The 57,671-nt window shown below is 60.6% G+C and carries 41 protein-coding genes, 1 tRNA gene and 11 pseudogenes (2 of these 53 only partly in view); 27 read left to right on the plus strand and 26 right to left on the minus strand.

Annotation, left to right across the window (positions count from 1 at the left end; genetic code table 11):
* Positions 1 to 22 carry the 5' portion of a heat shock protein HspQ gene (gene hspQ, locus LUA85_RS04985; RefSeq protein ID WP_231471773.1) on the minus strand. Its footprint begins 359 nt before the window's first position, so 22 of the gene's 381 nt are visible here — the first part of the coding sequence; its start codon is at positions 20 to 22; its stop codon lies beyond the left edge, outside the window.
* Positions 23 to 189: 167 nt separating this feature from the next.
* Here hspQ and LUA85_RS04990 point away from each other — a divergent pair.
* The 8 genes and pseudogenes from LUA85_RS04990 (at position 190) to LUA85_RS05025 (ending at position 7,964) form a co-directional block, all read left to right on the plus strand.
* Positions 190 to 279 (plus strand) — tRNA-Ser (locus LUA85_RS04990).
* A 156-nt stretch (positions 280 to 435) separates the two neighbouring features.
* Entirely contained in the window at positions 436 to 1,269 is an 834-nt protein-coding gene (locus LUA85_RS04995; RefSeq protein ID WP_231467482.1) for an integrase arm-type DNA-binding domain-containing protein, read from the plus strand.
* A gap of 44 nt (positions 1,270 to 1,313) precedes the next feature.
* Positions 1,314 to 2,134 (plus strand): annotated as a pseudogene (locus LUA85_RS05000) (helix-turn-helix domain-containing protein); the annotation flags it as partial.
* 637 nt (positions 2,135 to 2,771) lie between these two features.
* On the plus strand, positions 2,772 to 4,301 hold the full coding sequence (gene ltrA / locus LUA85_RS05005; RefSeq protein WP_008828485.1) for a group II intron reverse transcriptase/maturase: 1,530 nt from the start codon (positions 2,772 to 2,774) through the stop codon (positions 4,299 to 4,301).
* Positions 4,302 to 4,368: 67 nt separating this feature from the next.
* Positions 4,369 to 4,917, plus strand: a pseudogene (locus LUA85_RS05010) (transposase); the annotation flags it as partial.
* A 157-nt stretch (positions 4,918 to 5,074) separates the two neighbouring features.
* Positions 5,075 to 6,766, plus strand: a complete 1,692-nt coding sequence (locus LUA85_RS05015; protein ID WP_231471774.1) for a strawberry notch C-terminal domain-containing protein — start codon at positions 5,075 to 5,077, stop codon at positions 6,764 to 6,766.
* 53 nt (positions 6,767 to 6,819) lie between these two features.
* Positions 6,820 to 7,233, plus strand: coding sequence for an MbcA/ParS/Xre antitoxin family protein (locus tag LUA85_RS05020; RefSeq protein WP_231467484.1), 414 nt, complete (start codon positions 6,820 to 6,822; stop codon positions 7,231 to 7,233).
* Positions 7,230 to 7,964 (plus strand): RES family NAD+ phosphorylase, encoded by a 735-nt coding sequence (locus LUA85_RS05025; protein WP_231467486.1) that lies wholly within the window; start codon positions 7,230 to 7,232, stop codon positions 7,962 to 7,964. The genes LUA85_RS05020 and LUA85_RS05025 overlap by 4 nt, the downstream gene beginning before the upstream one ends.
* 65 nt (positions 7,965 to 8,029) lie before the next feature.
* On the opposite strand, the gene LUA85_RS05030 is transcribed toward LUA85_RS05025, so the two are convergent.
* From LUA85_RS05030 to LUA85_RS05055, 6 genes are all read right to left on the minus strand, one after another.
* Positions 8,030 to 8,677 (minus strand): hypothetical protein, encoded by a 648-nt coding sequence (locus LUA85_RS05030; protein WP_231467488.1) that lies wholly within the window; start codon positions 8,675 to 8,677, stop codon positions 8,030 to 8,032.
* A gap of 93 nt (positions 8,678 to 8,770) precedes the next feature.
* Complete coding sequence (locus tag LUA85_RS05035; RefSeq protein ID WP_231467490.1) at positions 8,771 to 9,712, minus strand: hypothetical protein; 942 nt, start codon at positions 9,710 to 9,712, stop codon at positions 8,771 to 8,773.
* A gap of 12 nt (positions 9,713 to 9,724) precedes the next feature.
* The gene (locus LUA85_RS05040) at positions 9,725 to 11,008 is read right to left on the minus strand and encodes a three-Cys-motif partner protein TcmP (protein WP_231467492.1); all 1,284 of its coding nucleotides are present in this window, start codon (positions 11,006 to 11,008) and stop codon (positions 9,725 to 9,727) included.
* Between the two features lie 134 nt (positions 11,009 to 11,142).
* The gene (locus LUA85_RS05045) at positions 11,143 to 11,925 is read right to left on the minus strand and encodes a DUF5131 family protein (protein ID WP_231467495.1); all 783 of its coding nucleotides are present in this window, start codon (positions 11,923 to 11,925) and stop codon (positions 11,143 to 11,145) included.
* 8 nt (positions 11,926 to 11,933) lie between these two features.
* Positions 11,934 to 13,022: a macro domain-containing protein gene (locus tag LUA85_RS05050; RefSeq protein ID WP_231467497.1), complete on the minus strand. Its 1,089-nt coding sequence runs from the start codon at positions 13,020 to 13,022 to the stop codon at positions 11,934 to 11,936.
* The gene (locus LUA85_RS05055) at positions 13,022 to 13,657 is read right to left on the minus strand and encodes a DUF4433 domain-containing protein (RefSeq protein ID WP_231467499.1); all 636 of its coding nucleotides are present in this window, start codon (positions 13,655 to 13,657) and stop codon (positions 13,022 to 13,024) included. Before LUA85_RS05055 ends, LUA85_RS05050 begins: the two co-directional genes overlap by 1 nt.
* Positions 13,658 to 14,270: 613 nt before the next feature.
* Here LUA85_RS05055 and LUA85_RS05060 point away from each other — a divergent pair.
* The 7 genes and pseudogenes from LUA85_RS05060 to LUA85_RS05090 all read left to right on the plus strand — a co-directional run bounded on the left by LUA85_RS05060 (position 14,271) and on the right by LUA85_RS05090 (position 20,773).
* Entirely contained in the window at positions 14,271 to 16,259 is a 1,989-nt protein-coding gene (locus LUA85_RS05060) for a ParB/RepB/Spo0J family partition protein (RefSeq protein ID WP_231467501.1), read from the plus strand.
* Between the two features lie 167 nt (positions 16,260 to 16,426).
* Positions 16,427 to 17,369 (plus strand): annotated as a pseudogene (locus LUA85_RS05065) (ArdC family protein).
* A gap of 11 nt (positions 17,370 to 17,380) precedes the next feature.
* The gene (locus tag LUA85_RS05070; RefSeq protein WP_231467503.1) at positions 17,381 to 17,803 is read left to right on the plus strand and encodes a hypothetical protein; all 423 of its coding nucleotides are present in this window, start codon (positions 17,381 to 17,383) and stop codon (positions 17,801 to 17,803) included.
* A 301-nt stretch (positions 17,804 to 18,104) separates the two neighbouring features.
* The gene (locus LUA85_RS05075; protein WP_046766054.1) at positions 18,105 to 19,058 is read left to right on the plus strand and encodes a DUF2493 domain-containing protein; all 954 of its coding nucleotides are present in this window, start codon (positions 18,105 to 18,107) and stop codon (positions 19,056 to 19,058) included.
* 122 nt (positions 19,059 to 19,180) lie between these two features.
* Positions 19,181 to 19,642, plus strand: coding sequence for a DUF6878 family protein (locus LUA85_RS05080; RefSeq protein ID WP_046766053.1), 462 nt, complete (start codon positions 19,181 to 19,183; stop codon positions 19,640 to 19,642).
* A 10-nt stretch (positions 19,643 to 19,652) separates the two neighbouring features.
* Positions 19,653 to 20,081: pseudogene (locus tag LUA85_RS05085) on the plus strand (hypothetical protein).
* A 302-nt stretch (positions 20,082 to 20,383) separates the two neighbouring features.
* Complete coding sequence (locus LUA85_RS05090) at positions 20,384 to 20,773, plus strand: single-stranded DNA-binding protein (protein WP_007688363.1); 390 nt, start codon at positions 20,384 to 20,386, stop codon at positions 20,771 to 20,773.
* A gap of 115 nt (positions 20,774 to 20,888) precedes the next feature.
* Here LUA85_RS05090 and LUA85_RS05095 read toward each other — a convergent pair whose 3' ends face one another.
* Positions 20,889 to 21,119, minus strand: a complete 231-nt coding sequence (locus tag LUA85_RS05095) for a DUF6437 family protein (RefSeq protein WP_231467505.1) — start codon at positions 21,117 to 21,119, stop codon at positions 20,889 to 20,891.
* 323 nt (positions 21,120 to 21,442) lie between these two features.
* Here LUA85_RS05095 and LUA85_RS05100 point away from each other — a divergent pair, with 323 nt between their 5' ends.
* Positions 21,443 to 21,679 carry a hypothetical protein gene (locus tag LUA85_RS05100; RefSeq protein ID WP_007688359.1) on the plus strand — a complete coding sequence of 79 codons (237 nt, stop codon included), beginning with the start codon at positions 21,443 to 21,445 and terminating at the stop codon, positions 21,677 to 21,679.
* A 102-nt stretch (positions 21,680 to 21,781) separates the two neighbouring features.
* Here LUA85_RS05100 and LUA85_RS05105 read toward each other — a convergent pair whose 3' ends face one another.
* Positions 21,782 to 21,976 carry a hypothetical protein gene (locus LUA85_RS05105; protein ID WP_064566923.1) on the minus strand — a complete coding sequence of 65 codons (195 nt, stop codon included), beginning with the start codon at positions 21,974 to 21,976 and terminating at the stop codon, positions 21,782 to 21,784.
* 426 nt (positions 21,977 to 22,402) lie between these two features.
* On the opposite strand from LUA85_RS05105, the gene LUA85_RS05110 reads away from it, so the two are divergent.
* The 3 genes from LUA85_RS05110 to mobF are packed head-to-tail and all read left to right on the plus strand — an operon-like array spanning position 22,403 to position 28,029.
* Positions 22,403 to 22,735 (plus strand): hypothetical protein, encoded by a 333-nt coding sequence (locus LUA85_RS05110; protein WP_231467507.1) that lies wholly within the window; start codon positions 22,403 to 22,405, stop codon positions 22,733 to 22,735.
* On the plus strand, positions 22,725 to 25,070 hold the full coding sequence (locus tag LUA85_RS05115) for a type IV secretion system DNA-binding domain-containing protein (RefSeq protein WP_231467509.1): 2,346 nt from the start codon (positions 22,725 to 22,727) through the stop codon (positions 25,068 to 25,070). Before LUA85_RS05110 ends, LUA85_RS05115 begins: the two co-directional genes overlap by 11 nt.
* A 34-nt stretch (positions 25,071 to 25,104) precedes the next feature.
* Positions 25,105 to 28,029 carry a MobF family relaxase gene (gene mobF, locus LUA85_RS05120; RefSeq protein WP_231467511.1) on the plus strand — a complete coding sequence of 975 codons (2,925 nt, stop codon included), beginning with the start codon at positions 25,105 to 25,107 and terminating at the stop codon, positions 28,027 to 28,029.
* Here mobF and LUA85_RS05125 read toward each other — a convergent pair whose 3' ends face one another.
* From LUA85_RS05125 to LUA85_RS05135, 3 genes are all read right to left on the minus strand, one after another.
* Complete coding sequence (locus tag LUA85_RS05125) at positions 28,030 to 28,671, minus strand: S24 family peptidase (RefSeq protein WP_231467514.1); 642 nt, start codon at positions 28,669 to 28,671, stop codon at positions 28,030 to 28,032.
* A gap of 335 nt (positions 28,672 to 29,006) precedes the next feature.
* Complete coding sequence (locus LUA85_RS05130) at positions 29,007 to 33,005, minus strand: NACHT domain-containing NTPase (RefSeq protein WP_231467516.1); 3,999 nt, start codon at positions 33,003 to 33,005, stop codon at positions 29,007 to 29,009.
* Between the two features lie 66 nt (positions 33,006 to 33,071).
* Entirely contained in the window at positions 33,072 to 33,572 is a 501-nt protein-coding gene (locus LUA85_RS05135; RefSeq protein WP_231467518.1) for a hypothetical protein, read from the minus strand.
* A gap of 527 nt (positions 33,573 to 34,099) precedes the next feature.
* On the opposite strand from LUA85_RS05135, the pseudogene LUA85_RS05140 reads away from it, so the two are divergent.
* The 3 genes and pseudogenes from LUA85_RS05140 to LUA85_RS05150 all read left to right on the plus strand — a co-directional run.
* A pseudogene (locus LUA85_RS05140) lies at positions 34,100 to 34,920 on the plus strand (helix-turn-helix domain-containing protein); the annotation flags it as partial.
* 637 nt (positions 34,921 to 35,557) lie between these two features.
* Entirely contained in the window at positions 35,558 to 37,087 is a 1,530-nt protein-coding gene (gene ltrA / locus LUA85_RS05145) for a group II intron reverse transcriptase/maturase (RefSeq protein ID WP_008828485.1), read from the plus strand.
* A 67-nt stretch (positions 37,088 to 37,154) separates the two neighbouring features.
* Positions 37,155 to 37,703: pseudogene (locus LUA85_RS05150) on the plus strand (transposase); the annotation flags it as partial.
* A 35-nt stretch (positions 37,704 to 37,738) separates the two neighbouring features.
* On the opposite strand, the gene LUA85_RS05155 reads toward LUA85_RS05150, so the two are convergent.
* Genes LUA85_RS05155 through LUA85_RS05180 form a run of 6 tightly spaced genes read right to left on the minus strand, consistent with a single transcriptional unit; the run spans position 37,739 to position 41,942 of the window.
* The gene (locus LUA85_RS05155; RefSeq protein WP_231467521.1) at positions 37,739 to 38,584 is read right to left on the minus strand and encodes a DUF2235 domain-containing protein; all 846 of its coding nucleotides are present in this window, start codon (positions 38,582 to 38,584) and stop codon (positions 37,739 to 37,741) included.
* A gap of 8 nt (positions 38,585 to 38,592) precedes the next feature.
* Positions 38,593 to 39,312: a DUF6602 domain-containing protein gene (locus LUA85_RS05160; protein WP_231467523.1), complete on the minus strand. Its 720-nt coding sequence runs from the start codon at positions 39,310 to 39,312 to the stop codon at positions 38,593 to 38,595.
* On the minus strand, positions 39,309 to 40,211 hold the full coding sequence (locus tag LUA85_RS05165) for a CBASS oligonucleotide cyclase (RefSeq protein ID WP_231467524.1): 903 nt from the start codon (positions 40,209 to 40,211) through the stop codon (positions 39,309 to 39,311). The genes LUA85_RS05160 and LUA85_RS05165 overlap by 4 nt, the downstream gene beginning before the upstream one ends.
* Positions 40,208 to 40,708: an HORMA domain containing protein gene (locus tag LUA85_RS05170; protein WP_231467526.1), complete on the minus strand. Its 501-nt coding sequence runs from the start codon at positions 40,706 to 40,708 to the stop codon at positions 40,208 to 40,210. Before LUA85_RS05170 ends, LUA85_RS05165 begins: the two co-directional genes overlap by 4 nt.
* Complete coding sequence (locus tag LUA85_RS05175) at positions 40,705 to 41,118, minus strand: hypothetical protein (protein ID WP_231467528.1); 414 nt, start codon at positions 41,116 to 41,118, stop codon at positions 40,705 to 40,707. The genes LUA85_RS05170 and LUA85_RS05175 overlap by 4 nt, the downstream gene beginning before the upstream one ends.
* A 59-nt stretch (positions 41,119 to 41,177) precedes the next feature.
* A complete protein-coding gene (locus tag LUA85_RS05180) occupies positions 41,178 to 41,942 on the minus strand; it encodes an AAA family ATPase (protein WP_231467530.1) in 765 nt (254 codons plus the stop codon).
* 159 nt (positions 41,943 to 42,101) lie between these two features.
* On the opposite strand from LUA85_RS05180, the gene LUA85_RS05185 reads away from it, so the two are divergent.
* A complete protein-coding gene (locus LUA85_RS05185) occupies positions 42,102 to 42,347 on the plus strand; it encodes a hypothetical protein (RefSeq protein WP_231467532.1) in 246 nt (81 codons plus the stop codon).
* A 9-nt stretch (positions 42,348 to 42,356) separates the two neighbouring features.
* The gene (locus tag LUA85_RS05190) at positions 42,357 to 45,491 is read left to right on the plus strand and encodes a tetratricopeptide repeat protein (RefSeq protein WP_231467534.1); all 3,135 of its coding nucleotides are present in this window, start codon (positions 42,357 to 42,359) and stop codon (positions 45,489 to 45,491) included.
* A 122-nt stretch (positions 45,492 to 45,613) separates the two neighbouring features.
* On the opposite strand, the gene LUA85_RS05195 is transcribed toward LUA85_RS05190, so the two are convergent.
* Both LUA85_RS05195 and LUA85_RS05200 read right to left on the minus strand, forming a co-directional pair.
* Complete coding sequence (locus tag LUA85_RS05195) at positions 45,614 to 46,984, minus strand: hypothetical protein (RefSeq protein ID WP_231467537.1); 1,371 nt, start codon at positions 46,982 to 46,984, stop codon at positions 45,614 to 45,616.
* A complete protein-coding gene (locus LUA85_RS05200) occupies positions 46,977 to 48,512 on the minus strand; it encodes a hypothetical protein (protein ID WP_231467539.1) in 1,536 nt (511 codons plus the stop codon). The genes LUA85_RS05195 and LUA85_RS05200 overlap by 8 nt, the downstream gene beginning before the upstream one ends.
* Positions 48,513 to 49,047: 535 nt before the next feature.
* Here LUA85_RS05200 and LUA85_RS05205 point away from each other — a divergent pair.
* Positions 49,048 to 49,326 carry a UvrB/UvrC motif-containing protein gene (locus LUA85_RS05205; RefSeq protein WP_231467541.1) on the plus strand — a complete coding sequence of 93 codons (279 nt, stop codon included), beginning with the start codon at positions 49,048 to 49,050 and terminating at the stop codon, positions 49,324 to 49,326.
* A 312-nt stretch (positions 49,327 to 49,638) separates the two neighbouring features.
* Here the strand turns inward: LUA85_RS05205 and LUA85_RS05210 are convergent.
* From LUA85_RS05210 to LUA85_RS05220, 3 genes and pseudogenes are all read right to left on the minus strand, one after another.
* Positions 49,639 to 50,187: pseudogene (locus tag LUA85_RS05210) on the minus strand (transposase); the annotation flags it as partial.
* Positions 50,188 to 50,254: 67 nt separating this feature from the next.
* Positions 50,255 to 51,784, minus strand: coding sequence for a group II intron reverse transcriptase/maturase (gene ltrA, locus LUA85_RS05215; protein ID WP_008828485.1), 1,530 nt, complete (start codon positions 51,782 to 51,784; stop codon positions 50,255 to 50,257).
* A 637-nt stretch (positions 51,785 to 52,421) separates the two neighbouring features.
* Positions 52,422 to 53,242: pseudogene (locus LUA85_RS05220) on the minus strand (helix-turn-helix domain-containing protein); the annotation flags it as partial.
* Between the two features lie 100 nt (positions 53,243 to 53,342).
* On the opposite strand from LUA85_RS05220, the pseudogene LUA85_RS05225 reads away from it, so the two are divergent.
* Positions 53,343 to 54,077: pseudogene (locus tag LUA85_RS05225) on the plus strand (TauD/TfdA dioxygenase family protein); the annotation flags it as partial.
* 2 nt (positions 54,078 to 54,079) lie between these two features.
* A complete protein-coding gene (locus LUA85_RS05230) occupies positions 54,080 to 54,850 on the plus strand; it encodes an ABC transporter substrate-binding protein (protein WP_231467545.1) in 771 nt (256 codons plus the stop codon).
* On the opposite strand, the pseudogene LUA85_RS05235 reads toward LUA85_RS05230, so the two are convergent.
* The 3 genes and pseudogenes from LUA85_RS05235 to LUA85_RS05245 form a co-directional block, all read right to left on the minus strand.
* Positions 54,795 to 55,343: pseudogene (locus LUA85_RS05235) on the minus strand (transposase); the annotation flags it as partial. The gene LUA85_RS05230 and the pseudogene LUA85_RS05235 sit on opposite strands and share 56 nt — an antisense overlap.
* Before the next feature lie 67 nt (positions 55,344 to 55,410).
* Positions 55,411 to 56,940, minus strand: a complete 1,530-nt coding sequence (gene ltrA / locus LUA85_RS05240) for a group II intron reverse transcriptase/maturase (protein ID WP_008828485.1) — start codon at positions 56,938 to 56,940, stop codon at positions 55,411 to 55,413.
* Positions 56,941 to 57,577: 637 nt separating this feature from the next.
* Positions 57,578 to 57,671, minus strand: a pseudogene (locus LUA85_RS05245) (helix-turn-helix domain-containing protein); its annotated part runs 727 nt beyond the window's last position; the annotation flags it as partial.

Genomic DNA, 57,671 nt, shown 5'->3' on the forward strand with positions numbered 1-57,671 from the left:
AAAAGAAACTCGCACGATCCATATACCGCATATAGGCGTGTGCTGCGTCGCAAACAAGCGAGGCTTTGCAAAAGGTGGGCGCAAACGGGCAGGGCGGGTTTTTTTGATTGGCAATTCGTGAACCGTGCGCTAACGGCGCGCTTCCTCGACCGGGCAATGCCTTCTACCGGCACCCTAAGGACACTTCGCGGAGAGGTGGCAGAGTGGTCGAATGCGCTGCACTCGAAATGCAGTGTACGGGAAACCGTACCGTGGGTTCGAATCCCACCCTCTCCGCCAGCCAGCAATCTGAAAGCTTCCATTAAACGGCAGAAAACCTTGATTTTCTGGTCTTTTTGTGCTATTTCGTTCCCTGTTTGATCTTATGCTTCCGTATGCCTCCAGAGTAAAGTGGGGGCATTTTGGGGGCAGTGAAATCGAGATTTGGGGGCATTTATGCTCAACGACATGACTGTCCGTAACGCCAAGGCGAAAGACCGTGATTACAAGCTCTCGGACTCGGAAGGGCTTCACCTCTTCATAGCGAAGTCCGGGCACAAAAGCTGGCGTTTCAAGTATCGCTTCGCTGGCAAAGAACGCAGACTGGTTTTCGGCTCCTATCCCGAGGTTACTTTGGCTGAAGCGCGGGATCGCAAGGCTGAAGCCCGGAAGTTGTTGAAAGAAGGTCGCGACCCGGGTCTGGAGGCCAAGAAGCAAGCACTGCGCAACGCGGCAGCGGCGGCAAATACCTTCGAGTCAATGGCTAGGGTCTGGTTTGGACTGCAGGAGAAACGCTGGACGCCCGTTCACGCCAATGATGTCATCACAAGCCTTGAGAAGGAGGTTTTCCCTTGGCTCGGCAATCTGCCCATTACGGAGATAGATGAGCCAATTGTCCTTACTGTTCTCCGGAAGATCGAGAAGCGCGGCGCCATCGAAACGGCACACCGGGTACGGCAGCGAATGTCTGCTGTGTTTGTCCACTCTATCGCAGAAGGCGCCGGCAGCCGGGATCCTGCCGCAATCGTAGCGAAAGCACTGAAACCTGTGCCACGATCCCGAAAACGGCCTGCTCTCCTTACGTTGCCCGAACTCCACAACATGATTTGCAAGACGGAAGCTGAACCTGCCTCACCGCTCACGAAGCTCGCATCCCGCTTTATTGCGCTCACAGCACAACGACCCGGTATGATCCGTAGCATGCCATGGTCCGAACTGGACGGGATTGACTGGTCTGATCCTGGCAAACTGTTCCCCGTCAGCACCAATGGCACAGATTTGAGGTTGTGATTTAAGGAGTGTTGGGGCTTCGTCGTAGTGACGAAGGAACGAAGATGAAGCCCCAACACTCCTTAAAAAAATCGCCGATGAAGGCCCCTGCCGAGCGGGTGGTGAAGGACATCCGGCGGCAGACCCGTCGGCACTTCTCGGCCGAAGACAAGATCAGGATCGTGCTGGATGGCCTGCGCGGCGAGGACAGCATTGCCGAGCTGTGCCGCAAGGAAGGCATCGCCCAAAGCCTGTATTACACCTGGTCGAAGGAGTTCATGGAAGCGGGCAAGCGTCGCCTGGCTGGCGACACTGCCCGTGCCGCAACCACCGGCGAGGTGCAGGACCTGCGCCGCGAAGCCCGTGCCCTGAAGGAATGCGTTGCCGACCTGACGCTCGAAAACCGTCTGCTCAAAAAAAGTATGATCGCGGATGGGGGCGACGACGAATGAGGTATCCAGCATCGGAGAAGCTCGAGATCATCCGGATCGTCGAGCAATCGCACCTACCAGCCAAGCACACGTTGGACGAGCTCGGCATTGCCCGTCGGACCTTCTACCGCTGGTACGACCGGTTCCTCGAAGGCGGCCCGGAGGCGCTGGAGGATCGGCCATCGACACCGAGCCGGGTGTGGAACCGGATCCCGCCTGACATCCATGATCAGATCATCGAGCTGGCGCTGGGGCAGTCCGAGCTAAGCCCCCGGGAACTGGCGGTGCGTTTTACCGATGAGAGGCGCTACTTCGTGTCGGAAGCCACGGTTTACCGTCTGTTGAAGGCCCACGATCTGATCACCAGCCCGGCCTATGTCGTGATCAAGGCCGCCGATCAGTTCCACACCAAGACCACGCGGGTAAACGAGATGTGGCAGACTGATTTTACCTACTGTGCGCCTCGTCCCGGATGGTCCGGGGTGCATATGACTGGAATGCAAAGGAGAAAGGAGGAACTGAACGAATGCCTTGCCCTCTGCTGTGAGGGGGCATGAGCCCAAGCGGCGGTGACCTGCCGTCAACTGGCAGGGTGACGTAGCCCGCAGGTAAAGGGGATTGAGGCGAAGCCGTTACGCCGAGATGGTCCCCGAGGCTGTAGCGCTGGAAGGTTGAGGAACACGAACCGGTTAATCCGCATCCGAGGGCTGAAATGTCGCCTTCGCCTACACGGCTTAACAGGCGGAATGCTGATGATGGCGCCGGAGACGTATGTCGGCGACATCCGAATGTGGCCGGAAATGTAGCCCGTCCGCATGGAGCCATGGAGAGAATGCAGCCAGGCCATGGCATCGGCATCGACTTGCGGGACGCAAGGACAAGGACTGCGACCGGCAGCCTCCCCAGCGCGCGAAAGTCCAGCATATGAACGAGGGAAGGCATGATGGAATGCCAAGGGAGTTGGCCCCGATGTCCACCGTGCTGGCGGAGTCCCCGTAGTAGTCCGCGACAGGGAAAGCCTGTCACATGGCGAAGGGGGACAGTTCAATCAGCTTGAAGTGCAAACTACCTGACCAAACGAGGTGAAGACCTTTGATAATCAGCGAAATGCAGCACAAGCTCGCGACGTGGGCCGAGAGCGACCAGAACCGCAAGTTCGATCGCCTTCTCCGGCTCATTGCCGATCGGGCGTGGCTTGCCGAGGCGGCTCGGATCGTGCTGGCGTCGAGTGGCGCCAATACGCCGGGCATCGACGGAATGGACAAGCGACGGATGCAGGCCGTACTGGCAGAACAGCTGGCCAGTCTGCGAACGGACTTGCTGACGGGGAGTTATCACCCGCAGCCGGTCAGGCGAATCTATATCCCGAAAGCCAATGGCAAGAAACGACCACTTGGTATCCCGACCCTGAAAGACCGCATCGTCCAGCGCGCGATGCTGATGGCCATGGAGCCGATCTGGGAAAGCGACTTCCATCGCCTCTCCTACGGCTTCAGGCCGGAACGCAGCGTGCATCACGCTGTCCGGACCGTGAAGATACAGTTGCAGGATAGTGGTGCCGGAGCGCGGGGCCGCTGGATCATCGAAGGTGATCTGGCGAGCTACTTCGATACGGTCCACCACCGGCTTCTGCTTCGCTGCGTTCGGCGGCGAATCCGGGATGATCGGTTTGTTGATCTGCTCTGGCGATTCCTGAAGGCGGGCCACGTCGACCGTGGCCTGTTCGTCGCCTCAAGCGAAGGTGTACCGCAAGGCGGCGTGCTGTCGCCGCTCCTGTCCAACATCATGCTCCATGAGTTTGATGCGTGGCTGGAGGCGAAATACCTGAGCGACAAGGCGCGAAAGGATCGCTGGGCATGGAACTTCGGCATCCAGCAGGGGCGCCCCATCACGGTTCGCGAGAACCGGCAATGGAAACCTGCTGTCGCCTACTGCCGTTACGCCGATGACTTCGTTGTCATCGTCAAGGGCACCAAGGCACATGCCGAGGCCATCCGCGAGGAATGCCGGGCCTTTCTGGAAGACGACCTGAAGCTGACGTTGAATATGGACAAGAGCCATATCACCCACGTCGACGACGGGTTCGTGTTCCTCGGGCACCGGATTATCCGCAGGCGGGGATCGAGCGGACGCATGTCCGTGGTCTCAACGATACCCAAGGAGAAGGCCAAGACCTTCGCTCGCCGATTGGTCGAGGCTCTCTCCGGCAATCATGAGGTTGCCGCGGTGGACATGATCGACGGTCTGAACCGCCAGCTGGCGGGATGGGCTGCGTTCTACAGGTTCACCGACTTCACGGCGCGCACATTCCGGCGCATCGACACCGTCGTGTTCTGGAAAATGGCGCACTGGTTGGCGCAGAAGTACCGGTCCCGTATCAAGCCTTTGATGCGTAAATGGTACCGCATGCCGGAAACCGGCCAATCGAAGACGTGGCTGGTCTACGGTCGAAGCAATCAGGGCAATGCCGTCGGCAAGGCGCTGCGACGACTGGTCACAAGCCAGAAGATGCAGTTCCGGTGGCGGAATCCGGAGCGAAATCCCTACATCTATCGGGACGAGCTCCGAAACACCGTCACCTCCCGCTATCGTGATGTCGCCATGGCCTTGGACCAAGGTTGAATAGAGAGCCGTATGCGCTGAAAGGTGCACGTACGGTTCGGGGAGGGGAAGCGCTTATGCGCTTCCTACTCCACTCAAGATCATCGGGTGGGGCTGGATGTACCTGTCGACCGTGCTCGACGACTTCTCGCGCTACATTATCGCCTGGAAACTGTGCACCAACATGCGCGCCGAGGATGTGACCGACACGCTCGACCTGGCCCTTGGCGCATCGGGCTGCGACAGCGCCACGGTGCTGCACAAGCCCAGGCTGTTGTCGGATAATGGCCCCAGCTACATCGCCGGCGAATTGGCTGAATACATTGAGGCCCGGAAGATGAGCCACGTGCGCGGTGCCCCGATGCACCCGCAAACCCAGGGCAAGATCGAGCGCTGGCACCAAACCCTGAAAAACCGCATCCTGCTGGAAAACTACTTTTTGCCCGGCGACCTCGAAGCCCAAATCGAGGCCTTCGTCGAGTACTACAACCACCAGCGTTACCACGAGAGCCTGAACAACGTGACGCCCGCCGATGCCTACTTCGGCAGGGCTCCAGCCATCATCAAACAGCGCGAAAGGATCAAGCGACAGACCATCGAACATCGGCGCTTGCAACACCGCAAGCTCGCCGCCTAACATCAACCCCCAGACGAGGTCCGCACTCCGCTAATTTACGCCGCGAGTTGTGCCGAATGTTCTGACGACGGACATGATCGACTATCTCGCCAAGAGCTTTCCTGTCCGCCTGATGGCGGTGTTCACCGACGAAAATGGCAACCCGCGGTCCGAGCCGATGAGTGACGAGCAAGGCGCTCCCGTGTTGTGCCGCTCCGCGCTTGCAGCGCGCGACCGGATGATCGAGCAGCTCTGCGCCTTGCCGCCGATTGCTACTGCGCTCGATGCCATCATTGAGCGCTTCGGCGTTAAGCAGGTGGCCGAAGTGACCGGTCGCACCCGTCGGCTCATCGTCGGCCGGGATGGTCGTCAGAAACTCCAATCCCGGGCTCCCCGCGCCAACGTCGCTGAAACCCAAGCGTTCATGGACGGTGCCAAGCGCATCCTGGTGTTCTCCGATGCCGGGGGAACCGGGCGTAGCTACCATGCCGATCTTGCCGCCAGGAACCAGGCCCGTCGCGTCCACTTCCTGCTCGAGCCGGGCTGGCGCGCTGATGCCGCAATCCAGGGGCTAGGCCGCACCAATCGCACCAACCAGGCATCTGCGCCGCTGTTCAGGCCGGTAACCACCGATGTGCGCGGCGAGCGCCGGTTCATCTCGACGATCGCGCGGCGCCTGGACAGTCTTGGTGCTCTTACGCGCGGGCAGCGCCAGACCGGTGGCCAGAACCTCTTCGATCCTGCCGACAATCTCGAAAGCATCTACGCTAAGGAGGCGCTCCATCGCTGGTTCGGCCTGTTGTTCACCGGCAAGCTCGAAGCCGTCAGTCTCGGGCGCTTTCAGGAGCTGACAGGTCTCCGGATCGAAGCGCCTGATGGTTCGATGGTCGATGACCTGCCGTCGATCCAGCGGTGGCTCAACCGCATTCTCGCGCTTCCCATTGCCCTGCAGAACGCGATCTTCGACGAGTTCATGGGGCTCGTGGAGGCGCGTATCGATGCCGCCCGGCAGGCTGGGACGCTCGATCTCGGCCTCGAGACCATTGCGGTCGAGGACTTCTCTGTCCTGTCGGACACGCTGCTGCGCACCGATCCGGCCTCAGGCGCGACCACCCATCTGCTCGAATTGGAAATCGCCAGAGCTCTGAAGCCGCTTACGCTTAAGCGGCTCGAGGAGATCCACGGCCTCACCGGGCCACGGCAGCGACCGGTTCGGAACGCCCGCTCTGGTCGGGTCGCCTTGCTGGTGTCCGCCCGAAGCATCCTTGCCGATGACGGTACGCGCGTGACCCGCTTCGAATTGCTTCGCCCCCTCAAGCGCAGCCACATCACCGCGGATCAGTTGGGTGAGAGCAGCTGGGAGGATATCTCCCTCGACGATTTTCAAAACTCCTGGGCGACCGAGGTCGAAGAAGCCCGTTCCAGCCACAAGCGCGAGCGCCTATATCTTGCGACGGGCCTCCTGCTTCCGGTCTGGGACAAGCTCCCTTCGGATTTCGTTAGGGTAAGCCGCATTTCGGCAGCAGGTGGCCGTTCGCTCCTCGGCCGAGAGGTTCCCGTCCATTGCGTGCCCGAACTGTGCCGAGCGCTGGGTCTGGAACGCGAGCAAACTCTTTCCGCCGACGACATTGTCCAGACCGTCTTGGCGACGGGCCGCGCCATGGAACTCGCGGGCCGCGAAAAGCTCCTGGTCAAACGCAGTCTGGTCAATGGCTCACAGAGACTTGAACTCACGGGATGGAGTGCTGCTCGGCTCGACTGGTACAAGGCCCAAGGCTGCTTTACCGAGATCATCCGCTATCAGACCCGGCTCTTCGTGCTGATCGAGGGCGCGGCGAGCGTGATTGCCCGACTGGTATCATCGGCATAGCTTCTTGCCAAATGGCATCAAACCCCATATATGATGCCATATGGAGAAATGCCATGCTGGCCCTGCAACCCGTTGATACTGCCCTTACCGCTTTCCGTCCCGATCCGATTACCCAGGACGAGGCGGCTGCCATGTTCCGGGCCGCCCTCAATCTTTTCGGCAAATGGGAACTGACCGACGAGCAGGCGGCAACGCTGCTCGACATGCCGGTTCGCACCTATCGCCGATGGAAGGCGGAAGGTCCCGGGCGCGTTTCGCGTGATGGGCGTACTCGTCTCTCTAACCTCATGGGCATCCACAAGGCGCTCCGGATCATCTTCTCGGAAGCGGCCCGTGGTTATGGATGGATCAGGGCGAACAACGACGTGTTCGGTGGAGGCAGTGCTCTTGACGTGATGCTTGGAGGCGAACTCACCGACATCATGCGGGTGCGTCGCTATCTTGACGCCGAGCGCGGTGGCTGGTGAGTGAAGCGGCAGATATCCCAGTTTCTCGAGTTGAGTGGAAGGGCGCTGTCAGGATCATCCGAAGTGCCTTTCCGCCGATCGACCTGTTCGAAGACATCGCTGATCCCGCCGACTGGCCGCTACTGATCTCGGCAGAGCAGAAGACCAATCCCCGCATTATAGCGACGATTGGCAATCTCGACCTCGTTCCTGTCGATCGCCGCGTCGGCGGCAACGGGGCCTCCTACCTTATGGCGCCATTCACCCATGTCAGCACCGACCGGCCAAGCCGGTTTACCGATGGCAGCTACGGCGTGCTCTATGTTGGGGACCGGTTCGAGACCGCGCTGTTCGAGACGATCCACCACCATGCCCGCTTCATGGCACGGACTAGGCAAGCACCTGGCTGGACTTCGCAGTTCCGGGAAATCGTCATGTCCGTCAATGCAGAACTGCATGATCTTCGTCCTCTGGCAGGCGAGCCGATTCAGGCGCTCGATTCCGACGCCTATGCCGCATCTCAAGCGCTCGCGCGGCAGCTCAGGGGCGCGAGGTCGGACGGAATTGTCTACCCGAGCATCCGGCATCCAGATGGAGAATGCGTCGCGCTCTTCTACCCTGACTGCGCGTCAAACCCCCTTCAGGGACGGCACCTCGACTATCATTGGGATGGGGAGCACGTTGACCTTGTCCGTGATGCAGGATCAGGGGCTGTTTTCCGTATCGTCGATTTACCGCCCGATCCTGTCTGACGGCAAGATTTGGGCTTCCGGCCGAGTGCTGTAGGATCTGCGGGCACAGTTACCAGCCAGCAGACTTATGTCTGCGCACCAGCTTTCACGAGTTGATGAAGGGCTTTGTCCGGCGAAACCGGGCCGTTGTACAGCGGGCTACATGGCGTCTCCGCTAGCTTGGCCGAAATCGCCAGGAGGTCGTCATCATCACCCTTTTCATAGGCATAGGCGGCCAGCCAGAATTCGGCCTGCTTAACGAACTCATTGAGGATGCCCACGACGCTCCGGTTCGCGGTCTTTGAATATTGGACCTTGCCCATCCGCCAGACTTCCTGAGCGATGAATTCGCTTGGGGCACCGTGCTCTTTCAAGACGAGCGCCAGCTGCGCCGGAAAGCGTCGAGCAAGCGTGGCCGCTGGAGCCAGCGGCATGAGCACAGGAAGCAGAGTTCGTTCGGAAACCAGCAACGCCACTTGCGGCTTCCAAAACATTGCCGTGGCATACCAGCCGCCCAGCGCAGTGTCGCTCGGCCCAGGCGCACAGATTTCCGGTTTGATCCGATCAAGCAGTTTCTTGGTGCAATGGAGGTGGAACATCACGGCGCAGGATAGGGGTTGGCGCTCAGCGCGTCCACCGAAGCTGCCGGCCTTGCTGCCGAAATGGCAAGAACCGCCGCAAAAGGCGACATTCAACGATGCCTTGCTTGGACTTGAAACCTGCCGTTCATTCACTCGGCCAATTACAACGCCGCCGGGCCATTTGGAGACTGTCGGTTCCCAGTTGAAGTTCGGCAAAAGCTGACATCGCCGCACAGCGTTTCCGAGTTATGGCACCGGCTGCTCGCCAAGCATAATGATGTTCTCCCGCCCGCTATGGAGTGCAACCGACAGGACTAAATCTCCGCCGTCGTCCGGGCCCGACCTCAGTAAAATGATCGCGCGACGCAAACTGTTCTCGCGCTTGCTAAGCCACCTGCCTATCAATCTGGACTTCGCCGCAACCTTTTCTGGCAGCGGCGTGATGATGCGATGCCGGGGCGTAACGTCATCCGCCGCCATCGAGCCCATGATGTCGCAGACCGCACCTGCCGAAAGGTCAGCGATCGCTGCGAGATCCTCAAGCATGAGGGAGCCGTCATCGTCCTTCGTCGTCCCCACACGCAAGTGGCCGAAACCATGCGGTGACGAATGGCCGATCATCCGGCTCATGATTTCGGTCAATCGCGAAAGCTGCGCGGCGTTCGACGCGATCTCGTCCTGATCGGTAATGAAAAAGACATCCTGCCCGGGACTTGAAAAATGTGCAGTGACCATGCCGCCAAGATGGGATACGCGCAGGAGATGCTCACGAACGCCGGGCTTCCAGAGATCAAGAACTGCATCCGACGTGCCTTCTGCCTTGCACACCAGCGGCCCGAAATCACGCGGCACGACAACAATGGTCAACGCGCCGACGAGTTGGTCCGACATCGACAGGAAGGTTGACAGCGCGCGGCGCCGGGCGCTGTCGTTGAGCGCCTTGTACGACATTCTTCGATTGCGAAGCTCTTGCCGACGGAACGACTGTTGTGCCGAAAACCAGTTGCCGTTCCGATCGAAATCGATCGTCAGGAATGCGTAGCTTGTAAAGAGCGAACCCGAGTGGGTGCCGCTGAAATCAGCGGCGGTCAGAAGCGTTTTGCCGCGTACGCCGCGAGGGAAGCCTGTTCCCAGGCTTTTGGTCAGAAGGCCCAGAAGCGCTTCACCGAGATGGCCTTTACCGGGCATCGCAGCGGCTCATCACGTCTGGCGCCGCGTCGTCGCTGCCGCGTGAAGGAAGGACTTCTGCATGGGAACGCGCACGATATCCTTGGGCGAGAGCTTCATCGCCCTGAGGCGGGGCGTGCCGTCCTTCGTGAAGACATCGAGCTCCATATGATCGTCGCGCAGCCTGCGCACTGCTTCCGCAACAAGATCAAGCGTCAAGGGAGTCTCGTTGCAACGGGCCGCGAACAGCTTCGCGATCGTGACCGGTTCGCCCAGGCGAACGGCGTCGTCATAAAAGAGGCCCGGGAGTTGCTCAATCGCGGTATTCAGCGAATCTTGGCGCGCGTTTGAACCAAAATCGAACTCGAGACGCGGCTGGTTCATGTCGATCGACGGATCGAAACCGAGCGCATTGAAGCCTGCCTTGCCGGGATGGACAAAGGTGTTTTGCAGCTCCCAGTGCAACTGCGCCATCGCGTCGCGAGCCCGCGCATGTTGGGACAGATGTAGCAGCCAGTAGGAACGGTGGCTGTCGGGCGACCGGATGAAAAAGGGCGTGTAAAATCGGGCGCCGGTATTGTTCAGGATGTGACGATAAAGAAACCCTTGGATCACCGACCGTTGACCGTCTTCGGTCTTCATCGCCGCTAGTGCCTCACCCAGCGAGGGATCGAGTTCGATCGCCTGTCCGCTCCTCATCATGGCGGTCTGGTCGGTCAAATAGTCGATGAGGCTGTCGACCGAGAAGGTGATGATGACCTCAGGGTTCTTCAGCTGCTGGAAAATGTTGCGGACCGTGGCGAAGGTCACGTCGCTCCAGCCATATTGATCCAGAAAGAACAGCGAGCGGTGGCTCGAACCCTTCGCCTTGATCGCGTTGATGATCGGGAGAGCCTGGTTCTCGAACCTGTCGTTGCATAGATGGATAGATCGGCCGAGTTCCGGCGCATGCTCCGACTGCAGGATGCAATCCTGCAGGAAGTCGATGTGCGGCTTCTTGCGGTCGATGAAAAAGTAGTCGGCGCGGACATCGAAGCCGTTTTTGCGAACAGCGGCAAGCCGAGCCTCCGCGCGCTGGACCGCCCCCAACAGCAACATCGGCGAGCCCGGAACGGTCTCGCCGTTCAGATCATAAGCACCTCCGCCGCAGAAACCGTCGACAATCGACAAATTGAGTTCGGTCTTGGCAGGGGTGGGCGAGAGGATCTCTATGTAACGCTCGGTGTATTTCTCAAATACCTGATGCTTAGCGAGACTATGTGCTCCCAGTTTCGGAAGCTCTTTGCCCAATTCCCATCCATAATGTTTCTTCGCCATAACCGCTCGATCCTTGTTCGGCCGCAGCACAGCGGCTCAGGATTCAGCATTTGCTCCATAGGGAACAACGGACTGCGAGTCCTGCCATAACACAATGCCGACCTGGCCAGAAGATACGGTTAGCACTCTTGCGCCTAGAGTGCCAAAGAAGCCTCGGGCATGTCGTCCCAAGCCTTGCCGCGATACATGCGGCCATTGGCCTTCTTCGACCGCTTCTTATTGTCTTCGCCCCAGGTTCCCCACTGTTTGAAGAAGAATTTGGTGCGGTAGCGAATGCATTGAGCGTGAATCTCGTCGATCCACTCTTCCTTGATCGGCCGCGCTGAACGGCCGCTTTCGCCGCCGACGATCGCCCAATGAATGCCGTAAAGGTCGATTGACCCGACCGAGCCAATCAACGGCTCGAACGAAATGAAGCGAACGGCAGCGGGCACCTTCCGCAGAATCTCTACCCTATGCGCTACCGCCTTGTCTTCGACGCTGGTCCCGAGCCAGACATTGGGCAAGACCTCGCCGATGATTTCATTGAGGATCGAGGCCATGCGCTCGGGACGCTTCGTCAGGATCTGGTAATGGTGATGCGGCGTCTCGCGCATCACATGCCACACTTCGAGAATGAAATCGTCAGAGACAGCGTCGTGAAAGAGATCGCTCATCGAGTTGACGAAGATTTTCCGGGGCTTGCGCCACTTCGTCGGGATGGCGAGCGCGTCGCGATCCTCACGGACAAGCCCGGTCCAGACCGTGCGGTTCCCGCTCTGCCGCGTCAGCCCGCTATATTTGTCGACGCGCATCGTCTCAAGGCGGCGCGCCATTTCCATCGCGTAGCAATTTGTACAGCCGGCCGACATGATCGAACAGCCCGCGACCGGGTTCCAGGTCGCGTCGGTCCATTCGATCTGCGTTTCTGCCACCATAGTCTCCGTCAGATGCGTGCGGCCGTTACCCGGCTACCGGACCAAGCCGCCAACCGTTCGAGCGCTATGCCGATCAGACGGTCGTTAAACAACTCATCCTTGCGCGTTGCTGCCTCTTCGCCCGTCGGCCACGCACGAATGCCTCGCCGGATGCCGGTGACCGTCGGCTCGGCTCCGTTTTCGACCAGCCAGTCGACAGTAGACAGCAATTCCATGCCGAGCGGGGATTCGAACCCATCTATCAGCTCGTCGGTCAAGTTGAGCGCTGGTAAATAGGCCTTGCCTTCCGATCCCAGGAACGCCGCGACCTGGTCGCGCTTCGCCTTGTCGAACCAGACGGTATCGAGAGGGGTCGCGTCGGCGATCCGCTTGTCACTATGGAGATAGCTCCCGTCGAGCGCCTCGAGAAGGTGACGCAGCCGACCGGCATAGGGGCCGAATCTATTGGCCTCGAAGCGGAGATCGAGATCGTTTTGGATACCTAGATGCTGGAGACTGCGCTCTGCGAAATAGGCGAGCTTCTGGATTTCCAGCTGAGTGCATTCGAATCCAAGCACAGCGTAACGCCGCACGAGTTCCGCCACCATCGCGCGGGCTGGCGTCAGTTTCTCAATGCCGCTGCGCTTCGCGACATTCTGATACTGGGCGGTCGGCTCATAAATAATCACCTCGACTTCGGCGAGATCGCCAAGCTTGCGCGCGATGAGTTCACGAACAACCGTCCATTCGAGCCCGCCATTGCCGCTGCCAAGCGGAGGAAGCGCGATCGAGCGGATCTTTTTCTCCGCGATCACGCGCTTCAGGTCGTCAAGACCGTCCTCGATCCACTCCATCTTCGAAGGATGCCGCCAATGCTTCTTGGTCGGAAAGTTGATGATCCAGCGCGGCCCCATTAGATCGAGCCGTTCGGTCACGAACATATGTCCGACCTCGACCTCGCCTGCCTTACACGCGGCTTCATAGGCCTTCAGGTTGGTTGGGAACTGCTCCTTGAACATGAGCGCAATGCCCTTGCCCATAACGCCAACCGTGTTGACGGTATTCACCAGAGCCTCTGCGTCAGCCTTGAGAAGATCGCCTTGCGTAAATTTGATCATCAGAAATACCAACTCGGTTTAGCAGCTACCTTTAACTCAATGCCCGCCGCAGCGATACGCCTGCGCAGCTTCTGCGCCTCGGCTTCGTTACAGCACGCGATACCGCGAAGAGCGGCGAGAGGGACATGTTCGTGGATCAAGGCCTCGGCCTGATAGCGCTCGAACTTACCCAAATCATTATTGTCGCGCTTGAAATCACTAGCTTGCAATATAGCCCAATCCACCTCGTCAAGCCTGTCTAAATCATCATAGAATTGCGCCGTTTGAAGATAGGCATGGCTATCCGTAAAAAGAAAGTTGATCCTCTGATCCGCAATATCGAAGAGACTGGAGACAAGAATCACTATCTCTTCATTAGGGCGGCGGGGAACATTGTAGCCCGTCTTAATGTTATACAGCATTGGCGAGCGAGGCGTGAAATAAAAGGGTACATAGTCGCTCAAGGTTCCATGCGGCGCCGCCGGCACTGCCCTCGTATTGCGCTTGTCGATCAGGTCCGGATTCCCGATGTCGACATAGTTCGGATTTATCTGGTTCGCGCTTCGACAATGAACGCCGTGCTGCAATATCCAGTCAATATTGTCACGATGAACGATACGAAAAATGAAGGCCTTTTCAGGCCGAAGATCTTTCATCGGATGGCGAAGTCACCGCAAGGCCGGGCGCGGGAATCTCCATCGCAACAGTCCTTCCAATGACGCTTCCCCAATCGCATAACAGGCTCATATCCTGTTCTGCCCGGAACGCAAACGCCGGATAGTGCCGTTCAGCAGAACCTCCTCAGTTCTCGAATAGAACATAACAAGAACAGATAGCGCTTCGTTTGTCAAGCGTTCGCACTCTGAACGCAACAGAGAGCTAACCGCAGAGAAGGTCCGGCAGATCTTCCGATCCGACTCGTCTAATCAGGCGGCAGCGCTCCAGAGCCATAAAATCTTCCGCTCGACCAAACCGAGCCAGCGGCCGATCCTGCGGTGAATGTCCACTTTGCCGTGACTTCGGCGGACCAGTTGAATGGCCGACATGGGAGCGAAGCCGACGCGGCGATTTATCGTACGGAAAGGCCGCTATCCGAGAATCATGCCCCAGACCTGCCGTTCCGGATCGTCCGCAATAGTCGTCCGTTATTGCCCAGCGCATAAAAGCAGATCTGTTACGAATGCATCAGAGGGGAGGGGGCTTGGTCCTGATTGAGCCGTTTGGGCGTCGATAGTCGATGCACCGGGCTCACAATCAGGAGTGTGTCCCATGATCAAGTCGATCCCGCTGAACAAACTCGTTCAGTCCCCCCGCAATGTCCGCCGCCACAGTGATCCGGCAGCAGATGCTGAACTGAAGGCCAGCATCGCAGCCCGCGGCCTGCTGCAGAATCTCATCGTCAGACCTGCACCCAAGGGCAAATTCGAGGTCGAAGCTGGCGAGCGCCGCCGCCGCGCGATGCTGGCGCTCGCGGACGAAAAGCTGCTCGCCCGCGATCACGAAGTCACGTGCCTCGTGCTCGATGACAGTGCCGACGCCGCGGTCGAGACCAGCCTCGCGGAGAACTTCCACCGCCTCGCCATGAACCCCGCTGACGAAGCCCAGGCCTTCGCCGCGCTCGTATCTGGGGGGGCGACTGTCGAAGATGTTGCACGCCGCTTCGGTCTGACTGTCCGCTTTGTCGAGGGCCGTCTGCGTCTTGCGACGCTTGCGCCCGTCGTGTTCGAGGCGCTCGCGTCCGGGGAGATCACACTCGACATTGCCAAAGCCTTCGGCGCGACTTCCGACCAGGATATCCAGGCCCGTGTCTTCGAGCAGGTCTCCTCTGCCTACTATGCGCCCAACCCGGACAGCATCCGGCGTATGGTCCTCTCCGGCACAGTCCGGGGCAGCGATCCGCGAGCGCGCCTTGTCGGCCGCGATGCCTACATTGCCGCCGGCGGTCGGATCGAGCGCGAACTGTTCGACGACGACGACAGCGAATCCTGGATCGACGTCGCGTTGATCGAGAGCCTCGCCGCAGCGAAGATGGAGGAGCAGGCCAAAGCGCTCGCCGCCGAGCAGGGCCTCGCCTGGGTCAAGCCGACGCTCGATCCCTATGCCAGCCACGACCTGGTCGAAGGGCTGGTCAGGCTTCCCGCCGAGCCGGCGCCGCTCACCGAGGCGGAAGTGACAAGGCTCGACGAGCTCGATGCCTCCTATGACGAACATGCGGCGATCCTCGAGGATGAGGATAGTGCCGAAGGGGCCGTGGCAGCAGCTGAAGCGGCCATCGCGGCCATCGAACGCGAATGCCAGGAAATCCGTGCCCGACCGCCGGTTATCGCGCCGGAGCTTAAGGCCGGGGCAGGAATGGTGCTGGTGCTCTCCCGCGATGGCACGCCGGTTCTCCAGCCGGTGTTCTACGGCGAGCGTCAGGCTGAACCCACCGAAGCCGACGACGGGATCGAAGTCGTTGCAGGCGAAGAAGGTTCGGACAGGCGCCGGACCACCTTGTCGAAACGTCTGGTCGACGAACTCGCGATGCAGCGCCGCGATGTTCTGGCACTTCATGTTGCATCCGATCCCGGGCTGGCGCTCGACATCATGGTCTTCACCCTCGCCGATGCCGATACCCACGACTGGCGGGCGCGCTCTTCGTCCACGCTGCGCGCCCCCGTTCCTGCAGGCCCGATCATCGGCTTCGAAGCCAAGGATGCGCCGGCGAGCAGCGCGCTTGCCGAGCTCAGGTCTGGTCTCGACGAAAGCTGGCGCGCCGGGCCTGATGCAACGTCCCGCTTCGATCTGTTTCGGGCGCTGCCCGATGAGAGCCGGGCTGCCTGGCTGGGCTATGTCGTAGCCCGGTCGCTCGAGGCAAGCCTCAACATGGCGGGCGAGCGTCAGCTGCGATTCCAGGATCACCTCGGTAGCCTGATCGGCATCGACATGGCGCAGTGGTGGCGACCGACTGCGGCCAACTATTTCGACCGGGTGTCAAAGCAGGTGATCCTCGACGCGTTGACCGACGTTGGCGGTCTCGAGCTCTCCTCGCGCTTTGCCTCGGTCAAGAAGGGGGACCTCGCGATGAGCGCGGAGCGCGTCTTCTCTGGCACCTACATCACCGAAGTCGAGGTCCGTGAAAAGGCTCTAGCCTGGGTGCCTGAGGTCATGCGCTTCGCCTCCGCTGCACCGGAGGTTGGTGAAGCCGACATCGAAGCAGCTGACGCTGAGCCTGGTGTCGACGGCGAAATTCATACCCCCCGCGAGCTGGCCGCCTGACCTCCTCCTGACAGGCAAGGCCACTCGCACCTAGAGAAGCGGCCCTTCGGCTTACGCCGGAGGGCCGCTTCCTTTTTGGAAGCAGAGCAGAGGGGGCTCGGGAACCTGTGGCACTGACCGGCGAACCCGTCGCCGACTGTCCAGATGCCTCAATCAGGAGAACCATCATGGCCTACCGCAAGCGGCAGGGCAGCGGCGTGTCGCCCGCCACCCCCATCACCCAGGAAATCATCGCCCGTCTGGAAGCAGGCACCAAGCCGTGGATCAAGCCGTGGCGCGGCGTGCCCGTTTCGCGGCCCCTGCGGGCCTGCGGAATTCCGTACCGGGGCATGAACGTGTTCTGGTTATGGATGGTCGCCGACATGTGCGGCTACGCCTCGCCGTTCTGGATGACCTACAACCAGGCAAAATCGCTCGGAGCCCAAGTCCGCCAGGGTCAGAAGTCGACCATCGCGATCTTCTACAAGAGCTACACCAAAGAGGTGGAAGCCCCCGATACGGGCGAAAAGACCGACGAAGCCCGACGGGTGCTGAAGGCCTATTCAGTCTTCAATGCCGATCAGGTCGAAGGTCTGCCCGAGCGCTTTCATCCGGTCACGACATTGGAGCTTGTCGAGCCCGAAGGGCGCGAGGCCGAGCTCGACGCCTTCTTCGCTGCCATCCCCGTCAACCTGCGCCACCAAGGCTGCGAAGCCTATTACGAACCGACTGCGGATCGCGTCACAATGCCGCCGGTCAGCCTATTCTCTGGGTTCGATCACTACTACGCCACGCTTGCACCACGAGTTGTCGCACTGGACCGGCCATGCGAGCCGTCTGGGACGTGATCTCAAGAACCGCTTCGGCACAGCGGCCTATGCCGCCGAAGAACTCGTCGCCGAACTCTCCGGCGCCATGCTGGGCGCCGAGCTGGGGCTGCCGGTCACGCATCTCGACAGCCACGCCAGCTATATCGAGCATTGGCTCAAGCTCTTGAAGCACGATGACCGCGCCATCCTGACCGCTGCGGCCAAGGCCGAAGAAGCTGCGAGCCTGCTGCTGAAGCTCGGCGGGAGGGTCACTCCAGAGCAGTTCGACGACGCGTCAGACGACGCTGCGCTTGCGGCCTGAGGGAGGATACCATGGGCCGATCGGTCAGCTATCCCAGCGGCGCAATTGTCGCCTTCACGGTGATCGAGGTCGAAATCGACGACGACTGGGAATTCGAGTATGAATGGCTGCGCGACGACCTGCGCGAGCGCGCAGTCCGAGCCTTCCCTTCGCTGATCCCGCATGACGGCTGGCGCGGCAGGGAAGACCGGATCCTATTACGCAATGCCTATGCGGATTTCGGCGTATCGGTCTACGGCGGGCTGGTGGCCGTCTGGATCGCCGAACGCGATGACGGGGCCTATTGGGACGCCGATTGGCGCACGGCCCGTTCACCCCGCGCACAGCGCTGGCTGTCCCAGATCGCATCCCGCTTCGATGCCTTGTTCGGCGACTATGATTGCCTCGGGCATATGTCGAACGGCGAGGGGGTTTACACCAAGCGCGCAGCTTGAGCTCCGCGAGTTGGTAACGCCCAGAGCTTTGGGTTGCCATCCCTGACTGAGCTTTACCGGCCGGTCATGGCACTGCCCGAGCGAGAGAGGCCCTGGGCCAGCCGCCAGTCTTGCGCAACCCGGCTTGGGCGGGCCCGTGTTGGCCTTGCCCCTTCGGGCTCAAGGCCTGCCCGCGCCAGCCCGCCAAGCCGGGTTTCCCCTGACGGGTGCGCAATCCTGCCTGACTGCTGGCCCTGACGGGCTCTCGCTGGCGCAGCCATGAACGGGTGCGTCGGCCTCACGTCAGTCAGGAGGAAATCCCATGCACACGTCATTTGCCGACCAACTCGCCGGGCTCGATCTCGCCGGCTTCTCCGTCGGTCCTGCTCCCCTATCGACAAGCGATTTCCCAGTCCGGGAGGCGGTCGTCCAAACCCTCGAAGCGGTCTGGTCCGATCTTTTCGCCATGGTGTCCGGGACCGCTCTTGAAGCCGACGCCGAGGATCTTGGCTGGGCCTTCGTCAACATCTTTCACCGCTCGGCGGAACGCAAATCGACTGCCCTTGACCGGGCGACCGACGAGGTCCGCGCGCTGATTGCTACGGCCGATGGATCCGAGGTCCACACCCATGACCTTGAGACCCAGGTTGAGCGGGCGCAATGCGCAGAAAGCGCGATGCTGGCACTCGAAGAGATGCGCGAAGTCGCAGCAGGCCTATACCTCAACGAGTTCGGTTCCTCCTGGAAGCCAGTCTCCAGTTCTCGCTTCAATCACAGTGCAATGCTGACCTCGGCGCTCGTCGAAGGTCGCGACTTCCTGCGCGCCCGCGCCGAGGCCAAACGCCGTGCGGCCGTGCCCGAAGGAACCCCGGTCGTGTTCGCCGGAGGGCGCACCCGTCATGCTACCGAAGACGATGCGCTGACCTTCGGCAACAATGTCTGGGCCACGCTCGACAAGGTCCGCGACCGCGTGCCGGATATGGTCTTGATCCATGGCGGCGACACCAAGGGCGTCGACCGTCTGGCTTCGAGCTGGGCTGAACGTCGCGGCATCCCGCAGGTGACATTCTCGCTGGATATGCGCCTGGGCGCCCGTGCCGGCTTCAAGCGCAACGAGCGGATGCTTTCCCTCGATCCGCGCTACGTCATTGCGTTCCCGGGTAATGGCGTACTCGAACGCCTGGTGATCGAGGCCAAGGCTCGGCGGATCACCGTTGTCGATCGCCGCGGGCCCCTCGGTACCAATCCGAAGAACACTTCGGCCAGGACCGACTAGGGCCCTGACGGTCTTCGCGCCAGCGCCGGATCGGCGCTGGCGTCGCCCATCAGAGGAAAGGCGTGCGCCTGTCGGTTGGAGCCAGCAAATGGTCGTTGGCTCCTTTCTACAGGAGGTATTCCATGATCGATATCGAGGCCGTGATGGCCGACTTTGCCGTTCTTCAGGCCCAGCGGCAGGCCCAGGTGGTCGCAGAGATTCAGCAGCTCAAGACCGTCATTCTCCCGCGCTTGCAGGAAGCCGGAATCGCCCGCGTCGAGATCCGCTTTGACGGCTGCGGCGACAGCGGTGCTGTTGAGGAATGCGCGTGCCTCGATGCCGCTGGTGCCGCGATCGCGTGCCCCGATGTCACCATTCTGGAAGACGAAGCAGGCAACTCGGATGGTGACGGTTCCGCGGAGCTGCACTCACTCGGCCAAGCTCTCGAGCAGCTGACCTATCTGGCGCTCGAACGTCACCATCCTGGCTGGGAGATCAACGACGGTGCCTGCGGCGAACTGGTGATCGATGTGGCTGAAGCGACCTTCGTGCTCGACTGCAGTCTGCGCTTCACCGCGACCGATGATCACAGGACCGAGCTCTAGGAGACCTGGCATGGCACATTGCTACTACCACGCCCTCTCGTCGGTCCGAAAATGGGGCGGCACGGTCGATGACTATCTCCCGCTGCACCAGTGGTTCGACCAGTCGAAGGCTATTCTCGCAGCCCCCCGTCATCGCGCGCTGCGGCACCATGCCGAGGGGATATTCATGCTCGAAACACTCTTCGGCGAGACCCTCGTCAATGCCGATGGCCGGGTCGTTCCGGTGCGTCTGGTCGGCGAACAGCACGTACGCTAGCCCCAAGGCTCTATCCCCTCCTTTGCGGACTGGGCGCGCTTGATCACGCCGCAAGCCTGGATGCTTCGAGGCAACCCTCTGGACGGCGCTGAAGGGGTGACGATCGATATGCCTCTCCCCGGCGAAGCAGTTTCGTCCAGGAATGAGCCACCGGTTGGAGGAGCGGTCAGTACGATGATCTAGGAAGGGGTTCTCCGGTGGAAGGTGGGGAGGGAATGATCCGGCCAAGACCGGAGGGAAACGAGGCAGGGCAAACCTGTTCAAGGCATCCAGCTCCACCCGGCTTCGATGCAAACCTGTCCCTGAATCACCCCCCGTCGAGACGCGCAACCCGGATCAGGTCCGGCCGAGTTGCCGGGCTGTGCCCGGCTGCCCGCACCACCCGAACCAGTTCCGGGTTCCCCTTCGGTGCGCTTCGCCGCGGGGTGCTTCTGCTCGGGTTTGCAGCCGGGATGGACCCGGAATGCTCGATCAGGAGAAAGCCCATGACCAATCTCGTTATCCTCGTTGGCCGCATCGCTCGCGACCCCGAGACCCGCACCACCCAGGGTGGAACCAGCATCACCTCGATCTCGGTCGTGACCGACCGTCCCGCCCGCAAGGATGGCAAGACCTACAAGGACGAAAACGGCTACACCGCCAAGGACAGCGAATTCCACCGGATCACCTGCTTCAACGGCCTGGGCCAGAACGTCGCCAAGTACTGCACCAAGGGCCAGCTCGTGACGGTCGAAGGGCGCATCCACTACACCCAGTGGGAAGATCAGAGCGGCACCAAGCGCTACGGCTGCGAGATCATCGCCGACAAGGTCGACTTCCTCACCAAGGGCCGTTCGGGCAGCAACGAGGGAGCCCCCGACATCGACGAGGACTGAATGTCCTCACCCTGCGACAAGGCCCCGGTGGCAGACGCCATCGGGGCCTTTTCCTTTGTACGCCGGCGATGCGGCGGCGCGGGGCATCGAACCCCTTGCCGCCGCGGGGTGGGCTTTACGCGGGAGCAATCCGCTTCAGCGTTTCCTCGATTCCGAGTGCCATTGCTCCTCGCACGATCTGACGCAGTTGCGCTGGTTCGATCGTCTCGGCGCCGCACTCGATCAGCAGCTTTCCGAGTTCGGTCGCTGCCTCTTCGCGGAGACGAGCCTCCTCGTTCTCGAGTTGAGCACGCTGTTCACGCAGCTTCCTCAGCGCATCGCGTGCAGTAGGTTTGGACCTGGCCATAGTGCTTCCTTCTTGCAGGCCGTTGGTCCCCTCCGCTCCCGATCTTGGCACTGCGGGGGCATGTAGGAAAATGGTTTGTGGGGCAGGCGTCTCGCTTCTGCGCAGGCGTTGGAGAGGTCTCTCTCGCAGAAAGACCAAGTCTGATGCGGGCTTTGGGGCTGCGTCAAGGACGACGGGGCCCCACCATTTTTACCGGGCAAGCCCGGCAAAAATCGTTGCCCCCATCGCCGCTTCGCGGCCGCTATCGCGGTCCCTGACCCAGCCCGTCACCCACATCCTTCGCAGCTCCTGATGCGACGCATCAAACATCAGGAGGAAAGATCATGTACGCTTCACTGAACATTGCCGCTGCTGGTCCCGCCGCCGATCAGGCAGCCTTCGTTGCAGCCCTGGATCAGGCCCATGCCCGGTCCTTTCACAGCTACTTCACACAGTACGTCCTGACCGATGACGAGGCAGGATACATCGCGGTCGATGAAGGAGATTACGGTGCCTTGCCCAAGGCCATGCTGGACCGTGTCATCGACACCGTGCCGGGCCGTCTCAGCGATGAATTCTGATCCGCCGGTTTGGGAGGAAGTCCGTCAGGGCTTCCTCCTTTCTTTTTGCTCGCAGACCGTTTCGGCATCACTCAGCCGGGACGGGAAGGCGGGTCGCAAGCGTCAGTCGGGCGTATCGGGACGGTCGAGATCGGTGAGCCGCTCTGGCATATCCAGGACCTTCAACGCCGCGGCCTCGATTGCCTCTGCCTGCGTCGGGAAAGCCTCGGAAGAACTGATCGATACCCCGTTCGGGTAAGTGACTGTCGCCTGGAAGCCGTTGCCCTTCGGTGTCGCACTCAATGTGACCTGGCCCATGCCGCGCTTCCTTGCTGCCCTGAATAATGCCCCCATCATAGGCATCGATCTCGTCTGTGCCTATCGCGATCCGAGGGGCGGCAAACCTACCCAGCGTCCCAGAGATAGGGGTTTGCAAACCGCATCATCCGTTACAGGCTCAATAGCCGGTTCCTGTCCTCGCAGTTGGGGACGGTTGAGCACACCCTACGCGACTTCTCGCATTGGACAAAAGCCCGGATTTGCTGAGCCGTTGGCGCTTCTTTGAGGCTTTGACGTAGTCAAATCATATTGATTTAAAGTCGAATTTTGCAAATCACTTCGATTGCAGCTGGCGAAAAATCCGACAGCGCCTGCGTATTTATGTTCTTTACTTGTTCTCATCGATGATTTAGAAAGAGGCCACTTTCGCAGTGCGTGCCAGGCTCCCGGTCAGGGAGTCATTCAATGTCACGACCAATATCGCTTCAGGTCTACGTAAGCCCTGAGCTCGCTGCGCGGGTGCGGGTTGCCGCTTCGACAAACGGTCTGCGCGTCAGCGAATGGTTGCGCGGCGTCGTGCTGCGCGCCTGTGCTGACGAGGTGGGTGTCACCAGCGATCGCAACATCCTGATCAGGCTCTATCGCCAGTCGCTTTTCTCCATGGTGGGCGTCGATGCCCTGCTTGCAGGCCATGCCGATCACGCATTGCGCGAGCGTGTGCACACGGCATTCACCGCACGCTGCCGGGCTGCAGGCGTTGCTGAAACCGCTGACGAGGGAAGCGATCATGAAGCGTAATCTCGGCAATTTCACGCGCGGGAGCCAGCTGATCGAGCACTTCAGCTTCATGTTTGCAGCAGGGCTCAAGGCCCCGCTGATCGTGGGGCTCGTCGTTATGGCCTGGACCACATGGGACGTGCTCTCGAGGGGGCTGTCGGACCACGAGGTCTACTTGTGCTGGATGCGCGTTTACCTGGCCGGTTATCGCTTCATGGAGTTCGATCCGGCAAAGGACGTGGTTCTCAGGTTGTCGTGGGGCGGTAGCATGACATTGCCGATCGCAATGCTCGACAACTTCCCGCCAATCGTGCGGGCATGGAGCCATATGACCGGTCTGGCAGTGCATGCGCTGATGGTATCCGGCCTGCTGCTCGTGCCCCTTTTCGTACTCTGGTACTGGCTCGCGTCCCTGTACGGAAAGGTCGCCAAGCAAAGGAAGCATGAGCGCGGGTCGAAGATCGCAACCATGCGCGAGCTTGTCCGGCAAGTACGAGACTTCAACCGGCAGGAACAGCGCAAGGAATGGCGCGCTGCGCTCGGCTGGCGATGGATATTCTGCAGCCGTACCGAGCTGGCAAAAGCATTCCCCTACAAGCCATCGTCAATCGCCGGCATTCCCTATCCCTGGCGGCTCGAGCAGAGCCACGCGATGCTGATCGGTACCACCGGCATGGGCAAGACCGTTGCGCTTTCGGACATGGTCGCACAGGCCCGGGCGCGTCGGCAGAGGGCAGTGATCTTCGACCTGACCGGGCACTTCATCGAGCACTTCTACGACCCAAAAAGCGATGTCATCCTGAACCCGCTCGATGCACGTTGCCCTCAGTGGAGCGTATTCGACGAATGCCGGGACGAGGCCGAATTCACGGCAGCGGCAGAAGCGCTGGTGCCCCACGACGGCGGCGGTTCGGAGCAGTTCTGGGTGCTCGCCGCACGCCTGCTGTTTGTCGAAATGTGCCTCAAGCTGCGCGCACGCGGCGCTGCCAGCAATGAGGCGCTCTCACGCCAGTTGATGACGGCCGACTTGTCCGAAGTGCACAATCTGATGCGCGGAACGATCGCCGATCCGCTGACGGCACCCGAGGCTGCGCGCATGGCAGAGTCGATCCGCGCGGTGTTCAACGCGAATGCCAAGGCGCTGAAACTTCTGCCGCGCGAGGGCCCACGCTTTTCGGTTCGAAAATGGATCGAGGAGGACACAGGGGATGGCGGAATTGTCTTCATCTCGGCACGCTATGTCGACCTCAGCGTCTGTTCGCAGCTCCTCACGGTCTGGCTCGATACGGCGATGAATTCGCTGATGACACTCGAGCGGACAAGGGACGTGCGGATCTGGTTCTTCCTTGATGAACTGGGGGCATTGCATCGCCTGCCGGCTCTAGAAAAAGGCCTCCAGACTGCACGCAATTTCGGAGGCGCGATCGTCACCGGCATCCATGCCTATGCCAAGCTCAAGGAGGTCTACGGCGAGAATATCGCGATGACGCTGTCCTCGCTGGCCCGGACCAAGCTGATCCTGGGCACCGCCGATCCCGACACCTCGAAGTGGTGCGCGACGTTCATCGGCGAGCACGAAGTCTACGATATGGAGGAGGGCTACACCTATGGCTTCAACAATGCCCGCGATGCGGTCAGCCTGAGTGCGCGCAAGAGTACCGAGATGCTGGTCATGCCGAGTGAGCTCGGTGACTTGCGGCGGCTGACAGGCTACCTCAAGTTTCCTGATGGCTTCCCCGCAGGGGCCATCGTCTTAAAGCCCGTAGACCGCAGGAAGTGCGCCCAGGGCTTCATCCGTAGACCCCTCGATAGCCAGCCAACTGGCAAAGAGGATGCGGACGGATCGGCAGGCCAACAGGACGGTTCGGACCGCGTGCAGGGTGGCGACAATCGCCCTTCGGCCAATGATGATGGTGCCGGGCGGCGGGTTACGCCCAAACAAGGTGAGCTTGCCCTCGGAAGCCCAGTTGAAGGCCAGCGAGAACCGAAAACGGACCAGCCGGGACTGGTGGCCACAGACCTCACGGCTGCTTCTGGCGATCCACCGCAAACCGGGCCGAAGTCACCTATCGGCCGCGATAGTGTCGCTTCGACCCGACCTGAAAGCACCGGTGCGGGTGCAACTGATCAGGACGCGAGCCGAGGCGTACATGTCGGTCGTAGCGGCCGAACATCCGGGCAGGGTGAGGGTGCTGAGCCGGATCGCATAGGCGAAGGTGCCTCAGATCAGGTGGCGCCACAAAGCCGATCGAGCGCGTCACTGCCACTCGCCGATCCTCGACGCGTGGCCCTTGAAGGCGTGCCCGAAATCGAGCCCGATGCGCGCGATCTCGGCCAGTTCGACATCGAGATCTGAGACACGGGAAGCTCGTCAGAAGGACCATACGGCCATGCTCTCTGTCGCCAATGTTCGCACCGCTGGAGGCGCTGCAAGGTACTTTGCCGCGGACAATTATTATTCGCGAGCAGACGCAGATCGGTCGGGCGAGTGGTTTGGCGCAGGCGCCGAAAAACTCGGATTGTCAGGGCAAGTCGAGGTCGATGCCTTCGAGGCGGTGCTTAAGGGATTTCTGCCGGATGGCACCCGGCTCGGCACCGACAAGCGTCCTCACCGCGCCGGCACGGACCTCACGTTCTCGATGCCCAAATCCTGGTCGCTCCTGGCTCTTGTCGGGGGCGACCGGCGTATCCTTGATGCCTATGCTGGGGCCGTGCGCGAAACGCTGGGCTGGGCCGAACGCAACCTTGCCGAGACCCGTATCGAAGTGCGTGGCAAGGACCGCGTCGTTGCGACCGGCAATCTCGTTGCTGCGCTCTTTGTCCATGATACGAACCGCAATCAGGAGCCCAATGCCCACATTCACGCCGTGATCGCCAACGCAACGCAAGGGCCAGACGGCAAATGGCGTTCGCTGCGCAACGACAAGCTGTGGGAGCACAACACACTGCTCAATGCCATGGTCATGGCGCGCTTTCGCCTGTCGGTCGAGCAGCTGGGCTACGAAGTAGGCGAGCGTGGCAAGCATGGCAGTTTTGAAGCCGCAGGCGTTCCCAAATCAGTCCGCGATGCATTCAGTTCGCGGCGGGCAGAGGTTCTGAATGCCGTGGCCCATATGGCTAGCCAGGGACCTGCTGCCCGCGACGCGGCCACGCTGATGACCCGCGCGAAGAAGGCCGAAATCGAGGACCGCGCTGCTCTTGTCGACGCCTGGCGGACGAAAGTTGCCGAAATCAGATTTGATCCGGCACAGGTTATCGCCTGCGCCAATTCAAGGGCCGCGTCAGGCTTCGGGGAGGTCGGTCGTGCGGCCGCCGCCGTCCAGAATATCGCGACACGGGCGAAAGACCTCGCATTGGCTCTTGCGGCAAAGTTCGGACGCAATGCCGGCGACCCTCTGATGCCGTCCCGCATGGCAGGGCGAGACGCGCAGGAGATTGCGGCGATCCACGCGGTCGCCTCGGCGGTGCGCCATCTGTCGGAGCGGGAAGCGGCCTTCTCGAAGGCCAGTATCATTCGCGCTGCATTGGGCTTCGGGCTCCCTGCCGCCACGCCGGCGATTGAAAGGCGGATCGACCAGCTCGTCCGTCAGGGTCAGCTTGTGCGCGGGCGAGGGGCGAACCGCGCAATGCTGACGACGCCCCACGCAGTGGACGCCGAGACGCGGATCATTGCGGCCGTGGAAGACGGGCGCGGTCATGGCGAGCCAATCGTTCATGCAAGCGAGGCAGGAGCACGGGCCCAGGCACTGTCGCAATTGCGCTACGGGATGACATTGAACAGGGGCCAGGAAACGGCGGCCCGACTGTTGTTGGGTTCTGCCAACCGGATTGTCGCGATCCAGGGTGTTGCCGGGGCAGGCAAGAGCACTGTCCTGAAGCCCGTGGCTGAAATCCTGCGAGAGGAGGGCAGGGCGGTTCTGGGCCTTGCGGTACAGAACACGCTCGTTCGCATGCTCGAGCGCGAGACAGGCATACCGAGCATGACGGTCGCGCGTTTCCTCGGACGATACCGCGACCTTCTGGACAATCCGGAGTCGGCGCGCCTTCAAGCAGCCCGAGCCGAAATGCGCGGGTCCGTCGTCCTGCTGGACGAAGCCTCGATGGTGGGCAACGCCGACAATGAGAAGCTGGTGCGGCTTGCCAATGTTCTCGAAGTCGCGCGCTTTGCCAGTATTGGCGACCGTAAGCAGCTGGGTGCCGTCGATGCCGGCAAGCCCTTCGACGTCATGCAGCGCTCCGGGATCGAGACTGCCGTCATGGACACCAACTTGCGCGCCCGCGACGCGAGGCTTCGCGATGCGCAGGCTGCCGCGCAGGAGGGAGACATCTCGGGGTCTCTGGAAAAGCTTGGCATGGATGTGCTCGAGGTGCGCGAAGGCGCTGCCTTACGGGCCGCAGCGGCTTGGCTCGCACTATCGCCTGACGATCGTGAGCGCACCGCGATCTATGCCTCCGGTCGCGCTCTGCGCAGTGAGATCAATAGTGCCGTGCAGACGGGGCTTCGAGCGAATGGGGAGCTGGGTCGCGAGGCAATTGCGCTCGATGTCTTGTCGCGCGTCAATGTCAGCCACGAGGAACTGCGTTATGCGGGGAGCTATCGTCCCGGCATGATCCTCAATGTCGATCGAACCATCCGTTCGCAGAAGATCGGCAGGGGCACCTGGTCGGTCGGGGATATTGACCTGAAAACCGGTCGCATCGCGCTTGCCAACGAACAAGGCGCGATCGCATCGTTTCGCCCCGACAAGTTGCGGCCCTCGCGCGAAAATGCTGTCATGCGCGTATTTGAGGCCAAGTCGCTCGAACTGAGGGCCGGTGATCGTATCCGCTGGACCGATACCGATCATAAGCGTGGCCTTGTGAATGCAGATCAGGCACGCATTACCGAGATACGCGATGGGAAAGTCTGTCTAATCACTTCTACCGGCATTACACACGAACTGGCGCAAGCCGATCCAATGCTCCGCCGACTGGACCTTGCTTACGCCCTCAACGCCCATATGGCGCAGGGTCTCACGTCCGATCGCGGAATTGCCGTCATGGACAGCCGCGAGCGCAACCTCTCCAACCAGCAGACGTTCCTCGTGACGATCACGCGGCTGCGGGACGGACTTACATTGTTCGTCAACAACGCATCACGACTCGAGGCCGCAGTCGAGCGTAACCCTGGAACCAAGCAATCCGCGATCGAGACGATCGGAGCGCTTCGGGAGCCGGCAGCAGCCGGATCAAGCAAGGGCGATGAAGTCGTGAGCGAAAGGAAAGAACCAGAGCGCGAACGCGCGATCGTGAAGCCCTGGGAGATCGGAATTTGATTACAGCGGTCGGCCAAACCACAGCACGCGGCCGACAATGTTGACGGCGCGACGGTGAAGCCCCGACCAGGTGGGATAGGCGTCGTTGTCGCTGATGACCGAAATCTTACTGCCCTGCGGTTCGATCGCGATCCGTTTGACATTGAGTGCGCCGTCCATGCGCAGAACGTAGATGCCGTCGCGCAGGCGACCCAGTCCATCCGCACTGTCGACAAGGACGTCGTCTCCATCATGCAGCGTAGGCTCCATCGAGTCCCCGCGCACGCAGATTATCGAGAGGTAGCTTGATCTCGATGGGGTCAGGCGCCGAAGCCATTGCTTTGGAAAGCCAAACTGCGTTGTCTGACCCTCGCTATCGGCGATTGCGCCATGACCCGCAGACGCTGCGACGTCGAGCACCGGAATAGGTATGAGGTCATGCAGGTCCGCAGGGCTTGGCGGCGTTGCTCCCAGTTCGGCAGGCGCAACGCCAAAGAATGTCGCCAGCGTTTCGCAATCGCGATCCTCAAGACGACGCGGACTGCCTCTGCGTATATACTGCTGGATGTATGCCGGATTGCGGCCGATCAGGCGTGATAGCGCCGAATAGTTGCAACCACGCTCGCCGATCAGTTGTTCAAGCCTGGCACGCGCCTCGTCCATCTCACCATTCCCGGACAACCAGGATATTCCTGGAACTGAGCATGCAACCTAAGGAGAACGAACAATGAACGCAATGCAGTTTGTCTTTCGAGCTATCGATCAAACGACATGCCGCATCAGCTGCGTCGCTCAGTTTGGCGGCAGTCATTGACCGGGATTGGGGACACTCCGGTTAGTCCGCTTTGGATCGCTGGCCCGACAAAACCGCCATACATTCATCGCCGCAATCTACAGTCTGGGACGGCCAAGGTTGGAGATGGACAGTCCGGCACGTCCGCTTGATCGCGGCAACCAAAGGCTATCCCAGCTCTCGACCCGTATCGCGTCTGACATCGTTAGCGCCGAAGCCTAGCCGCCCGTTCGCTGACTTGCCTATTCGAATCCAAATGTAGCCGATCGGCATGCGCGGTGATCGCCTCGGCGGAAAGGTAGTGGTCATTGAGGATGGCCATTGCATTGAACCGCAGGCGATCAGAGGGCGAGCGAAGCATTTGCTCGATCCGATCGATTTGCTCACCGCTCAGGTCTGGCTTATCCCGCAGTACCTCGCCCAGTTCATGCGGTGAGAGCTTCGCGCTTTCGATCTCGGCGAGAAATCCGTCAAAGGCTTCGGACGAGGCTATTATCACTTTTCGGAACTGTGCCTTTCCCACGTCCTTGACGTCAGAGCGACTGTCGCTGCGCGAAAGCGTGAGAACTTTGTCTTCTTCTCCGAGCAGGATAAGCGCGCGAGCCAGCGTGGCGCGAGGACTTCGCGGGATTGCGCCGCTGCCCGTCGGATAAGGTTTTTCGTGCGCTAGCCAATGCTGCCAGCTACGGTCGATGATATTCGTCGCACCCATCGCAGTAAAAGAGTCAGGGTCACGCTCGGCCAGATGCTCGACCAAGTCCGCCGCAGCGCATGCGCTCTCGACTTCGACCGCAAACAAGCCGGTTTCCAGCACGCTCATCAATTCGCGCGTGAGCAGCGCACGCCACTTAATCAGCCCATTGAACAGGTACTGGGAACCGCGCCGAAGCGGACGAGCCAATTGAGACATCGTCAATGTTATACGGGACTGGGGGCGCAATTCGCCGGCTATGCCAGCGCCCGCCGCGAGCGCGAAGCCTTCTCCTTCGCGATACAGGCGCTCGACGCAGGCTTCCAAACTGGGCTCGTCCAGGCAGTGTTCGAGCAGGTTCGCCGCCATCCACACGATCCACTGAGACGGATGGTGAACGGCGGCCTCGATCTTGATCATATCGACTTCTTGATTGCGCGCAATTTGCCATGCGGGCGTGGGGGGATCGACATTTTCAAGCAGGTGCAGCAGGCGGTAGGGCCATCGCTGGCTCACCGGCTTTTGGTATGACGCTCGGAGAATGTACTTGGCTCGGGCAGCCTCGCTACGCAGGAAGACCGGATCTATCCCGCTGATGGCGGCAAAAACCTGAAGCACATGCGTAGCGGGCGCAGGATCGAATAGCCTTGACCACGCCCACACGTCGGAAGCGGGCACTTCCGACATATTGCTCATCTGCACGAAGGCGCTGAGATTGAGCAGGCGCGTGAAATCATCGAATTCGGCCTCTTCGACCTCATCGCCCGCGAGAGCGTCGAGCACGAACTGGTCGCCGCGCAGTTGGGCCTTGTCCCAATCATCGCCTAGATCGAAACCCATGAAAGTATTGCGCTCGTGCTCGATGCTGACGTTCCAGCCTTCCCGCCCGATCAGTTCACGAGCGCGCTTGGCGAAGTCGTAATTGTGCCGAGCAATCAGGTTGAAGATCTTGCTGATTACCGCTTCGGCGTCGGATCGTTCGCAACGTGCCACAATGGCCAACGCGGCGGCTATCGCCAGTTCAGACGTGAGGTCGCCGGCCTCCCCACCGCGCAGGACCATGCCTCCACCCAGACTGGTTTCCATACCTATGCAGCCGGCAGAGATCGCGGGCTCGATCGCATCAATCAAATCGTCGACATCGTAAAACTTTGGGCCAGCGGCGACGAGACAATTCCAAGCAACGAGCCTTGCCCAAACTGGCGGCGCATGGCGGATCCCCGCTGCCTGCGGGGCGACATCCTCGGGAAAGTGCCTCGCGATGACGATCAACGATTTGCCAAGGCGAGACGCCTTGGGCTCGCGGTTGTCGCCGATCAGGTCGAACACTGATGCCAGTAACCGCTCGCGCGTATGTGCTGAAATTCGATCGGGCACTTCCGCGAGTAGGCGGGCGCCATATGCCAATTTTTCCGCGAGGTCCGGGCTGCTCTTAGGGAGTCCGGCGATCTGCGCCGCGATCTCCTCTGCGGGACCGCGCAGCCCAGCGAAGCGTAGAACCTCGTTCCAAGCGCTGTCCGACATGCATTGCTGCAGCGCTTGTTGTTGGCTTAGTCCTTGCAACCAGCAAAGATGGCGCGCGGCTGCGAACTCGCCGAGGCTCTTGTGAATGAAGCCGTAGACGCGGATCGTGCCGGCCCCGACCCGCTCGATCAGGCCAGTGTCTTCCCAATAAGCTATGGCCGCTTGTACGATGCTGATCGCCCTTAGGAAGGGATCGCCCGTTTCGGCGGCGAGATCCGTGGCGCAGAGACGTTCCACTTCAGGACACGGCAGGAGGGGCTGGCCCGTCAGGTGCCAAGCTAGGATATCGAGCGAGCGATTGAGCACCGCTTCAGGGGCAGGTTTGGAGACCGAGCGGCGCGGAATGTCGTCGACGAGTGCGAAGATTTGCTCAAACAATGTCTCGCGAGTGGTCCCTAGCGTTTGACCGCTCGCCAGCACAGCGGCCGCCATGCCTAGCAGGAGCGGTGTGCGCCCGACGATCTCGCAGATTTCTTTATTTTTCAACTGCTCTGCGACGAGCTTGGACCACTTGGCCTCCTCACGGCCGTCGGATAACGCCGCCAGCAACGATGCAACATGTCGGGGCGCTTCCGACGGTTCGAGCGGCACAAGATCATAGTGGCGCCATTCGGAAAAGTGCCCGGCGCGGTATCCCACCGGGCGGGTCGTGACGAGGATCCTGCTGTCGGGATAGCCCTTTGCGAACCGCTCGACCCCATCGGCGACCTCGTGCTGCAGGTCGCCGCATTCGTCGAGGCCATCGCCGAGGAGCAGCCAATTCGACCAGCCCGCTCGTCGTACTTCTTCGACAGATAAGCCGCTGCCGTCCAAACCGTGGCGGAACACGGCCTCTTCGAAAGTCATACCCGCACGCATGCTCGCCGCGACCGTCGCAAGGCGAACCCGGAGGACCGGAACCCCGTCCTCGCTGTAGCGCCGCACGATCCGCTTAAGCATCGTAGATTTGCCGAGGCCGGGACCAGCCACGACGACGACGCGCTTGATAAAGCGGCCCAGCGTTTCCGGATTGACCGTCTGGCTGTCCCGATCCCGCGAGAGTCGCTCCCAGCCGTGATAGGCCTTGAGCGCGTCGGCAAGACTGAATTCCCCATCCATGGCCGGATCTGCGGGTGTTGTTCGCACGACAGCCACCAGAGCAAGCCAGTCGTGATCGATTTGGAGCGGCTTGCGGCATCCGATGATCGAGAAGGTCGTGTGGGCTTCGAAGTTCCAATGGGTCACGCGCTCGAGCAGAATGACGGGTCCCGCAAATGTGTCTGCTTTAAGAGCGATCTGACGGGCGCGAAGGCAGCGCACGAGACTGGTGAGATCACGCCGGCCGCGCCTTTCGATCAGCGCGTCGGCATCGGCCTCAAGTGCCAGCCAGGCATTATCGATCTGATCGCGTCGCTCGCAGAGTTGACCTAGGTCGGCTTTGGCCGCGTCGATCGATGCCGCATCAGCGCCACTCAACGCCGAAACCGTGACCAAGCGAAGCCTGCAGCAGATGTTTTGAGGGTCGATGCCCGCAACCTCGAGTTTGGCTACGAGTTCCAAGCCGATGGCGCTCATCCCTTCGGTGAGGCCGTCACCAAGGCGGCGAATGTCGCGAGCAAGGAAACGGCGCAGCGTCTGGCTGCTGTTAGGGCAAACGGCCAGGACTCCAAATGCGATATCGCCTTTCGATAATCCATCGGCGAGGTTCGACACGGCGTCCCATAGGTCTTGGCCTTTCTTGAGACCGCGCTTGACCTGAATTTCTGCGACTTCACCGCCCACAAGATCTACGCGAATGTCGTCACCGGGGCCATTTGTTTCCGCCGTGACGGCAATAGGAACGTCATGGATCAGCCCCTCTAGCCAGCCTAGCGCAGAGCCGCGCGCCATACGAACCAAACAAATGGCCGTAACCGCCGCCTGGAAATTCATGCCGCCACCCGTCGCCGCGCCGCCTGCGGAGCGGCGAGCTTCGATTTTTTCGGCCGCTGCAGCGACTTCAAATTCCATATTAATTGAATGGTTCCTCTTGGATTTCGGTTCGTGTCAGCATGATTTTATGCTGCGGCGGACAACCTAGACCAGCCTCCATTTGCGCTCCAGACGGTCCATCTCGTCGAGCAGGGCTTTATGCATCGCTTCTTGGTCGCCCGCGCCCGAATTGAGAAGCGCAGTAAATGTCTTCGAGAAGTGCGGGCGGAGCCTCGCGTATCCGCCGTCAGCTTGCATATACTCCAGCAGCGTGCGGTTATCGTGCGATTTGCTAAAGCCGTTGGCCAGCGAGCGGCCGACGGTGACAAGATGCCGCCGCGCGCGGGCATTCTCGGTCGCAGTTTGTGCCCGTGCTTCCGCCGCCTTCTCACCGCCGTCATTGGTAAAAAAGATTGCTGCAATATAGGCTGCGGCTGAGACAAGGCAGCCGATAGCCGCCAAGGGATTGCCCATGGCGATGACAGCGTTGCTGGCTCCTGCTGCAATTGCGTCGCGCAGTCCGTCCCACACGCCAGCAGCGGCGATTATCAGTGTCGTCGCAGCGCCAGGCGCGTAGATCAGAAACTTATGGATCAGGCCATTCATGCGGGCTTTATCTCCAGTAGGTCGCCAAGTTACAACAGGGGACTAACTACTCCGGTATTACTCACTTGCCCCAGGTTCTCGGCGATCGGCACAGGGCATACGCACACTAGGATGGCTACCTGGTCCCCACAGCCAATGGCCCTCGTCGATACAATTGCGGTAGTGCCGCAACATCAGTCGGGTTTGATCCGATGGCCGACTGCATGATGGAGGTCTACAAAGCGTCAACGCACCACCGCCGAGATTGTGTCATCGCTCGGTCGCGCGTCCTTCCGACCTGCCAAGCGAAGGTGGCTGATTGAGATGCGGTGTGACCCGGTCAGCGCCTGCGCGTTGGACGCCGTCTATTGCCATACCAGAGCGACGCCATGCGATCGGCGCAGACGAAATCATCGGCAGAATCACTGCTCGTCGCCAGGTCCGTCCCATCGCCATCGTCGCCTGTTCCCCGTCAGCACCAATGGCACAGATTTGAGGTTGTGATTTAAGGAGTGTTGGGGCTTCGTCGTAGTGACGAAGGAACGAAGATGAAGCCCCAACACTCCTTAAAAAAATCGCCGATGAAGGCCCCTGCCGAGCGGGTGGTGAAGGACATCCGGCGGCAGACCCGTCGGCACTTCTCGGCCGAAGACAAGATCAGGATCGTGCTGGATGGCCTGCGCGGCGAGGACAGCATTGCCGAGCTGTGCCGCAAGGAAGGCATCGCCCAAAGCCTGTATTACACCTGGTCGAAGGAGTTCATGGAAGCGGGCAAGCGTCGCCTGGCTGGCGACACTGCCCGTGCCGCAACCACCGGCGAGGTGCAGGACCTGCGCCGCGAAGCCCGTGCCCTGAAGGAATGCGTTGCCGACCTGACGCTCGAAAACCGTCTGCTCAAAAAAAGTATGATCGCGGATGGGGGCGACGACGAATGAGGTATCCAGCATCGGAGAAGCTCGAGATCATCCGGATCGTCGAGCAATCGCACCTACCAGCCAAGCACACGTTGGACGAGCTCGGCATTGCCCGTCGGACCTTCTACCGCTGGTACGACCGGTTCCTCGAAGGCGGCCCGGAGGCGCTGGAGGATCGGCCATCGACACCGAGCCGGGTGTGGAACCGGATCCCGCCTGACATCCATGATCAGATCATCGAGCTGGCGCTGGGGCAGTCCGAGCTAAGCCCCCGGGAACTGGCGGTGCGTTTTACCGATGAGAGGCGCTACTTCGTGTCGGAAGCCACGGTTTACCGTCTGTTGAAGGCCCACGATCTGATCACCAGCCCGGCCTATGTCGTGATCAAGGCCGCCGATCAGTTCCACACCAAGACCACGCGGGTAAACGAGATGTGGCAGACTGATTTTACCTACTGTGCGCCTCGTCCCGGATGGTCCGGGGTGCATATGACTGGAATGCAAAGGAGAAAGGAGGAACTGAACGAATGCCTTGCCCTCTGCTGTGAGGGGGCATGAGCCCAAGCGGCGGTGACCTGCCGTCAACTGGCAGGGTGACGTAGCCCGCAGGTAAAGGGGATTGAGGCGAAGCCGTTACGCCGAGATGGTCCCCGAGGCTGTAGCGCTGGAAGGTTGAGGAACACGAACCGGTTAATCCGCATCCGAGGGCTGAAATGTCGCCTTCGCCTACACGGCTTAACAGGCGGAATGCTGATGATGGCGCCGGAGACGTATGTCGGCGACATCCGAATGTGGCCGGAAATGTAGCCCGTCCGCATGGAGCCATGGAGAGAATGCAGCCAGGCCATGGCATCGGCATCGACTTGCGGGACGCAAGGACAAGGACTGCGACCGGCAGCCTCCCCAGCGCGCGAAAGTCCAGCATATGAACGAGGGAAGGCATGATGGAATGCCAAGGGAGTTGGCCCCGATGTCCACCGTGCTGGCGGAGTCCCCGTAGTAGTCCGCGACAGGGAAAGCCTGTCACATGGCGAAGGGGGACAGTTCAATCAGCTTGAAGTGCAAACTACCTGACCAAACGAGGTGAAGACCTTTGATAATCAGCGAAATGCAGCACAAGCTCGCGACGTGGGCCGAGAGCGACCAGAACCGCAAGTTCGATCGCCTTCTCCGGCTCATTGCCGATCGGGCGTGGCTTGCCGAGGCGGCTCGGATCGTGCTGGCGTCGAGTGGCGCCAATACGCCGGGCATCGACGGAATGGACAAGCGACGGATGCAGGCCGTACTGGCAGAACAGCTGGCCAGTCTGCGAACGGACTTGCTGACGGGGAGTTATCACCCGCAGCCGGTCAGGCGAATCTATATCCCGAAAGCCAATGGCAAGAAACGACCACTTGGTATCCCGACCCTGAAAGACCGCATCGTCCAGCGCGCGATGCTGATGGCCATGGAGCCGATCTGGGAAAGCGACTTCCATCGCCTCTCCTACGGCTTCAGGCCGGAACGCAGCGTGCATCACGCTGTCCGGACCGTGAAGATACAGTTGCAGGATAGTGGTGCCGGAGCGCGGGGCCGCTGGATCATCGAAGGTGATCTGGCGAGCTACTTCGATACGGTCCACCACCGGCTTCTGCTTCGCTGCGTTCGGCGGCGAATCCGGGATGATCGGTTTGTTGATCTGCTCTGGCGATTCCTGAAGGCGGGCCACGTCGACCGTGGCCTGTTCGTCGCCTCAAGCGAAGGTGTACCGCAAGGCGGCGTGCTGTCGCCGCTCCTGTCCAACATCATGCTCCATGAGTTTGATGCGTGGCTGGAGGCGAAATACCTGAGCGACAAGGCGCGAAAGGATCGCTGGGCATGGAACTTCGGCATCCAGCAGGGGCGCCCCATCACGGTTCGCGAGAACCGGCAATGGAAACCTGCTGTCGCCTACTGCCGTTACGCCGATGACTTCGTTGTCATCGTCAAGGGCACCAAGGCACATGCCGAGGCCATCCGCGAGGAATGCCGGGCCTTTCTGGAAGACGACCTGAAGCTGACGTTGAATATGGACAAGAGCCATATCACCCACGTCGACGACGGGTTCGTGTTCCTCGGGCACCGGATTATCCGCAGGCGGGGATCGAGCGGACGCATGTCCGTGGTCTCAACGATACCCAAGGAGAAGGCCAAGACCTTCGCTCGCCGATTGGTCGAGGCTCTCTCCGGCAATCATGAGGTTGCCGCGGTGGACATGATCGACGGTCTGAACCGCCAGCTGGCGGGATGGGCTGCGTTCTACAGGTTCACCGACTTCACGGCGCGCACATTCCGGCGCATCGACACCGTCGTGTTCTGGAAAATGGCGCACTGGTTGGCGCAGAAGTACCGGTCCCGTATCAAGCCTTTGATGCGTAAATGGTACCGCATGCCGGAAACCGGCCAATCGAAGACGTGGCTGGTCTACGGTCGAAGCAATCAGGGCAATGCCGTCGGCAAGGCGCTGCGACGACTGGTCACAAGCCAGAAGATGCAGTTCCGGTGGCGGAATCCGGAGCGAAATCCCTACATCTATCGGGACGAGCTCCGAAACACCGTCACCTCCCGCTATCGTGATGTCGCCATGGCCTTGGACCAAGGTTGAATAGAGAGCCGTATGCGCTGAAAGGTGCACGTACGGTTCGGGGAGGGGAAGCGCTTATGCGCTTCCTACTCCACTCAAGATCATCGGGTGGGGCTGGATGTACCTGTCGACCGTGCTCGACGACTTCTCGCGCTACATTATCGCCTGGAAACTGTGCACCAACATGCGCGCCGAGGATGTGACCGACACGCTCGACCTGGCCCTTGGCGCATCGGGCTGCGACAGCGCCACGGTGCTGCACAAGCCCAGGCTGTTGTCGGATAATGGCCCCAGCTACATCGCCGGCGAATTGGCTGAATACATTGAGGCCCGGAAGATGAGCCACGTGCGCGGTGCCCCGATGCACCCGCAAACCCAGGGCAAGATCGAGCGCTGGCACCAAACCCTGAAAAACCGCATCCTGCTGGAAAACTACTTTTTGCCCGGCGACCTCGAAGCCCAAATCGAGGCCTTCGTCGAGTACTACAACCACCAGCGTTACCACGAGAGCCTGAACAACGTGACGCCCGCCGATGCCTACTTCGGCAGGGCTCCAGCCATCATCAAACAGCGCGAAAGGATCAAGCGACAGACCATCGAACATCGGCGCTTGCAACACCGCAAGCTCGCCGCCTAACATCAACCCCCAGACGAGGTCCGCACTCCGCTAATTTACGCCGCGAGTTGTGCCGAATGTTCTGACGACGGACAGCGGGCCATCCAGATCAGCGGGAATTTGGCGATCTGACTCTCGGTCTCAACCCAGCCGCCGCCGACATCGGAATGATCCCCGGCGAACCAGACGGTTTGCTGATCCTGCGCGCCTTCTGCGTCGGCGAACGGATCGGGCTTGACGCTCTGGTCCGGCGTCCAGTGGTAGAGCCGGAACATGCGTCGACGTTCATCGATCGCCGCTGCTTGGCGGAAGACGCGGATGCTCGGATTTGACTTAGTGTACGGCAGGAAGGATTGGCTGGGGAAGCGCAGCAACCCTGGGCGCACGAACACCGAGGCGACCGTGTCCCAGACCCCTAGGAAATGGATCGGCACCCGGCGCCCGCCAATCACGCGACGAAACTGCCAAGCGATGTCGAGCCGGTCCTCCCTATGTGCGCGCTTATACGCTTTGAGCGCATATTCGGCGAGGTTGCGCTGATCGCGTTCGAGCAGGCCGATCAGGTGAATCAGGCCGGCAACCGCGCGTGCGGTATAGGCGCCGCGGCTGAATCCGAAGAGAAAGATCCGATCGTCCGGCTCATAGATATCGATCAGATAGCAATAGGCAGCGAGGATATTGGCATCGAGGCCCCAGCCGGTGGCGAGCCCGAACGCCGCGATCGCGCTTTGCGCGGCGGGGCTCCAGTCGGTGGTCAGCGGCACAGTGCCGATGCCGGGATGATAGAAGACGTGCTGATTGTCGCTGCGTTCGGCGCAGCGATAGAGCTTCACGACATTGGTCAGGTTGTCCTTGACCTCGTTACTGGTGCCATCGAGCAGCAGGATGAGATTACGCGGCATGGGCGCTGCTATTCAGCCAGCCAGCGGGCATAGGCTTCGATATCGATCATCGGCACCGTACCGCTGAGCTGCAGCATAGCGATGAGCTTGAACAGAAAGGCGGTGGCAGGCTTGCCCGCCTCCACCAATTCGAAATGGTCATCGCGGCGGAACAGGTGGCCATGGGCAGCGATGCAGCCGATATCGAGCACGCCCTCGTCAAGATTGGCGGCCAGGGCTTTGCGTAGCGGTTCGCCGAGCGGCGGCGACCACTCGCTCTCAAAGCTCAATATGCCGCCAAGAACACGTATTGGCGACTTGGGAGCATACGTGCCACCTGCATGCGGGATCGGCAGGCTTGTGCGATCCAGCCTACGCACGCTGGCGACCTTTTCTTGCGCATAGGCGATCATGCCCGCATCAAGGGTCTGCTTGGCCTCGAAGACCGCATAGATACTCTCGGCGGGCACTACCGTCTGTCCCTCGATCTTGAAGATGAACGGCGTGTACTGCCGATCGAACACCACAAGGTCGATCTGTTGGCTGAAATTTCCATGGCTATCCACGACGAAGGCCTTAGCGACCTGATAGCGTTGCGGGAGGTAGGTCCCGAGCAGATCCAGCCAAACATTCTCGCTACCATCTCCCTTGGTGCCGGGATGGGCGAGAGTTGCCCGTACCGAACGCAGGCGGTGCTGGATATCCTCGTGTAGCGTGGCGAGGATCGTCGAGAGGGACCAGTCGCTCATGACAGCGGAAACTTCGGACCGAACAGCGCGCGCCACGCCTTGAGCGCCTCGCCATTCCGCCCACGCCGGGCATGGTCGATCGCCGCACTCGCTTCCCGGCTCGCCGTCTGAAGCAGCGTCCGCGCGCGCGCCTTACGTGCCGCGTCCATCCCGTCGCTGATCGGCGGCCCCAGCCCTGCGGGATCGGGCCATTGGTCAAGGATCCTATCGGCCAGTGTCGCGAAAAAGGACTGGATCTCGTAGTCGAAGCGGCCGTGCCAGCCCCCGTACAGGCATTCGAGCGCCATCACTTCGATGAGGAAAGACGGCTTGACCGGCTTCTCGCCATGCTGGCGATTGTTGTTCCAATATTTGACCATCCGGACCAGACCCTTCCACTCGCTGGAAAAGGATTGGTGCGCCGCGGTTGCCTTGTCGGCATGGATTTCGGGATTGGTCTTGATCCATTTACCCAAGTCGCGATCAGGAATCTCGTAATTGTCGCCATCGGCAAAGGCCGGGACGACGTCAATGCTCAGCACCTGATAGTCGGTGTTGTCATCCTGGTCGGGCACGACCCCGAACGAGACGCAAACTGATCGACCCTGCTTACGGACCGCAGCCTCGCCATACTTGTCGATCAGTGCCGCGTGGAAATCGTCGATGACGGTGTCGGGACCCTTGTCGCGATAGTCTCGCTCGGCCTCGCCGAGCACGAAGAAGATATCGATATCCTTGAGGGGCTTGGTCTTGGTCCAGCGCTTGTATGATCCCGTTAGGAAATCGCGGTCGATCGCGAAGCGCGTGCGCAGGAAGTCGCGCACTTCGGTGTGCCGCTTGCTCGCGTCGGCCTGCTCCTTTGCATTGAGCTCGAGCCTGCTCTTAAACTTACGAAATGCCTCGTCGACGGTGAGCGTCATGCACGCCTCCAATAAGCGGCGCTGGCGCCCAACCCGCTATGTTCGATGGTGGTGCCAAGCGCGTGGCGAGAGAAGCCGTCGATCGAGCGACCGGCGCCATCGTTCCACCCCGTCACCGATGGATGCCCCGGCTTGACCCTCAGGAGCATGTCGTATTTGGCTTCGGACGGTGCGATACCCGCCTTGTGGATCGCGTAGCGGAGCTGGTCGGTGTCGGTGTAGAAACTGCCGTCGCCGCTCGACCATTCATACGCAATGTCGATGTCCCAACGGATGATCAACGCGTCGGTCCGCGGGTGGAATATCTCGAGGACGACGCGGGTCAAATGGCCCGATTCGAGCCATTCCTTGATGCCGCGGCGATACAACTCCCAATTATCGACGAATTTCGTCGGATCGAGTCCGGACAGCCGGATGATATCCTTGAAGCTCTTCAGGATGTTGTCTGCGACATAGGTAGTGGAGTGCGTGTAGGAATAGGCTGAAACGGTCGTCATGATCCTAGGAACCCTGCTGGATCGAAGGTGAGGCCAGTCGCCGCCTCACTCTTGGTTCCGGCATCGGCGGCGAGGCCGTCGGAGACGTCGCGGGCGGTGATGCGCTTGCTGTGGCGCGCCAGCGCGGACTGAACCCAGGCAAAATCGTCGGCGAGGCAAGGCAAGGAGATCGCCCAGTCACCCTGCAGGGGATCGAAGCCGAGAACATCTTCGTTGCTGTCCGACCCCTCGACGGCGTCCTCGTCGTAGAGGCAATAGATCCGCGTGCGCGGGCCGTCGCAGGTCACGACGATCGGCACATCGCGGGGAGCCTGATCGGAAATCGTGCTCGCGGCGGTTCCCGCCACCGCGATCAGTTCCTCGCGGTCTGCGGCAGGGCATGCCTTTGTCAGGAGATCGACGATCGCCATCCAGGTCTCGCGCGCGTCGCGCGCGGGACTGCTGGCGAAAGCACGGCGGACAACGGTGCTCATCGTGCCGCACTCCCCTCGGCCGCACCGCGCCCCTTGTTGGTCGCCTTTGCGGCGGCGAGCAGCTGCGTCACGCTCAGGCGCTCAGGGTGCATGGCGATCTCGGGGGACGTGGCGAAGGCGTTGGCGACCATCTTGCGAATGGCGCGGCCGTCGAGGCCAACGCTCGCGGCAGCGCAAGCCGGGAAGTCGCGATGCAAAGCGAGCTCGCCGATCGCGGGGTAGATTTTTGCCAGTCCGGCGAGACAGTCGCGCAGGATGAGTTCGCACGCATGTCTATCGGGCAACGGAATTTCGAGCACCAGGTCGCAGCGTGAGGTGAAGGCGCTGTCGATTGCTTGCGGGAAATTGCTCGTCGCAAGGAAAAGCAGATTGTTGTGGCGATCGGCGAGCGCGTCGAGCTGGACTAGAACCGCATCGGTTGCGCGATGCACATCGACCGGATTGGCATCCATGCTAAGTTTGGACCGGTCAACCGCGAGGGTCTCGACTTCGTCCAGCAGCACGATTGTTGGGCCTTGCATCGCTGCCTCCGAAATCGACTGCGCGAACAGTTCGGAAACGGCGCGTTGCGTCTTGCCCATGGCCGAGCTCGTCAGCGTGTGGGGCTCGATTTCGAGCAGCCGGAAAGATGCGCCCTTGAACGATTCCGCCGTGCGATGGGCAAGGCCACGGGCGAGCGAGGTCTTCCCGGTACCGGGCGGCCCGACCATCAGGATCACCCCGTGGAGCGGCAGAACCGTACGCGGCACCTTCGGGCGCATCGTAAAATTGAGCATCGCTTGCGAGAGCAGTTGCCCCTTGATTGAAGGATTGAGCACGATCGAGTCCCACAGCGTCCCGAGCGCGGGATCGGGAAGCGCGCGACTTGCACTGATGCCCTTGGCCAGATCAGCGTCGTTTGCAGCGGCAGTTCGCATCAGATGGTCCTCGAAGTCGTTTGTGGATCAGGGCCTAATAGCCAGTTCCGCTGGGCGGCGGTCATGGGCGGCATGACCGAATCGGCTCGACCCTCGCCACTCTTTCTATTTTTCAATGACCTAACCATCATCGCGCCTTCCCAGCAAAACCGCTGGCAACGCATGTATAATTGTTTCCGTGAAAGCTCAAGGCTTCTCAGCAATTTTGCTGGCATTGATGTGCAGTTTTCTCTAGTGGCTCTTCCTTGAGGTGCGCGCATGGCTGAGAGATACACGTTCAACCCAGGCTTCATGTCGGACGCGCAGTCGATCGCGACGTTTCTGGTACGGCTATCCGAGCTTCAGCGGATCTTAGCCGGATTCGAAGGCCAGGAGCCTGGCGCGGGCGAGCGCTTCCTTCTTCTAGGCCCCCGGGGCGCTGGCAAGACGACGATGTGTCGTCGCGTTCTGGCGGAGGTGCGCACCAACCTGTTCCTGCGCGAGCGGTGGGAACCGATATTCCTTAGCGAAGAAAGCTACACGGTCACCACCCCGGGCGAGTTGCTGCTCGAATGCCTGTTCCAGCTTGCACAGCAACCGCAATGGGAGGAAGCGGAAAGCTGGCACGCTGCGGCACGCACGATCACCGACGAGGTGATGCTGCGCTCGCATTGTCTCGGCTTCTTTCGCCAGCAGGCGGCTACGACGAACAAGCGGTTCCTCATCATCGTCGAGAATCTGCACATGATCATGCAGGATCAGCTTGCCGGAGATCCAGACGAGCTGGTCGCGATCATGTCCGATCAAAGTCTGTTCGGCGTGCTGGCGACCGCGGTCGAACGGACCAGCGACGAAGACAGCGAGATGCTGCCGCATGGCTTCTCGGTCATACCGCTCCGCCCGCTGACGCTCGAGGAATGCCAGGCGCTATGGAAGGGGCTGACGGGCCTCGAGGCGGAGAAAACCCGCATCCGCCCGCTGCAAATTCTCACCGGCGGCAGCCCGAGGTTGATCCACATCCTCGCGGAGTTCATGCAAACGCCATCGCTCAGCGACCTTATGGGTAACCTCAACCGGCTCATCGACCAAAACACCGAATACTTCAAAAATCAGCTCGACCTTCTCCCGAGCGGCGAGCGCAAGGTGTTCGTCACGCTTCTTGAGGCCTGGGACCCGAGCTCGGCCAAGCAAGTGGCCGAGGCCGCGCGCGTCACCATCAACCTTGCTTCCGCGGCACTGAACCGCCTGTCCGAACGAGGCATGGTCGAGAAGAGCCCGGGGCCGGGTAGGTCCATCCTTTATCACGCGGCCGAGCGCCTTTTTAACATCTATTATCTCATGCGCCGGCGAACCCATCCGTCCGACCGCGTCCGCGCTCTCGTGGCGTTCATGACGCAATATTATGATCAGAAGGAACTGGTCGACACGACAACCAAGCTGGCGTTCGAAGCCTGCCGGATCGAACCGTCGGAGCGTGGCGATCACCACTCGCTGTTCGATGCGATTTTCAAGGGTCTTCCGGAAGCCGCTCGCGCCGAGATGCTTCGGCTCACGCCTCCCGATTTCCTACGATCGCTCCAGCGCGACGAGTTCGTGCAGCGCTATTCACCCGAGCAGGATCAGGACGTTTACGGCCCGAAGCCGCGCAATGCTTATAGCGCCGCCCTCGATGCCGCGCGGACCGCGCTAAACGAAGGGAATTTCGCGGATGCTGCCGCATATGCCGCCGAGGCGACATCGCTCAAGCCGAACGCTATCCAGCCGTGGATGCTGCGCGCGATGATTGGCCTGTTTAGTCGGGATCATGAAGGGGCGATCGCTGCAGCCACGACAGCGGTTGAGATGAAGCCCGGCGACATGGCGGCGCACAGCATGCTCGGCACTGTTCTTGCTGCGGCGGGCCGGGACACCGAAGCGGAGATTGCGCTGAAGAAATCAATTGATCTCAATCCGAAGGCGCCTCGAGCAATCATCGAGCTCGCCAAGCTACGCAACAAGCATGGTCAGCCAGAAGCGGCCGCCGAGCTATATCGTAGCGCTGCAAAGATCTCGGCACTCACGGACGCAGATCTTGCGCAATTTGGCCGATTGCTGACGCAACTCGGTCGCGGCGAAGAAGCCGAGCAAATGCTATCGGGTGCGATTGCGCAGCTCGATGATCCGCGCCGCGCCCGTCGGGCGCTCGCGGAGCTGTTCCACGAACAAGACCGTAACGCTGAAGCTGCAGCGTTGCTAAGACAAACCGCGCTCGCCTCAGACGAGTGGGAAGACTGGGCTGATCTAGCGTCGTTCCTCATCAGTGTCGAACGTGACGCCGAGGGCGCCCAAGGAGCAATAAGCGAGGCGTTCGCGCGGGAAATTTCGTCGCCGATCCTCTTCTGGCATCTGGCCCGCGCAATGCAGCTAGGCGACGCGACCGACAGTGAAATCGCCGAGGTCGCAGGGCGTTGTCTGCGAAAGCACCTCGACGAGCCTAGCGGATGGTTACTCGCTGGCCAGATCTTTGAGCTTATCGATCACAAAGACGCGGCGGAAGAGACGTACCGGCGCGCAATCACATCAAACCAGGACGATGATGGGCGGGCTTGGCTCCTACTTGGCCAGTTGCTGGCAAAAAAGTCCAATCGTGCGGAGGAAGCCGAGCATGCGCTACGCAAGGCAATTGAAAAGGGGCAAGGCGAGCACTGCGGGCCGTTGAAAGACCTTGCCGAGCTGCTGGTTCACCGCGGCGAAGACAGCCGAGCCGACCAACTCGTGGCGGACGCGCTGAGCGTCAACGATCGCTGCTATTGCAGCCTGCTGCTCCGGAGTGAAATCGCCATTCGCAAACAAGACCTCGCTGCCGCTCGAGTTCTGTTAAATCGGGCGATTAAGATCGATCCTAAAGGAATCCATGCGCTTACCGCCCTCGCGCGCATTTCGGAAAGCAACGAAGCGGTTGAACTGATCGACACCGCGCATGAGATTGCCCCAGGACACCCACTCGTACTTCTCGCACGTGGCCGCCTTGAGGACCGGTCGCTTCACGAGAGATTTGAGGATCTGAGTGACGCGGTGGATTTCGATCCAGAGCTTGCTGAGGCCAAGCTTGAGCTGGCAGCGCTTTATGCCCGGCATGGCGATGACGCGGAAATTCTTAGTCTGCTGACCGAGGTGCTGCCGATGATACCTAGCAGGATGGAGTTAATCCCCGCGTTCGTCGACAGTGCTATCGAGATTGCCAATCATGGGCGGGCCGAACTCCTCGAGGGGCTTTTGGCCGGGCCGGGGGGAGGATCACTCGAACCACTCTTGATCGCGCTCAAGATCCGTAGGGGCGATAAGCCGGTGGTGGCGAAAGAGGTTCTGGACGTGGCGGAGGACATTCTGGAACGCATGCGGAGAAGGTCTGTCAACGCCGCGCCGCAAGCGTAAAGCCGCCCTTCCGCTACGGCCCAGTTTCGGCCGCCAGACTGTACCTGAATGGACGGAAGGTTTCGGGGAGCGGGATTCGGCCCGCGAATGGCTGGGAACAAGGCGGGTGATGACGGCCGAGATTACTTTTCACGAAGTCTGTTCAGATCATCTACGCTAGAGTTTTCAGATAGCCAATGACACGAAGAAATAAGCAACCATCGACCAATTACCTCTGCGCTTACCCGGACTTGCGTCCAGTCGTGAGCGAAATCAGCGCTTGCCCCGTGAATAAGCTTGCTACGCCCGTCGTTGTAAATTTGTGCAATCACCTTCTTGGTTTTGCGGCCATCCTTCATTAGTGGGTCGTCCGGCTTCGGGCCAAGACGCGCGCTAATAAGGGAAAGGATACCGGGCACCTCCTTTCCGCCTGTCAACGCGTCCATGCTGGCAGCGAACTTCGTGGTAGCAATCTGATCCAGCGATTCACGACAGGCCTCGTGATACCAGCACAGGCTTAGGAACAACGCGTTCATAACCTTCGGGCGCTCCGTCGACCGATTGGGCTGCAGGTAGCCATAAAGTGCTTCCCCGATCTGCTCGAAGAGCCACCGATAAGAACGCAGGTTTTCTAGCAGCTCGGGTTCCGAATAGCGACCGACAGGCAATTCCGCGCGTTCGGAATTCGAGCCGACATTGCTGCCGCTGCCAAACAACACCGTATGACGATGGCTACGCCGCCGGTCATAAAGCAGGTTCATCCACCGCAAGCCTTCCGAGGGTTGATACCAAGTGAGTGAGATGGCGGTCATCGCGAGACGTGCTGCCAGTAGGCCTTTCTCCTGGATGTATTTGCCGGAGAGCCCGTACGTCGCGACGCTGCACACCACTGGGCATTCACCGACTGCGTCAACAATGGACTCTTCTGCAGAGGAATCGAACGAGCGCTTGCGCTTCCGTGGCGGCTTGCCGCTCCAGCGCGCATAAAGGCGGCGCGCCGTCGTCGGCGATAACCTGCCTGCCGCGAGCATGCGTAGCCGCCATGCTTCGCGGGTCTCAAATATCACCGGTCCAACTTGGAGCGGATAAGGCTCATCGCCTTCGATAAGGTGGCATCCCAACGTCAGGTCTATAGGTCGGTTATGCCCGGCGACCTGTTCAACGAGCAGTTCTTCGACGCGTTCGCTCACGACGGGGTGCAACTGCGCATCGTTGTCATCAAGATCGATCTCGGCAAGCGCCAGACCGAAGGACTGTTCCGTAAGCTTGTTCAATTCATCGATCTTGAATCGGGGCTTCAAAGCCGGGTCGTTGTTCCAGCATATCCGTGTGTAGGCATAGACCGCATCCAACAGTGCCTCGGTCACCCGAATGGAGCGACCATCGCCAAGCCACAAGGCGGGCGGAAAGCTGATCCCCTTCACCCGACCGGCTGGCGGTCGCTTCCATGTTTCGGTCTGCGCCTTTCGCAGCTCCGTCAAAATCTCGGTGATAAGTGAGGCCTTGCTAGTCATGCTCGAATGCGCTCCTCATCCAAGGAAGAACGTCAGCGATCCGATCCTTGAACGGATAGCCGCGTTGCCGCTCGCGCGTCGCAGCGTGAGCAACCGAAAGCATGAAGCCCTTCTTCTCGCCGGAGGAGACTTCGCGACAGGCGTCAAGGAAGCTGTCTGCCGTACCATGCTGTAAGACGTACTCGACATCGTCGATCGGGCAGAACGCGATCTCGCGGCGATCGCCTTCGTCGATATTCCCCTCCGCATCTGCCATCGCCATGGCCGTGGCGATCACCTGCTCTGCCTGCCTGCTCGCCATGGTTAGCCAACTGTCGGCCGTCACGATCGCTCCCCGGCAGAACGGGTCGACCTTGATGTCGCCCGTGAGGCCGCGCCGGGCATGCGAGATGAAGCGCCAGATCTGGAACATGCCTTTCGCCAGTTCATCGAAGCCGACAGATGCGGAGGTGACGGGATCGTCAGCGTATCTGGCGTCAAAGCTCATCCTCTTCGACTTGCACTCGATCACTGCGACGATGCCATCCGTTCCAGAGACGAGCACGTCGGGGGTGCGATGCCGCGCTTTCTTCGGCCCGTAGACTTGCTCGCCGATGACCTCGTAGGGGGACATCATGGTTTGGAGATATTCCAGCACGTAGCCCTCGAACCGCGCGCCGATGTCGGTCCAGACAGCGGAGCCGCCCTCCACCACGTCGAGATATAGGCCCGATGTGTATCGGTACATGATGAGTTCTGGCATTGGGGCGCGAAGGCGCTCGTCCTGCTCGCCAAAAGCGATGATCGGAAAGTCTCGCAGAATGCTGGGACGATAGGCGGTGTGCCGATGACCTTTCCGCATTCGCGCCGCAAGATGTCGTGCCTCGACATGGGGTATCGCGAGCTTGCGAAGAGTTGCTTCCCGGACCTCGGGCGAGATGCCGATCTCACTCAGACTCCGCTGTCGGTGGACCCAGGCGTTACCTGCCAGAGCACCCGACATGCATGCGCCGGTCTTCACGAAATCGGAAAGGGAGATGCCGGCGCTCGCTTCGAAATACTCACGCGCCGAACCGGTGCCATAGAGGAGCATGGAGCGGTAAAGGTGCGGTGCGTTCGTGACGCCGCGCTGCCATGGGAACTGACGCTGTGCGATCCGCGCCATCTCGTAGAAGACGTCATGCTTTTCGAGGAACATCCCGTCCTCGGCATTCTCCAGCTTAATAAGGATGCCCTGCAGGGCACGCAGGGTCTGGAACATCTCGGCATTGAGGACGCGCGTGCGCCCGGTGCCAAAGCCTTTGGCCTTCGGAATGGCGAGAAGCTCATTGACCAGCGTCTCCACCGACCAAAGCGGAATATGGTAGGGCGATCCCAGCTCCGCACCTAAAGCCTCTGGCGGAAGATCCTGCATCATCGCCAGAGCATTCTGACTTCCTGACTGCGCGGCAACGAGGGCGGAAATCAGCGAGATGATCGGTTCGTCAAAGCTGTGCGACAGGTATCGCTCCAGCTTCCTGCGATAGACGTCGCGCCCGAGCCTCCCCATCGATCAGGCGAAGGCAACGAGGTGGTCGGAACGATCGATACCAATCGCGCCAGACCACTTCGCCGAGATTGCAGCGAGGCCCTTCACGCGACGGGCACCTCGAATATACTGCGTTCGACGCGCTGACAGACCTCGACCGGTTTCATGAAGCTACCTTATTATCGAGGCCGCACGAAACAATACAAAAACATCTGTCCACTCAGTATTGCCCCGCCAAGTTGACGTATCCATAGCAGAAGGAGAGTCGAACGGGGAGTGCAGTCGGAGCGCCGTGGTGCGTGGCAAACACTGCTTTGCCCGACGGTCTTTCAGAACCTGCCGGTTTCCTTACGGCCAGTCGCCGTCATGGGCTCCATGAACGTAGGGCAAGTTTTGACAGGCCCATCATGCATCGCGGATGACGGCTTTTAAGGCGGCATCTGACAGCATCCTCGCAGCACGATATTGAGCCGTACGACTGCGAATGTTCAAATTAGCAATTCGCTAGCCTGAGCGTCATCGGAACGTCCGTTGGGCCTATAGGTTCAGAACGGTCATGGATGCAGAAATCGCAGACTTGGAACGCCGAATGCTCGCAGCTGCCAAGCGCGAGGACTTTGAGGATGCCCGCCGACTCCGTGATCAGATTAATCTGCTTCGTGGAGGGGCGACCACGGAAGAGGCAGCTCGGGCTGACACATCTGGCTTGTCGCGGCAAATACCCGGAGCAATGGGCATCGGTACCAATAAGGCAAAGCCGGTTGTGCCGCGCGGTTGGAAAACTCCAAAGAAGCCAGATCCGATGACGTCCGGGCGTCGACCGAAACGGCGTTGACGTCGGCTGCCGTTGGCCGAACACTCGGAGCAAGACTGACCAAGATGCGGCAAATGCCACGAGTTTTAGTAGTTACCTGGAGGCCGGCAGATGGTTCCTGAGCTCCGTTCACCAGGCGACAGAGCTTCGACTTCGCGCGATAAATTAGCTCTAACATCCTCTATCAGGGCGGATTCTCGCTGCAAACTGAGTAGCTGCAATCTCTCCGCCTTGTGAACCGGCCTAAAAAGGGGAGGGGTGTCCGTCGTCAGAACATTCGGCACAACTCGCGGCGTAAATTAGCGGAGTGCGGACCTCGTCTGGGGGTTGATGTTAGGCGGCGAGCTTGCGGTGTTGCAAGCGCCGATGTTCGATGGTCTGTCGCTTGATCCTTTCGCGCTGTTTGATGATGGCTGGAGCCCTGCCGAAGTAGGCATCGGCGGGCGTCACGTTGTTCAGGCTCTCGTGGTAACGCTGGTGGTTGTAGTACTCGACGAAGGCCTCGATTTGGGCTTCGAGGTCGCCGGGCAAAAAGTAGTTTTCCAGCAGGATGCGGTTTTTCAGGGTTTGGTGCCAGCGCTCGATCTTGCCCTGGGTTTGCGGGTGCATCGGGGCACCGCGCACGTGGCTCATCTTCCGGGCCTCAATGTATTCAGCCAATTCGCCGGCGATGTAGCTGGGGCCATTATCCGACAACAGCCTGGGCTTGTGCAGCACCGTGGCGCTGTCGCAGCCCGATGCGCCAAGGGCCAGGTCGAGCGTGTCGGTCACATCCTCGGCGCGCATGTTGGTGCACAGTTTCCAGGCGATAATGTAGCGCGAGAAGTCGTCGAGCACGGTCGACAGGTACATCCAGCCCCACCCGATGATCTTGAGTGGAGTAGGAAGCGCATAAGCGCTTCCCCTCCCCGAACCGTACGTGCACCTTTCAGCGCATACGGCTCTCTATTCAACCTTGGTCCAAGGCCATGGCGACATCACGATAGCGGGAGGTGACGGTGTTTCGGAGCTCGTCCCGATAGATGTAGGGATTTCGCTCCGGATTCCGCCACCGGAACTGCATCTTCTGGCTTGTGACCAGTCGTCGCAGCGCCTTGCCGACGGCATTGCCCTGATTGCTTCGACCGTAGACCAGCCACGTCTTCGATTGGCCGGTTTCCGGCATGCGGTACCATTTACGCATCAAAGGCTTGATACGGGACCGGTACTTCTGCGCCAACCAGTGCGCCATTTTCCAGAACACGACGGTGTCGATGCGCCGGAATGTGCGCGCCGTGAAGTCGGTGAACCTGTAGAACGCAGCCCATCCCGCCAGCTGGCGGTTCAGACCGTCGATCATGTCCACCGCGGCAACCTCATGATTGCCGGAGAGAGCCTCGACCAATCGGCGAGCGAAGGTCTTGGCCTTCTCCTTGGGTATCGTTGAGACCACGGACATGCGTCCGCTCGATCCCCGCCTGCGGATAATCCGGTGCCCGAGGAACACGAACCCGTCGTCGACGTGGGTGATATGGCTCTTGTCCATATTCAACGTCAGCTTCAGGTCGTCTTCCAGAAAGGCCCGGCATTCCTCGCGGATGGCCTCGGCATGTGCCTTGGTGCCCTTGACGATGACAACGAAGTCATCGGCGTAACGGCAGTAGGCGACAGCAGGTTTCCATTGCCGGTTCTCGCGAACCGTGATGGGGCGCCCCTGCTGGATGCCGAAGTTCCATGCCCAGCGATCCTTTCGCGCCTTGTCGCTCAGGTATTTCGCCTCCAGCCACGCATCAAACTCATGGAGCATGATGTTGGACAGGAGCGGCGACAGCACGCCGCCTTGCGGTACACCTTCGCTTGAGGCGACGAACAGGCCACGGTCGACGTGGCCCGCCTTCAGGAATCGCCAGAGCAGATCAACAAACCGATCATCCCGGATTCGCCGCCGAACGCAGCGAAGCAGAAGCCGGTGGTGGACCGTATCGAAGTAGCTCGCCAGATCACCTTCGATGATCCAGCGGCCCCGCGCTCCGGCACCACTATCCTGCAACTGTATCTTCACGGTCCGGACAGCGTGATGCACGCTGCGTTCCGGCCTGAAGCCGTAGGAGAGGCGATGGAAGTCGCTTTCCCAGATCGGCTCCATGGCCATCAGCATCGCGCGCTGGACGATGCGGTCTTTCAGGGTCGGGATACCAAGTGGTCGTTTCTTGCCATTGGCTTTCGGGATATAGATTCGCCTGACCGGCTGCGGGTGATAACTCCCCGTCAGCAAGTCCGTTCGCAGACTGGCCAGCTGTTCTGCCAGTACGGCCTGCATCCGTCGCTTGTCCATTCCGTCGATGCCCGGCGTATTGGCGCCACTCGACGCCAGCACGATCCGAGCCGCCTCGGCAAGCCACGCCCGATCGGCAATGAGCCGGAGAAGGCGATCGAACTTGCGGTTCTGGTCGCTCTCGGCCCACGTCGCGAGCTTGTGCTGCATTTCGCTGATTATCAAAGGTCTTCACCTCGTTTGGTCAGGTAGTTTGCACTTCAAGCTGATTGAACTGTCCCCCTTCGCCATGTGACAGGCTTTCCCTGTCGCGGACTACTACGGGGACTCCGCCAGCACGGTGGACATCGGGGCCAACTCCCTTGGCATTCCATCATGCCTTCCCTCGTTCATATGCTGGACTTTCGCGCGCTGGGGAGGCTGCCGGTCGCAGTCCTTGTCCTTGCGTCCCGCAAGTCGATGCCGATGCCATGGCCTGGCTGCATTCTCTCCATGGCTCCATGCGGACGGGCTACATTTCCGGCCACATTCGGATGTCGCCGACATACGTCTCCGGCGCCATCATCAGCATTCCGCCTGTTAAGCCGTGTAGGCGAAGGCGACATTTCAGCCCTCGGATGCGGATTAACCGGTTCGTGTTCCTCAACCTTCCAGCGCTACAGCCTCGGGGACCATCTCGGCGTAACGGCTTCGCCTCAATCCCCTTTACCTGCGGGCTACGTCACCCTGCCAGTTGACGGCAGGTCACCGCCGCTTGGGCTCATGCCCCCTCACAGCAGAGGGCAAGGCATTCGTTCAGTTCCTCCTTTCTCCTTTGCATTCCAGTCATATGCACCCCGGACCATCCGGGACGAGGCGCACAGTAGGTAAAATCAGTCTGCCACATCTCGTTTACCCGCGTGGTCTTGGTGTGGAACTGATCGGCGGCCTTGATCACGACATAGGCCGGGCTGGTGATCAGATCGTGGGCCTTCAACAGACGGTAAACCGTGGCTTCCGACACGAAGTAGCGCCTCTCATCGGTAAAACGCACCGCCAGTTCCCGGGGGCTTAGCTCGGACTGCCCCAGCGCCAGCTCGATGATCTGATCATGGATGTCAGGCGGGATCCGGTTCCACACCCGGCTCGGTGTCGATGGCCGATCCTCCAGCGCCTCCGGGCCGCCTTCGAGGAACCGGTCGTACCAGCGGTAGAAGGTCCGACGGGCAATGCCGAGCTCGTCCAACGTGTGCTTGGCTGGTAGGTGCGATTGCTCGACGATCCGGATGATCTCGAGCTTCTCCGATGCTGGATACCTCATTCGTCGTCGCCCCCATCCGCGATCATACTTTTTTTGAGCAGACGGTTTTCGAGCGTCAGGTCGGCAACGCATTCCTTCAGGGCACGGGCTTCGCGGCGCAGGTCCTGCACCTCGCCGGTGGTTGCGGCACGGGCAGTGTCGCCAGCCAGGCGACGCTTGCCCGCTTCCATGAACTCCTTCGACCAGGTGTAATACAGGCTTTGGGCGATGCCTTCCTTGCGGCACAGCTCGGCAATGCTGTCCTCGCCGCGCAGGCCATCCAGCACGATCCTGATCTTGTCTTCGGCCGAGAAGTGCCGACGGGTCTGCCGCCGGATGCCCTTCACCACCCGCTCGGCAGGGGCCTTCATCGGCGATTTTTTTAAGGAGTGTTGGGGCTTCATCTTCGTTCCTTCGTCACTACGACGAAGCCCCAACACTCCTTAAATCACAACCTCAAATCTGTGCCATTGGTGCTGACGGGGAACAACCGACGCGCAGCGCGAAGCCATCCGCGCCGCGGTCCTCAAATACAAGGTGATCTTCTTTCGGGACCAGCCGCTGACCAGCGAGCAGCATGCGGCGTTCGCCGGGCAATTCGGCCCGCTCTACACGCACCCCACCACAAAGCACGACAGCAAGCTTCCACCCGCTCATGCCATCGCTGCGGCAGACGACCGCGAATACGGCGAACGCTTCAAGGCGGTTCTGGACTCCGGCGATGCTTACCACACCGACACGAGTTGGCGTCTGGTGCCGACATGGGGTGCCGTGCTGCGCGACGTCACGCTCCCCGAGATCGGTGGCGACACGGTCTGGGTTGACGCAAACCTTGCCTACGAGGCGCTGCCCGATGATCTGAAGACGCGCCTCGAAGGCTTGCATGTCACTCACAACTTCCTTGGCGCACTGAAGGCTGCCGGGCACGAATATCCGATCGTTGCGCACCCGATCGTGCGTACCCATCGTGAGACAGGGAAGAAGATCCTGTGGGTTAACTTCTCACAGCAACCGCAGATCCTGAGCCTCGAACTCGCCGAAAGCCGCGCACTGCTCGATGAGATCCTGCGCCAGTACAAGCGCCCTGAATTGCAGGTGCGCTTTTCGTGGCGCAAGAACTCGGTGGCATTCTGGGACAATCGTGCTGCAGTGCATTACGCGGTGCGCAACTACGGCATTTTCCCGCGTGAACTTTCACGCATTCTGATCGCAGATGAGCCGTTGTGGGCGGACCTCTGACCATGCTGTCCAGACGTCACGCCATCCTGACGTCGGGCGCCTTCCTCGCTCTTGCTGCTTGCGGCAAGGGCGGGGGAGGTGCCTCAACCTTGCGCGTAGGCAGTCAGAAGGGCGGCACCAAGGCCGTGCTTCTGGCTTCCGGTGCGCTGGAGGGCGCAGCCTATGCCATCGAATGGTCAGATTTCCCCGCCGCTCAGAACCTGCTCGAAGCTCTGGCCAGCGATGCGGTAGACGTTGGCCTGGTGGGCGATGCGCCATATCAGTTCGCCTATCAAAGCGGCTCGCCCGCACGGGCCGTAGCAGCACTGAAAGCGGAGGCGCGCGAGCCGGGTGCCCTTGCCATCGTCGTTGAAGCGCGATCCCCAGTTCGCACCGTGCGCGACCTTGCAGGCAAGCGTATTGCCACTACGCGCGGGTCAATCGGTCACTTCCTTGTCTTGAGTGCGCTCAATGACGCAGGCTTAGCACCCGATGCCGTGAAGTTGACCTTCCTCAGCCCGAGCGATTCCCGCGCCGCGCTCCAAAGCGGCGCGATAGACGCCTGGTCGACATGGACGCCTTACACAGCCGCGGCTCTTGCTGAAGGCGCGCGCATTGTGGTGGACGGCAGGGCCTATTCCGAAGGCGTGGCATTCGACGTGGCTGTCCGTCGTCAGAACATTCGGCACAACTCGCGGCGTAAATTAGCGGAGTGCGGACCTCGTCTGGGGGTTGATGTTAGGCGGCGAGCTTGCGGTGTTGCAAGCGCCGATGTTCGATGGTCTGTCGCTTGATCCTTTCGCGCTGTTTGATGATGGCTGGAGCCCTGCCGAAGTAGGCATCGGCGGGCGTCACGTTGTTCAGGCTCTCGTGGTAACGCTGGTGGTTGTAGTACTCGACGAAGGCCTCGATTTGGGCTTCGAGGTCGCCGGGCAAAAAGTAGTTTTCCAGCAGGATGCGGTTTTTCAGGGTTTGGTGCCAGCGCTCGATCTTGCCCTGGGTTTGCGGGTGCATCGGGGCACCGCGCACGTGGCTCATCTTCCGGGCCTCAATGTATTCAGCCAATTCGCCGGCGATGTAGCTGGGGCCATTATCCGACAACAGCCTGGGCTTGTGCAGCACCGTGGCGCTGTCGCAGCCCGATGCGCCAAGGGCCAGGTCGAGCGTGTCGGTCACATCCTCGGCGCGCATGTTGGTGCACAGTTTCCAGGCGATAATGTAGCGCGAGAAGTCGTCGAGCACGGTCGACAGGTACATCCAGCCCCACCCGATGATCTTGAGTGGAGTAGGAAGCGCATAAGCGCTTCCCCTCCCCGAACCGTACGTGCACCTTTCAGCGCATACGGCTCTCTATTCAACCTTGGTCCAAGGCCATGGCGACATCACGATAGCGGGAGGTGACGGTGTTTCGGAGCTCGTCCCGATAGATGTAGGGATTTCGCTCCGGATTCCGCCACCGGAACTGCATCTTCTGGCTTGTGACCAGTCGTCGCAGCGCCTTGCCGACGGCATTGCCCTGATTGCTTCGACCGTAGACCAGCCACGTCTTCGATTGGCCGGTTTCCGGCATGCGGTACCATTTACGCATCAAAGGCTTGATACGGGACCGGTACTTCTGCGCCAACCAGTGCGCCATTTTCCAGAACACGACGGTGTCGATGCGCCGGAATGTGCGCGCCGTGAAGTCGGTGAACCTGTAGAACGCAGCCCATCCCGCCAGCTGGCGGTTCAGACCGTCGATCATGTCCACCGCGGCAACCTCATGATTGCCGGAGAGAGCCTCGACCAATCGGCGAGCGAAGGTCTTGGCCTTCTCCTTGGGTATCGTTGAGACCACGGACATGCGTCCGCTCGATCCCCGCCTGCGGATAATCCGGTGCCCGAGGAACACGAACCCGTCGTCGACGTGGGTGATATGGCTCTTGTCCATATTCAACGTCAGCTTCAGGTCGTCTTCCAGAAAGGCCCGGCATTCCTCGCGGATGGCCTCGGCATGTGCCTTGGTGCCCTTGACGATGACAACGAAGTCATCGGCGTAACGGCAGTAGGCGACAGCAGGTTTCCATTGCCGGTTCTCGCGAACCGTGATGGGGCGCCCCTGCTGGATGCCGAAGTTCCATGCCCAGCGATCCTTTCGCGCCTTGTCGCTCAGGTATTTCGCCTCCAGCCACGCATCAAACTCATGGAGCATGATGTTGGACAGGAGCGGCGACAGCACGCCGCCTTGCGGTACACCTTCGCTTGAGGCGACGAACAGGCCACGGTCGACGTGGCCCGCCTTCAGGAATCGCCAGAGCAGATCAACAAACCGATCATCCCGGATTCGCCGCCGAACGCAGCGAAGCAGAAGCCGGTGGTGGACCGTATCGAAGTAGCTCGCCAGATCACCTTCGATGATCCAGCGGCCCCGCGCTCCGGCACCACTATCCTGCAACTGTATCTTCACGGTCCGGACAGCGTGATGCACGCTGCGTTCCGGCCTGAAGCCGTAGGAGAGGCGATGGAAGTCGCTTTCCCAGATCGGCTCCATGGCCATCAGCATCGCGCGCTGGACGATGCGGTCTTTCAGGGTCGGGATACCAAGTGGTCGTTTCTTGCCATTGGCTTTCGGGATATAGATTCGCCTGACCGGCTGCGGGTGATAACTCCCCGTCAGCAAGTCCGTTCGCAGACTGGCCAGCTGTTCTGCCAGTACGGCCTGCATCCGTCGCTTGTCCATTCCGTCGATGCCCGGCGTATTGGCGCCACTCGACGCCAGCACGATCCGAGCCGCCTCGGCAAGCCACGCCCGATCGGCAATGAGCCGGAGAAGGCGATCGAACTTGCGGTTCTGGTCGCTCTCGGCCCACGTCGCGAGCTTGTGCTGCATTTCGCTGATTATCAAAGGTCTTCACCTCGTTTGGTCAGGTAGTTTGCACTTCAAGCTGATTGAACTGTCCCCCTTCGCCATGTGACAGGCTTTCCCTGTCGCGGACTACTACGGGGACTCCGCCAGCACGGTGGACATCGGGGCCAACTCCCTTGGCATTCCATCATGCCTTCCCTCGTTCATATGCTGGACTTTCGCGCGCTGGGGAGGCTGCCGGTCGCAGTCCTTGTCCTTGCGTCCCGCAAGTCGATGCCGATGCCATGGCCTGGCTGCATTCTCTCCATGGCTCCATGCGGACGGGCTACATTTCCGGCCACATTCGGATGTCGCCGACATACGTCTCCGGCGCCATCATCAGCATTCCGCCTGTTAAGCCGTGTAGGCGAAGGCGACATTTCAGCCCTCGGATGCGGATTAACCGGTTCGTGTTCCTCAACCTTCCAGCGCTACAGCCTCGGGGACCATCTCGGCGTAACGGCTTCGCCTCAATCCCCTTTACCTGCGGGCTACGTCACCCTGCCAGTTGACGGCAGGTCACCGCCGCTTGGGCTCATGCCCCCTCACAGCAGAGGGCAAGGCATTCGTTCAGTTCCTCCTTTCTCCTTTGCATTCCAGTCATATGCACCCCGGACCATCCGGGACGAGGCGCACAGTAGGTAAAATCAGTCTGCCACATCTCGTTTACCCGCGTGGTCTTGGTGTGGAACTGATCGGCGGCCTTGATCACGACATAGGCCGGGCTGGTG

The organism is Novosphingobium sp. CECT 9465 (genome assembly GCF_920987055.1).
GTDB lineage: Bacteria > Pseudomonadota > Alphaproteobacteria > Sphingomonadales > Sphingomonadaceae > Novosphingobium.

Coding starts and splice junctions, on each gene's coding strand:
- LUA85_RS04995 (WP_231467482.1), top strand. CDS start 436: ATGCTCAACGACATGACTGTCCGTAACGCCAAGGCGAAAGACCGTGAT.
- LUA85_RS05015 (WP_231471774.1), top strand. CDS start 5,075: ATGAGTGACGAGCAAGGCGCTCCCGTGTTGTGCCGCTCCGCGCTTGCA.
- LUA85_RS05020 (WP_231467484.1), top strand. CDS start 6,820: ATGCTGGCCCTGCAACCCGTTGATACTGCCCTTACCGCTTTCCGTCCC.
- LUA85_RS05035 (WP_231467490.1), bottom strand. CDS start 9,712: ATGCCCGGTAAAGGCCATCTCGGTGAAGCGCTTCTGGGCCTTCTGACC.
- LUA85_RS05040 (WP_231467492.1), bottom strand. CDS start 11,008: ATGGCGAAGAAACATTATGGATGGGAATTGGGCAAAGAGCTTCCGAAA.
- LUA85_RS05045 (WP_231467495.1), bottom strand. CDS start 11,925: ATGGTGGCAGAAACGCAGATCGAATGGACCGACGCGACCTGGAACCCG.
- LUA85_RS05050 (WP_231467497.1), bottom strand. CDS start 13,022: ATGATCAAATTTACGCAAGGCGATCTTCTCAAGGCTGACGCAGAGGCT.
- LUA85_RS05055 (WP_231467499.1), bottom strand. CDS start 13,657: ATGAAAGATCTTCGGCCTGAAAAGGCCTTCATTTTTCGTATCGTTCAT.
- LUA85_RS05060 (WP_231467501.1), top strand. CDS start 14,271: ATGATCAAGTCGATCCCGCTGAACAAACTCGTTCAGTCCCCCCGCAAT.
- LUA85_RS05070 (WP_231467503.1), top strand. CDS start 17,381: ATGGGCCGATCGGTCAGCTATCCCAGCGGCGCAATTGTCGCCTTCACG.
- LUA85_RS05075 (WP_046766054.1), top strand. CDS start 18,105: ATGCACACGTCATTTGCCGACCAACTCGCCGGGCTCGATCTCGCCGGC.
- LUA85_RS05080 (WP_046766053.1), top strand. CDS start 19,181: ATGATCGATATCGAGGCCGTGATGGCCGACTTTGCCGTTCTTCAGGCC.
- LUA85_RS05090 (WP_007688363.1), top strand. CDS start 20,384: ATGACCAATCTCGTTATCCTCGTTGGCCGCATCGCTCGCGACCCCGAG.
- LUA85_RS05095 (WP_231467505.1), bottom strand. CDS start 21,119: ATGGCCAGGTCCAAACCTACTGCACGCGATGCGCTGAGGAAGCTGCGT.
- LUA85_RS05100 (WP_007688359.1), top strand. CDS start 21,443: ATGTACGCTTCACTGAACATTGCCGCTGCTGGTCCCGCCGCCGATCAG.
- LUA85_RS05105 (WP_064566923.1), bottom strand. CDS start 21,976: ATGGGCCAGGTCACATTGAGTGCGACACCGAAGGGCAACGGCTTCCAG.
- LUA85_RS05110 (WP_231467507.1), top strand. CDS start 22,403: ATGTCACGACCAATATCGCTTCAGGTCTACGTAAGCCCTGAGCTCGCT.
- LUA85_RS05115 (WP_231467509.1), top strand. CDS start 22,725: ATGAAGCGTAATCTCGGCAATTTCACGCGCGGGAGCCAGCTGATCGAG.
- mobF (WP_231467511.1), top strand. CDS start 25,105: ATGCTCTCTGTCGCCAATGTTCGCACCGCTGGAGGCGCTGCAAGGTAC.
- LUA85_RS05125 (WP_231467514.1), bottom strand. CDS start 28,671: ATGGACGAGGCGCGTGCCAGGCTTGAACAACTGATCGGCGAGCGTGGT.
- LUA85_RS05130 (WP_231467516.1), bottom strand. CDS start 33,005: ATGGAATTTGAAGTCGCTGCAGCGGCCGAAAAAATCGAAGCTCGCCGC.
- LUA85_RS05135 (WP_231467518.1), bottom strand. CDS start 33,572: ATGAATGGCCTGATCCATAAGTTTCTGATCTACGCGCCTGGCGCTGCG.
- LUA85_RS05155 (WP_231467521.1), bottom strand. CDS start 38,584: ATGCCGCGTAATCTCATCCTGCTGCTCGATGGCACCAGTAACGAGGTC.
- LUA85_RS05160 (WP_231467523.1), bottom strand. CDS start 39,312: ATGAGCGACTGGTCCCTCTCGACGATCCTCGCCACGCTACACGAGGAT.
- LUA85_RS05165 (WP_231467524.1), bottom strand. CDS start 40,211: ATGACGCTCACCGTCGACGAGGCATTTCGTAAGTTTAAGAGCAGGCTC.
- LUA85_RS05170 (WP_231467526.1), bottom strand. CDS start 40,708: ATGACGACCGTTTCAGCCTATTCCTACACGCACTCCACTACCTATGTC.
- LUA85_RS05175 (WP_231467528.1), bottom strand. CDS start 41,118: ATGGCGATCGTCGATCTCCTGACAAAGGCATGCCCTGCCGCAGACCGC.
- LUA85_RS05180 (WP_231467530.1), bottom strand. CDS start 41,942: ATGCGCCCGAAGGTGCCGCGTACGGTTCTGCCGCTCCACGGGGTGATC.
- LUA85_RS05185 (WP_231467532.1), top strand. CDS start 42,102: ATGGTCCTCGAAGTCGTTTGTGGATCAGGGCCTAATAGCCAGTTCCGC.
- LUA85_RS05190 (WP_231467534.1), top strand. CDS start 42,357: ATGGCTGAGAGATACACGTTCAACCCAGGCTTCATGTCGGACGCGCAG.
- LUA85_RS05195 (WP_231467537.1), bottom strand. CDS start 46,984: ATGACTAGCAAGGCCTCACTTATCACCGAGATTTTGACGGAGCTGCGA.
- LUA85_RS05200 (WP_231467539.1), bottom strand. CDS start 48,512: ATGGGGAGGCTCGGGCGCGACGTCTATCGCAGGAAGCTGGAGCGATAC.
- LUA85_RS05205 (WP_231467541.1), top strand. CDS start 49,048: ATGGATGCAGAAATCGCAGACTTGGAACGCCGAATGCTCGCAGCTGCC.
- LUA85_RS05230 (WP_231467545.1), top strand. CDS start 54,080: ATGCTGTCCAGACGTCACGCCATCCTGACGTCGGGCGCCTTCCTCGCT.